Source organism: Enterobacter sp. V89_11 (assembly GCF_029967775.1).
Classification (GTDB): Bacteria; Pseudomonadota; Gammaproteobacteria; order Enterobacterales; family Enterobacteriaceae; genus Enterobacter; species Enterobacter ludwigii.
The window spans coordinates 1-57,671 of the sequence record NZ_JASCAN010000006.1 but is presented as its reverse complement, the minus strand read 5'-3'; the positions used below and the strand labels follow the sequence as shown (position 1 = coordinate 57,671).

Sequence of the window (57,671 nt, the reverse complement as noted above, 5' to 3'; positions counted from 1 at the left end):
TTTGTTTTTCACAAAGTCGAGCAGTTCCGCGCCCTTGTTATAGTGAATGCCCATGCTCTGTTCCTGGAACACCGCGTTGCGCGAGACAAAGTCGACGTGCAGACAGGCTGCCAGTGCGATCGGCCCCAGCGGACAATGCGGTGCCAGCGCCACGTCGTAGGCTTCCGCCATCCCGGCGATTTTGTAGCATTCCGTGATGCCGCCGGCATGCGACAGATCCGGCTGCAATATCGCCAGGCCGCCAGCTTCCAGCACGCGTTTGAACTCGAAGCGCGAGAACATGCGCTCACCGGCGGCAATCGGGATATGCGTCTGTGCGGCCAGTTTCGGGTAGTACTCCGCCTGCTCGGCCAACACCGGCTCTTCGATAAACAGCGGACGGTACGGCTCCAGCTCTTTAATCAGCACTTTGGCCATCGGCGCGCTGACGCGACCGTGGAAGTCCAGGCCAAACTCAATCTCGTTGCCGAACGCTTCACGGATCTGCGCCACGGTATTTACCGCGCGGTCTACCGCCCGTGCGTTGTCGATGACGCCCATCTCTTCGCAGCCGTTCAGTTTAAAGGTGTCAAAACCAATATTGCGCAACTGCCTGATACCGTCGATCACTTCCGCGGGACGGTCGCCGCCCACCCAGCTGTAGGCTTTGATTTTGTCGCGCACCAGGCCGCCCATCAGCTGCCAGACCGGGGCATTCAGCACTTTGCCTTTGATATCCCATAACGCCTGGTCGATACCGGCGATGGCGCTCATCAGAACCGGTCCGCCCCGGTAGAAACCCGCGCGGTACATCACCTGCCACAGGTCGTTGATGCGGGCAGGATCTTGTCCTGTCAGGTACTCGCCCAGCTCATGCACCGCCGCTTCCACGGTACGCGCACGCCCTTCAATGACCGGTTCGCCCCAGCCGACCACGCCTTCATCGGTTTCGATTTTCAGGAACAGCCAACGCGGCGGTAAACGGTACGTGGTGAGTTTGGTTATTTTCATTTCACTGCCTCTCGATACGCTTTCACAAATGCGGCCGCCTGCTGTGCGGTACGTTCGACGGATTGCCCGGCGCGATAGAGATCGCTGCCCAGACCCGCTCCGACACAACCTGCGTTGATCCACTGCGCCAGGTTTTCTGGCGTCACGCCCCCCACGGCAAAGACCGGTACGCTGGCGGGCAATACCGCTTTCAGCGCGCTGATATAGGCCGGACCAAAAGCCGATGACGGGAAAATTTTGAGCGACTGCGCGCCCGCATCGAGAGCCGCGAACGCTTCTGTTGCCGTTGCGCATCCCGGGCAGACGGTCATGCCGTAGCCCACTGCGCGACGGATCACCTCAGGGTGAATATTCGGCGTCACAATCAGCCTGCAGCCCATCTGCGCAAGCTGGTCCACCTGCTCCGGTTGCAGAACGGTGCCAGCGCCAATCAACGCCTTATCACCAAACGCGTCCACGACCGCCGGGATGCTCTTTTCCCACTGTGGGGAATTAAGCGGTATTTCCACGGCGTCAAAACCGGCGTCGATCGCTGCGCCTACGTGCGCTAAAACCTCGTCGGGCGTGACGCCGCGCAGGATAGCGATGAGGGGAAGATTAGTTTGCCACTGCATGAGCGATGCTCCTTATTCCTGCCTGAAATGCCGTGTCGCCTTCTACCGCTGCCACGTCCCGCCCGATGGCATTGAACGCCTGGCGGTAGCGAGAGGTCAGCGATGAACCCGCGACGAGGGTGATGGTCTGTTGCCCGGCGAACTGCTCGCTCAGGCTGGCGACTTCCGCGCCAATCAACAGGCCCGATAAAAATTCGCTGACCTGCGTACGGGGAAGCGTGCCCAGTACATGCGAAGCGCGAACTTCAAAAAGTTGCGGCAAAACGGCAGGGCTGGCGATACCCCGCTCCAGCCCGGCGGCAAAGGCCTCGGGCGAAGCGTCCTGCTCCGGCAACCCCGCGCCCACCAGCGAGTGCGTCAGCAGCAAGTGGTGCAGCTCACCGGTCATCACGGTGCGAAAATCGTGGATGTGCTCAGCGTCGGCCTGCACCCATTTACAGTGCGTGCCGGGCATGACGTAGACAGAAGAAGGAGAGAGCGTGCGCGCGCCAAGGAGCTGGGTCTCTTCGCCGCGCATCACATTGTGGTTATCGTTCCGGGAAACGCACAATCCTGGAATAATCCAGATATTGTCACCAACGGACGTTAACTGCTCGCCAATGGCAGCGAACGCGGCAGGTACGGGCAGATAAGGCGCGACCTTCCAGCCCACGTTACTGCCCACCATGCCCGCCATAACCACCGGCGTGGCGCCCTCGCGCCAGTTGTGTGTCACCTCTGCTAACACCGCCTCGGGGGATTTACCGTTCAGGCGCGTCACGCCTGCTTCTGATTGCCTGCTTTCCAGGCACTGCTCGCCCTGATACAGCCAGGCGCGCAGATTGGTCGATCCCCAGTCAATAGCGATGTAGCGAGATGTCATGTGATTTCCTTCAACCTTCGTGTCGAGCTGGCGATCATCGTGAGTGCCGCCTGCTCTGCCGCATCGCCGTCCTGATGCCGGATAGCATCGAACAGCGCTTTATGTTCCTGGAGCGTTTTTGGCATGTTGGCCTCATCGCCCATCCAGGTTCGTTCAAATACCGCGCGCTGTAGCGAGCTGATGGCAACGCTAAGCTGCTGTAATACCGGGTTATGGACCGACTGCAGCACCGCTTCGTGATAGCGGATGTCCGCTTCGTTGAACGCATCCCGGTTCTGGTTATTGGCAATCATGTCGTTCAGGGCAGACTCAATCTGAGCCAGGTCTCCTGACGTTGCACGTTCCGCAGCCCAACGGGCGATGGCCGGCTCTACCAGGTTTCGTACCTCACTCATCGCGCCAATCAGCCTTGGGTCGTAGTCGTTTTCCAGCACCCACTGCAGGACATCGGTGTCGAGGTAGTTCCACTGATTACGCGGGGCGACAAAGGCGCCGCGGTAGCGCTTCATTTCAATCAGCCGCTTTGCCATGAGCGAGCGAAACACTTCCCGAATGATGTTGCGCGAGGTTTCAAACTCCTCACACAGCTCTGCCTCAGCAGGCAGCGGTGAACCGGGAACGTACTTTCCACCCACGATCTGGGTGCCCAGTGTGATGACGATGCGATCGGTTTTATTGAGAGTCATGGAGAGTCCTTATGCTCTGTATGTTCAGGACTACTTTACCTCGACCGCTGAATTTCGCCTCACTTTTGCAGTACAAACGTGACGCCTTTCGTCATTACTGTGGCTGTAATGTAGTACAATCAATTAATGTTGTACTACAATCAAGATCACAAAAAGAACAATTCGATAAATTCAGCGCAAAAAAAAGCCCCGGTTGATAACCGAGGCTGATGAGCGTGAAACGCTGTTACTGCAGAACAAATTTCTCGATCGCGTAGGCAACGCCGTCTTCGAGGTTAGATTTGGTCACGAAATTGGCCACGTCTTTCACGGACGGGATCGCATTGTCCATTGCCACACCCATGCCCGCATATTCAATCATCGCAATGTCGTTTTCCTGATCGCCCAGCGCCATGATCTCTTCCGGTTTGATGCCCAGCGTATCTGCCAGCGATTTCACACCGGTGCCTTTATTGACGCGTTTATCCAGGATTTCGAGGAAGTACGGCGCACTTTTCAGCACGGTGTATTTCTCTTTTACCTCAGCCGGAATGCGCGCAATCGCTTTATCCAGGATGTCAGGCTCATCAATCATCATCACTTTCAGGAACTGAGTGCTCGGATCCATTTTCTCAGCTTCGCAGAACACCAGTGGGATCGTCGCGACATAGGATTCATGTACGGTGTAATAGCTGATATCACGGTTAGCGGTATAGAGCGTATTGCGATCGAGCGCGTGGAAATGGGAACCGACCTCGCGGGACAGTTTTTCCAGGAACAGGTAATCGTCATAGTTCAGCGCGGTTTGCGCCACCGTGCTGCCATCCGCCGCCTTCTGTACCAGCGCACCGTTATAGGTAATGCAGTAATCGCCCGGCTGATTCATGTGCAGCTCTTTCAGGTAGCTGTGCACGCCCGCATACGGACGACCGGTGGTCAGTACCACATTCACGCCTTTTGCGCGCGCAGCGGCAATCGCGTTTTTAACGGCTGGAGAAATAGTGTGGTCTGGCAGCAACAGCGTGCCGTCCATGTCGATAGCAATAAGTTTGATAGCCATAGGGTCCCCGGGATAAATGAGTGCTGCCTCATGCTAACGCGATTAAGCCCACAAAAATAGAGCTACATTGCGCAACAAAAGCCCCCTTTTACGCCTGCCCCGGGGATAACGGCTTACTCGCGGGTGAGGACTATTTTGCCAAAAGCACCGCGGTCGAGGTGTACAAGCGCCTCTTCAAGCTGGTTAAAACGGTAGCGGTGTTCAATCACCGGTTTCAGCCCCGTGACATCGACCGCGCGGACAAAATCTTCCAGCGCACGGCGGTGCCCGACGCCAATCCCCTGAATCACCGGTGATTTCAGCAAGAGTTCGCTGGCAGGCAGCGAGATTTCACTCCCGGCCAACACGCCAATGACGGATATGCGCCCGTGAACGGCAACGGCCCGCAGGGAATGTCTCAGGTTCTCCCCGCCAACGGTTTCAATAATATGGTCGATACCGCGATCCTGCGTCAGCGCGTAAATCTCGTCAGCCCAGTTCCCTTTAAGCCGGTTGATGCCCCGATCGGCACCGAGCGTTTTAGCCAGCGCCAGTTTTTCATCACTGCCCGACGTCACAAAAACTTCTGCACCGTGTGCTTTGGCGATTTGCAGCGCGAAGATTGCGACACCGCCAGTGCCTTGCACCAGCACCGACTGTCCGGCACGTAACTGTCCGCGCTCCACCAGCGCAAACCATGCGGTAAGCCCCGCGCAAGGTAAGGTGCTGGCCTCTGCGTCATCCAGCGTTTCCGGGGCGGCCACCAGCCAGTTTTCACGCATGATCACGTATTCAGACAGCATCCCCTGGAAGTAACCGCCCAGCGTCTGGTAGGGCAAATTGCGGGCGTCGCCTTTCGGTTTACCGTCTACCCACTCCGGAGAGAAGGTGGAGATGACGCGAGCACCGGGTTTAAAGCGGGTAACGCCTTCCCCCGTACTGTCCACCACGCCTGCCATGTCAGATGCCGGAGTAAACGGGAAGGTGAGCGCGATCGGCATGTTGCCTTCAATAACCATTTTATCGCGATAGTTGAGCGCAACAGCGTTCACCCGCACGCGCACTTCACCCGGGCCCGGCTGGGGAACAGGCGCCTGAGTGAGTCTGAGGTTTTCACGCCCAAGGGCGTCCATTGACCAGCGTTGCATCATCTCTGTCATCTTTTTCTCCTGTTATCAAATGCACTTCAGTACTGACAGTCTAACGTTGACTCATGGTCGCCAGTGGCGATACCTTTTCCCACTATTGATTCCTGAAGAGCGACAATCCATGACCGATACGCTGAAGGATATTCCCGTTTTTGTCGCCGCCGTAGAGGCAGGCAGTTTTGCTCAGGCCGCGGTGCGTTTGCATTTGTCGCGCTCGGCGGTAGGGAAAAGCATTGCTCGCCTTGAAGCGCGGCTGGGAGTACGCCTGTTTCAGCGCACAACGCGTAGCCAAAGCCTGACCGATAACGGTGCCCTTTTTTATGAACGCTGCCTGCGAGCACTCCAGGAAATCCGTGGCGCGGAGTCGCTGCTGGAAACAGGGAAACATCAGGTGAGTGGCCGTCTGCGTGTTGCCATGCCGGTGCTGTTTGGCCGCCAGTGTATCGCCCCGCTGCTGATAGCCTTGACGCAGGAGCATCCTGCCCTTGAGCTGGAAATGTCATTCAGCGATCGCGTAGTGGATATCGTCGAGGAAGGATTTGATATGGCGGTGCGAAACGGCGCACTGCCGGACAGCACCATGCTGGTCGCCAGACGCCTGGGGGAACACCGAATGGTGCTGTGCGCCGCGCCGGAATACCTGAGAAATAACGGCCAGCCTGAAACCGTTGCCGATTTACGCCAGCATAAGGCCATTAACTACCTGCGTGCCGGCAGGGTGTTACCGTGGGAACTGGCGGACCACGAAGGAATATCGCACACCCTAATTCCCCGCTCATCCCTCAATATGGACGATCTGCAGGCTATCTGCGACGCAGCGCTGGCCGGGCATGGTATTGCATGGTTACCCTGCTGGATGGTGCGCAAAGAGCTGCAGAATGGAAGGCTCATCCCACTCTTAAAACAGGCGCCGGATGTGCGTTTCGACGTTCACGCGGTCTGGCAGCAGACGCCGCATCTGCCCCTGCGAGTCAGGATTGCGGTCGACATGCTGGTCAGCCGGTTACCGTCAGTCCTGTCGCTGGAGCTGGATGCTGATAATTCTGCGCCCACAAAAAAGCCGCGCTAAATGCGCGGCCTCTGACTTGCGGTGTAACCACCCTTAGATATCGATATTCGCCGCTTTCAGGGCGTTCTCTTCGATAAAGGCACGACGTGGTTCAACCGCATCGCCCATCAGGGTTGTGAACAGCTGATCGGCTGCAATCGCATCTTTAACGGTCACGCGCAGCATACGACGGCTTTCCGGATCCATGGTGGTTTCCCACAGCTGATCCGGGTTCATTTCACCCAGACCTTTATAACGCTGAATAGACAGACCACGACGGGACTCTTTCACCAGCCATTCCAGCGCCTGCTCGAAGCTTGCTACCGGCTGACGACGTTCACCACGTTCGATAAACGCATCGTCTTCGATAAGACCACGGAGCTTCTCACCCAGCGTACAGATACGGCGATATTCCGGACCGGTCACAAACTCGTGCTCCAGGGGGTAATCGGTATCAACGCCGTGAGTACGCACGCGCACAATCGGTTCGAACTGCTGCTGAGCGTTCTGCTGGACATCAAACTTCCACTGGCTGCCGTGCTGCTCTTTCTCGTTCAGCTCGGTTACCAGGGTGTTCACCCAGCGGGTCACAACCTGTTCATCGCTCAGATCGGCTTCCGTCAGGGTTGGCTGATAAATCAGCGCCTTCAGCAGCGATTTAGGATAACGACGCTCCATACGACCAATCATTTTCTGCGCCGCGTTAAACTCGGACACCAGACGCTCCAGCGGCTCACCGGCCAGTGCAGGGGCGTGAGAGTTCGCATGCAGGGTCGCACCATCAAGCGCGATCGCGATTTGGTACTGATCCATCGCTTCGTCGTCTTTGATGTACTGTTCCTGTTTGCCTTTCTTCACTTTGTACAGCGGTGGCTGTGCAATGTAGACGTGGCCACGTTCAACAATTTCTGGCATCTGACGATAGAAGAAGGTCAACAGCAGCGTACGGATGTGCGAGCCGTCGACGTCCGCATCGGTCATGATGATGATGCTGTGGTAGCGCAGTTTGTCCGGGTTGTACTCGTCACGGCCGATGCCGCAACCGAGCGCGGTGATCAGCGTTGCCACTTCCTGAGAAGAGAGCATCTTGTCGAAACGGGCCTTCTCTACGTTGAGGATTTTACCCTTCAGCGGCAGGATAGCCTGATTCTTACGGTTACGGCCCTGCTTCGCAGAACCGCCCGCGGAGTCCCCTTCCACGAGGTACAGTTCGGACAGCGCCGGGTCGCGTTCCTGGCAGTCAGCCAGTTTGCCTGGCAGGCCAGCTAAATCCAGCGCGCCTTTACGACGGGTCATTTCACGGGCTTTACGCGCCGCTTCACGGGCACGTGCCGCATCAATAATTTTGCCAACCACGATTTTCGCGTCTGACGGGTTTTCCAGCAGGTATTCGCTCAGCAGTTCGTTCATCTGCTGTTCAACCGCCGATTTCACCTCAGAAGAGACCAGCTTGTCTTTAGTCTGAGAGGAGAACTTCGGATCCGGTACCTTCACGGAGACAACCGCAATCAGGCCTTCACGGGCATCGTCACCGGTGGCGCTGACTTTCGCTTTTTTGCTGTAGCCTTCTTTGTCCATGTAGGCATTCAGGGTACGGGTCATTGCCGCACGGAAGCCCGCAAGGTGAGTACCACCGTCACGCTGTGGAATGTTGTTGGTAAAGCAGTAGATGTTTTCCTGGAAACCATCGTTCCACTGCAGCGCCACTTCCACGCCAATACCGTCTTTTTCGGTAGAGAAGTAGAAGATATTCGGGTGAATTGGCGTTTTGTTCTTGTTCAGATACTCAACGAACGCCCGGATACCGCCTTCGTAGTGGAAGTGGTCTTCTCTGTTGTCGCGTTTGTCACGCAGACGAATCGAGACGCCGGAGTTCAGGAACGACAGTTCACGCAGGCGTTTCGCCAGAATCTCATATTCGAACTCGGTAACGTTGGTGAACGTTTCAAGGCTCGGCCAGAAACGCACCATGGTACCGGTTTTGTCGGTGTCACCCGTAACAGCCAGCGGTGCCTGCGGCACGCCATGCGTATACAGCTGACGGTGAATTTTGCCTTCGCGCTGGATAACCAGCTCCAGTTTCTGCGACAGGGCGTTAACCACGGACACACCTACACCGTGCAGACCGCCGGAAACTTTATAGGAGTTATCATCGAACTTACCGCCTGCGTGCAGAACGGTCATGATAACTTCCGCAGCCGATACGCCCTCTTCCGGGTGAATACCGGTTGGGATGCCACGACCGTCATCGGTGACGGAGACGGAGTTGTCCGCATGGATCGTGACCACGATGTCTTTACAGTGACCCGCGAGCGCTTCGTCGATAGCGTTATCTACCACCTCGAATACCATGTGGTGCAGACCGGTGCCGTCATCCGTGTCGCCGATATACATACCCGGGCGCTTACGCACCGCATCCAGCCCTTTCAGGACTTTGATACTGGAGGAGTCATAAGAATTCGACATCAACGTTTCTCGCTCATTTCAACTTGGGTTAATCCGTTATTTTACCCTTTTCCACGGTAAACATCTTCGAATTTTCGTCCGACATGTCTATAACGTGTTCAGCGCTAATCGCACTGACGAAAACCTGTGACTGCGTGGCTTTTAAGCGGCTGGCAAGCAGCCCGCGCCGCGCGTCGTCAAGTTCCGAGGCAAAATCATCTATCAGGTACAGGCAGCGTCGCCCGCTCTCGCGGGTCAAAAACTCTCCCTGCGCCAGGCGCAGCGCGCACATCAAAAGCTTGAGCTGCCCACGCGACAGCGTGTCTTCCACCGGCGCACCGTCGGCACGAATGCGGAAATCCGCCTTGTGCGGGCCATGTGCGGTGTAGGTCAGCATGCGGTCGCGCTCGAAATTTCTCTCTAACACTTCGGCATAATCTGTCTCTTTCTCCCAGCCGCGCTGGAAGGAGAAGGTGAGAGAGAATTCAGGTAAAAACTGTTTGCAGGTGTCGGCCATATCGTCGGCGATACCCGCGCTGTATTCGGCACGCCAGCAGCTGATTTGTTCCGCAAGGGGAATTAATTCCTTGTCCCACGGGCGCAGCTGGGCGTAGCGTGTCACCTGGCGCAGTGCAGCGTTACGCTGCTTAAGCAGGCGCTTCAGGTTGCTCCAGGCGTTAAAGAAACCGGCTTCGTTGTGAAAGCATCCCCAGTCAAGGAAGGCTCTTCTGTATTTGGGGCCGCCATTGAGTAAAGTAAACCCCTCCGGCGTAATCAGCTGCATTGGCATCAGCAGCGCGAGCTCAGCCACTTTGTGGCCGTCAGTACCGTCGATACGAACCTTGCTGTCGCCCTGTTTGTCTTTGGTCAGACCGATGGCCGTTTCACGCTCCTCGCCCTGCAAACGCCCGTGCAGAACAAAGGCTTCCTGTTCGTGGCGAATGACGCGGCCAATTTGCAGACTGCGAAACGCCCGTCCATGGCCGAGCGTGTAGATGGCCTCAAGCACGCTGGTTTTGCCGCTGCCGTTCGCGCCAACCAGGAAATTAAAGCCAGGGGATAAAGCGAGATCCGCGTTTTCGATATTGCGGAAATCTTTAATTAAAAGGCGCGTCAGTGACATATCTGGATTTCTTCGGGCCAGGGCGTAATCGGCTCAGCCCGTTTCAACGCGGACTGCACGCAGACCCTGGCGCGTACACAAAGTACGAGACAGGGGCGAGCACAGCCCGGGTTGAAAAAGGCAAGAAAGATAGCCCGATAGCGTTCACTACAGCCTCATCGGCATGACAACGTAAGCCGCACTTTGGCTGGCCGCATCTTCAATCTGTACACTCGAAACGGAGTCGGTCAGCAGAATGCGAACGTTCTCGCATTTAAGCGCGTTCAACACATCCAGCACATAGCTGACGTTAAAGCCGATTTCCATCTCAGTCCCGGCATAGGTGACGTCCAGAATCTCTTCTGCCTCTTCCTGCTCCGGGTTGTTGGCGGTGATTTTGATCTGATTTTCGCTCACATACAGACGCACCCCGCGGAATTTCTCGTTAGAGAGAATCGCGGCGCGGGCAAAGGCCTGCTTGAGGCTGTCGCAACCGGCTTCCAGCGTTTTGTCCGGGTTCTTCGGCAATACTCGGCGATAATCGGGGAAACGACCGTCAACCAGCTTCGATGTGAAGACAAAATCACCCACGTGAGCACGGATGTTATTGCTGCCGATCTGCACGCGCAGTGGCGTATCACCACCGTCGAGCATACGCATCAGCTCAATCACCCCTTTACGCGGTACGATCACCGAATGGTTTGGCAGCGAGTCGCCAATGGGCATGGAACAGACTGCCAGTCGGTGACCGTCGGTAGCCACGGTACGCAGCTCTTCACCTTCGGTTTCGAACAGCATGCCGTTTAAGTAGTAACGAACGTCCTGATGCGCCATTGAGAACTGCGTGGCTTCAATCAGACGCTTCATCGTTGCCTGCGGCAGGGTGAATTCAACTTCACTCTGCCAGTCGTCCAGGTTCGGGAAGTCCGCGGCTGGCAGCGTGGAGAGCGAGAAACGGCTGCGGCCAGAGCGCACCAGCATACGGTCGCCTTCCAGCTGCACGGCAATTTCAGCGCCTTCCGGCAGCCCGCGGCAGATATCAAAGAATTTACGTGCCGGAACAGTGGTCGCGCCCGCTTCATGCGGCTGAGACAGCGTAACGCGCGCGATCATTTCCATTTCCAGATCTGTGCCGGTCAGCGACAGCGTACCGTCCGCGACCTGAAGCAGCAGGTTTCCGAGAATTGGCAGCGTTGGGCGGCCACCTAATGGGCCACTCACCTGTTGCAGCGGTTTTAATAAATGTTCACGTTCAACGGTAAATTTCATAGCGTCACGATGATAATGTTCTGATTAAATTGGAAAAATCTTCTTTTATGTCGTGGCTTTCTTCGCGTAACTGCTCAATCTTACGACAAGCGTGCAGCACGGTCGTATGGTCACGGCCACCAAACGCATCGCCGATCTCCGGCAGACTGTGGTTGGTTAACTCCTTTGCCAGCGCCATCGCCATCTGACGCGGACGCGCCACCGAGCGGGAACGACGTTTAGACAGCAAATCTGCCACTTTGATTTTGTAGTACTCGGCCACCGTCTTTTGAATATTGTCGATAGTGACCAATTTTTCCTGCAGTGCCAGCAAATCGCGCAGCGCTTCACGCACAAAATCGATGGTGATCGCACGGCCGGTGAAGTTGGCATTGGCAATCACGCGGTTCAGTGCCCCTTCAAGCTCACGGACGTTGGAGCGCAGACGCTTGGCAATAAAGAACGCCACTTCACCCGGCAGGCGAATGTCGTTTTCATCGGCTTTCTTCATCAGGATCGCGACGCGGGTTTCCAGTTCTGGTGGCTCGATCGCCACGGTCAGTCCCCAGCCAAAACGGGATTTCAGACGATCTTCAACGCCGTTGATCTCTTTTGGATAACGATCCGACGTCAAAATGATCTGCTGATTACCTTCCAGCAGCGCATTAAAGGTGTGGAAAAACTCTTCCTGGGATCGTTCTTTGTTGGCAAAGAACTGGATGTCATCGATAAGCAGTGCGTCAACAGAACGGTAGTAGCGTTTAAACTCTTCGATCGCATTGTTTTGCAGGGCTTTTACCATGTCCTGAACGAAGCGCTCGGAGTGCATATACACCACTTTCGCATTTGGCTTACGCGCCATAATGCCGTTGCCTACCGCATGCAGAAGGTGCGTTTTACCCAAACCCGTGCCGCCATAAAGGAACAGCGGGTTGTAGGCACCACCGGGGTTATCTGCAACCTGGCGTGCCGCCGCGCGCGCCAGCTGGTTCGATTTACCTTCAACGAAGTTATCGAACGTGTGTTTAACATTGACGTTAGAACGGTAGGTTTGCTCTGCCGGAGCAGGCACGTTGTCCCAGCCCGAACGGGTCGCCGGAAGGGCGCGCGGTGCCGGAGCGGGGGCTGCCTGAGCAGGTATTGCCACATTTACCGTTTCACGCACGGTCTGCGTGACCGGTTTTGTTCCCACTTCAAAGCGTAGCTGTGGCGCATCGGATCCGCAGAAATCATTCAGCAGTCCATTGATGTTATTAAGGTACTTGTCCCTTACCCAATCGAGCACAAAACGGTTTGGCGCATACAAAGCCAGCGTGTTATCGCTCAGTTCCGCCTGCAAGGGGCGGATCCACATACTGAATTCTGTGGCTGGTAACTCATCCTGCAATCGGGCAAGACACTGCTGCCAAAGCGAAAGTGACACGGCGGACTCCACTCGAACAATAAAAGAAAACTATTGAATATTCATGATTGTTGGCGCACATCGACATGACCCTGTGCAAAAGGGTGATGTGCGAACCGCTATCTGCGGTTATACCCGGCCAGGATCGCTGGATCCCGATCGGGACCGCGGATCATAGCCTAAACTGAGCCAGAGATCTTCTGTTTCTCACAGATTCTTCCCGATTTATCCACAGGAAGATCGGAAACCGGGTAAGTGTAAACGATCCTGGGGCGAGTACCCTACGATTTAGCCCGCATATTGGAAAAATTAATGAGCACAGACAATTTCTTGCTTAAATGATCTAACGAAGATCCGGGACGATCCTTGCGCTTTGTTTGGGAGGCCGTATAATCCTCGACCCGGCGCGTGGTGCTCATCTTCCTGCGTCGTCCGTTGCTCATTTTCCACGCGAAAACGTGCGGAAATACGCGGGAAATAAGGAAAGAGAATTGACTCCGGAGTGTACAATTATTACAATCCGGCCTCTTTAATCACCCACGCTGAGGCGTTAGTCGTTCGAAACTCGTTCGGGTATACGCAAAAGTCAGTGAATTTATTCAAGTTTAGGTAGAAATCGCCATGAAACGCACTTTTCAACCGTCTGTACTGAAGCGCAACCGTTCTCACGGCTTCCGTGCTCGTATGGCTACTAAAAATGGTCGTCAGGTTCTGGCACGTCGTCGTGCTAAAGGCCGCGCTCGTCTGACCGTTTCCAAGTAATAAAGCTAACCCCTGAGTGGTTAAGCTAGCATTTCCCAGGGAGTTACGTTTGTTAACTCCCACTCATTTCACTTTCGTCTTCCAGCAGCCACAACGGGCTGGCACGCCGCAAATCACCATCCTCGGCCGCCTGAATTCGCTGGGGCATCCCCGCATCGGTCTTACTGTCGCCAAGAAAAACGTTAAGCGTGCGCATGAACGCAATCGGATTAAACGTCTGACGCGTGAAAGCTTCCGTTTACGTCAGCACGAACTGCCTTCAATGGATTTCGTGGTGGTGGCTAAAAAAGGGGTTGCCGACCTCGATAACCGTGCTCTCTCGGAAGCGTTGGAAAAATTATGGCGCCGCCATTGTCGCCTGGCTCGCGGGTCCTGATAGCCCTCATTCGGGTCTATCAACGCCTGATTAGTCCGCTACTCGGGCCGCACTGCCGTTTCACGCCAACATGCTCAAGCTACGGAATTGAGGCATTGCGCAGGTTTGGAGTGATAAAAGGCAGTTGGTTGACGGTGAAACGCGTATTAAAATGCCACCCTTTACACCCAGGTGGAGACGATCCCGTCCCGCCAGGACCCTTTGATACCAGAGAACACTAACGATGGATTCGCAACGCAATCTTCTTATCATCGCTTTGTTGTTCGTGTCTTTCATGATCTGGCAGGCATGGGAGCAGGATAAAAATCCTCAACCCCAGCAGCAGACCACGCAGACTACGACCACCGCAGCGGGTAGCGCCGCCGACCAGGGCGTACCGGCCAGTGGCCAGGGGAAACAGATTACGGTTAAGACCGATGTGCTTGAGCTGACTATCAACACCCGTGGTGGTGATGTTGAGCAGGCGCTGCTGTTGACCTACCCAAAAGAGCTGAAGTCTAACGAACCGTTCCAGTTACTGGAAACCACGCCTGAGTTTATCTACCAGGCTCAGAGCGGCCTGACCGGTCGTGATGGCCCGGATAACCCGGCTAACGGTGCGCGTCCACTGTACAACGTCGAGAAAGAGACCTTCGTACTGGCTGATGGTCAGAACGAAATCGCTATCCCGATGACCTACACCGACGCCGCGGGCAACACCTTCACCAAAACCTTCACCCTGAAACGCGGTGAATATGCGGTGAACGTGGGCTACAGCGTTCAGAACACCAGTGCGAAACCGCTGGAACTGTCGACCTTTGGTCAGCTGAAGCAGTCCATCAATCTGCCGTCTCACCGTGACACCGGAAGCAGCAACTTTGCGCTGCATACCTTCCGTGGCGCGGCGTACTCCACGCCTGATGCGAAGTACGAGAAATACAAATTCGACACCATTGCCGATAACGAAAACCTGAACGTCAGCGCTAAAGGCGGTTGGGTGGCAATGCTGCAGCAGTATTTCGCCACTGCGTGGGTGCCAACGAACGACGGTACTAACAACTTCTATACCGCGAACCTGGGTAACGGTCTTGCAGCCATTGGCTACAAATCTCAGCCGGTTCTGGTACAGCCGGGTCAAACCGGTAAGCTGGCAAGCACCCTGTGGGTCGGTCCGGAAATCCAGGACAAAATGGCTGCCGTTGCGCCGCACCTGGATCTGACCGTGGACTACGGCTGGTTGTGGTTCATCTCTCAGCCGCTGTTTAAGCTGCTGAAGTTCATCCACAGCTTCCTGGGTAACTGGGGCTTCTCCATCATCGTTATCACCTTCATCGTACGTGGCATCATGTACCCGCTGACTAAAGCGCAGTACACCTCCATGGCGAAGATGCGTATGCTGCAGCCTAAGATTCAGGCAATGCGTGAGCGTCTGGGCGATGACAAACAGCGTCAGAGCCAGGAGATGATGGCCCTGTATAAAGCAGAGAAAGTGAACCCACTGGGTGGTTGCTTCCCGCTGCTGATTCAGATGCCAATCTTCCTTGCGCTGTACTACATGCTGATGGGTTCCGTTGAGCTGCGCCACGCGCCGTTCGCCCTGTGGATCCATGACCTGTCTGCACAGGACCCGTACTACATCCTGCCGATCCTGATGGGCGTAACGATGTTCTTCATCCAGAAGATGTCGCCGACCACCGTGACCGACCCGATGCAGCAGAAGATCATGACCTTTATGCCGGTCATCTTCACCGTGTTCTTCCTGTGGTTCCCGTCAGGTCTGGTGCTGTACTATATCGTCAGCAACCTGGTGACCATTATCCAGCAGCAGCTGATTTACCGTGGTCTGGAAAAACGTGGCCTGCATAGCCGCGAAAAGAAAAAGTCCTGATTCGGTAAGTTAACGCTAAAATAAGGGCGGTCGATTGACCGCCTTTTTTATTTGTATTGAACGAGACCAACCATGAGCCATAACGACACTATCGTCGCCCAGGCAACCCCACCGGGACGCGGTGGTGTAGGCATTCTGCGTATCTCCGGCCTGAAGGCCCGCGAGGTCGCCGAAGCGGTGCTGGGTAAACTGCCAAAGCCGCGCTACGCTGATTATCTGCCGTTTAAAGACACTGACGGCACGCCGCTGGACCAGGGCATTGCGCTGTGGTTCCCGGGCCCGAACTCCTTTACCGGAGAAGACGTGCTGGAGCTGCAGGGCCACGGTGGCCCGGTCATCCTCGACCTGCTGTTAAAACGCATTCTGACGCTGCCGGGCCTGCGCATTGCAAAGCCAGGTGAGTTCTCCGAGCGTGCCTTCCTGAACGACAAGCTCGACCTCGCACAGGCAGAAGCAATTGCTGACCTGATCGACGCCAGCTCCGAGCAGGCAGCCCGCTCCGCACTGAACTCGCTTCAGGGCGCGTTCTCGGCGCGCGTGAATCATCTTGTGGAAGCACTTACTCACCTGCGCATCTATGTCGAAGCAGCTATCGATTTCCCGGATGAGGAGATCGACTTCCTCTCTGACGGTAAAATTGAAGCTCAGCTCAATAGCGTGATGGCCGATCTCGACGCGGTGCGTGCCGAAGCACGTCAGGGTAGCCTGCTGCGCGAGGGGATGAAGGTCGTAATTGCGGGCCGCCCTAACGCCGGTAAATCGAGCCTGCTCAACGCCCTGGCGGGCCGTGAAGCGGCGATCGTCACCGACATCGCCGGTACCACCCGCGACGTGCTGCGTGAGCATATTCATATCGACGGTATGCCGCTGCACATCATCGACACGGCAGGTCTTCGCGACGCCAGTGACGAAGTAGAGCGCATCGGTATCGAACGTGCCTGGCAAGAGATTGAGCAGGCTGACCGCGTGCTGTTTATGGTGGACGGTACCACGACCGATGCCGTTGATCCGGCGGACATCTGGCCCGACTTTATTGCCCGCCTGCCAGCAAAACTGCCGATCACCGTGGTGCGTAATAAAGCGGATGTGACCGGCGAAACGCTGGGTATCAGTGAAGTGAATGGCCACTCACTTATTCGCCTGTCGGCCCGTACCGGTGAAGGCGTTGACGACCTGCGCAACCATCTCAAACAGAGCATGGGCTTTGATACCAGTATGGAAGGCGGCTTCCTTGCGCGCCGTCGTCACCTTCAGGCGCTGGAAGACGCGGCACGCCACCTCGATCAGGGGAAAGCGCAGCTGCTTGGCGCATGGGCGGGTGAACTGCTGGCGGAAGAGCTGCGTCTGGCGCAGCAAAATCTGAGTGAGATAACTGGCGAATTTACCTCGGACGATCTGCTGGGACGGATTTTCTCGAGCTTCTGTATCGGCAAGTAATTACCGCTGATGAAGGGTGATTTCCTCCCGGGAAATCACCTTTGTCCAAATGGCAACTCGCCTAATCCCTTTTATCCCCCTATTCTGCTTGCCTGCATCTATGGGGGGTTTATGGCTCGTTTTCTGTTTTGTAGTTTTGCGCTGGTTCTGCTCTATCCATCGGGTATTGATATGTATCTGGTGGGGCTGCCGCACATTGCCCGCGATCTGGGTGCCAGCGAGGCGCAGCTGCATATTGCGTTTTCGGCCTATCTCGCCGGGATGGCATCATCGATGGTATTTGCCGGGAAAATCGCGGACAAAGCGGGTCGTCAGCCCATGGCCATTACCTGTGCCCTCATCTTCGCGCTGGCGTCAATGCTCTGCTCCCTGGCCCAGGACAGTACCCTGTTCCTGACAGGACGCTTTATCCAGGGAATAGGTGCCGGTGGCTGTTATGTGGTGGCCTTCGCCATCCTGCGCGATACCTTAAGCGCCCAGCGCCGTGCCAAAGTGCTTTCCATGCTCAACGGTATTACCTGCATCATTCCGGTGATGGCGCCGGTGGTGGGCTATCTGATCATGCTGAAATTCCCATGGCAGAGCCTGTTCTGGACGATGGCGGCCATGGGTGCGCTGGTCTTTATCCTCTCGATCACGGTGCTGAAAGAGACCCATCCAGGCTCGCAAAACGCAGGCCATACGGCAACCCTTCATCCGGCCGAGACGCTGCTAAACCGCTTTTTCCTGAGTCGCCTGGCCATTACCACACTGAGCGTGGCAGTGATCCTGACGTATGTAAACGTTTCCCCGGTGTTGCTGATGGAGACCATGGGGTTTGATCGCGGTGAGTATTCCACCGTGATGGCACTTACCGCGATGGTCAGTATGGCCGTCTCGTTCTCGACGCCGTTCGCACTGAATATCTTCCGTCAGCGCACGCTCATGCTAACCTCTCAGGTGCTGTTCCTCGCTGCGGGGGGGATTCTGGCGACCACCAGCACACATGCGCTGATGCTGGTAGGGATTACGCTGATTTGCGCCGGCTTCTCCGTCGGCTTTGGCGTGGCGATGAGTCAGGCACTTGGCCCGTTCTCGCTGCGCGCGGGTGTGGCAAGCTCGGTACTGGGTATTGCGCAGGTCTGCGGTTCGTCGCTGTGGATATGGCTGGCGGCGGTCATCGGCCTTAATGCGCTCAATATGCTGATCGGGATTCTGATTGGTTGTAGCATGCTCTGCATTACCTTACTTATGGTCATCCAGCCCGCGGCCCATTATGAAGAAGCCAATCAGCAGTCTCGATCTTAACCTGTTGTTGTGCCTGCAGCTTTTGCTGCAGGAGCGCAGCGTAACCAAAGCCGCGAAACGGATGAACGTGACCCCGTCCGCGGTAAGTAAATCGCTGGCGAAACTGCGCGACTGGTTTGACGATCCGCTGTTTGTGAAAACACCGTTAGGCCTGCTGCCGACACCGCTGACGATGAGTCTGGAGCAGGATCTGGCCGACTGGATGCAGATTGGCAATCAGATCCTCGATAAATTCCATCATGACTCCCCGGGCGGGCTGACGTTCGTGCTGGCCGCGGAAACGCCTCTGATGCTGATCCGTTTTAATGCCCTGCTCGAGCAGGTCAATCAGCGCTATCCACAGGCCACGGTAAAGATGCGCCACTGGGATTACGACTCGGTGGATGCCATTACGCGCGGAGAAGTCGATCTTGGCTTCACGGGCCGTGAAACACATCCGCGCTCCCGCGAGCTGTTGAAGCTCATGCCGTGGTTTATCGACTACGAAATTTTGTTCAGCGACCGTCCCTGCGTCTATTTGCGCGAAGATCATCCGGCTCTTCGGGAAGAGTGGAACCTGGAGACTTTCCTCCGCTATCCGCATATCAGCATCTTCTGGGAGCGCAGCGACACCTGGGCGCTTGATGAGGTGCTCAGAGAGATGGGACGTGAGCGTAATATCGCCATGAGCCTGCCCGGTTTCGAACAGTCGATGTTTATGGCGGCGCAGCCCGGCCATAACTACATCGCCACGGCGCCACACTACTGCCATCACTATAATCAACTCCACCAGCGTAAGCTGATCGCCCTGCCCATTCCCATTGATGAAGCCCAGGCTGAAAAACTGACCGTTCCTTTCACGCTGATCTGGCATAAACGAAACAGCCATAATCCGAAAATCCTCTGGCTCCGTGAGACAATCAAAGCGCTATATGCCGCTCCAGCGCTTATTTTTGCCTAAGAAAATGTAAAGTTGGGTCCTCAGGCTTCTCTTACTCCCATTTACTGATTAAAACAGAAGGCAAGTTAAGCGATAATCATGTAACCGTTTAACCGAATACGACCATTATCAAGGAGCGAAAAATGGCAACGCACTTTGCAAGAGGGATACTGACAGAGGGACATCTCGTATCGGCCAGAATTTCATCCGCGTGTCACCAGGAAGCACGTAAACTGCCGGAGCATCGCCGGACGCGGTTTTTGGCATCCCGCGCGCTTCTCGCTGAGCTGATGTTCATGCTGTACGGCACCAGTGAACTGCCGGATATCCTCACCCAACCTGAAGGCCGCCCGGTCTTTGCCGACCCGGAGCTGCCGCGTTTCTCCATTGCCTATACGGGCAATATCATTGGCGTCGCGCTCACCACTGAAGGGGATTGCGGCCTGGACATGGAGCTTCAGCACGCAACCCGCGGCTTCCACGGCGCGAACCCGCACGATGACTACCCGCTTTCCAGCAATGAAAAGCTGTGGGTGCGTAACCAGAACGATCCCATCGAGGCCAGAGCTCAGCTCATTACCTTACGCCAGAGCATTCGAAAGCTCTGTGGCTGTGCATCAGACGACGCCAGCCTGCTGCAATTGCTTCCCGGCTCCGGACGTCTGCGTTCCGCTAAAGCCACGCTGGTAGAGGCGCTCAGCGATGCCGAAGACGTACTGATTTGGTCCATCGCGGTGACCCCCGCCATCGAACGATTGAAAATCTGGGAATTTGACAGTCAACACGGATGGAGTAGCCTTCCGGATGTGCCCGAGCGAGCCAACGAACCCGCCGCACGCCTGATGAGATTAACCAGTTTACCGGCAGAAAAAGCATATACCCTTAGCTGATCCATTCAGGGTCATCATGATGAAACAGGAGTAATCATGTCTGATACGTTGAAAGTTGTTACGTTACTGGGAAGCCTGCGCAAAGGTTCATTTAACGGGATGGTTGCCCGCACGCTGCCTCAGCTGGCACCGGCAGGTATGGACATTAGCGCCCTGCCATCGATTGGCGACATTCCGCTTTACGACGCGGATGTGCAGCAGGAAGAAGGGTTTCCACAGAGCGTAGAAGCGCTTGCAGAGCAGATCCGCCAGGCCGACGGCGTGGTGATTGTTACGCCTGAATATAACTACTCCGTCCCGGGTGGCCTGAAGAACGCCATTGACTGGTTATCCCGTCTCCCGGAGCAACCGCTGTCGGGTAAACCGGTGCTGATCCAGACCAGCTCTATGGGCGCGATTGGCGGGGCACGCTGCCAGTACCATCTGCGTCAGATCCTGGTCTTCCTGGATGCGATGGTAATGAACAAACCGGAATTTATGGGGGGCGTGATTCAGAACAAGGTCGACCCGCAGACGGGTGAAGTGGTGGATCAAAGTACGCGTGACCATCTTTCTGGCCAACTGACCGCGTTTGGTGATTATATTAAGCGAGTGAAAGCTTAAACGTAGTCTGACACCCTCACTCTGGCCCTCTCCCACAGGGAGAGGGCGCAAACACAAAAGCCCTTTTCGTCGAAAAGGGCTTTCTGTTTATTTGGCATCAATAAAAACAATCTTCAGCACAAACAGCAGCGCCACAATGATGACGCACGGGCTGAGGTCGCGGAAGCGACCGGTACCAATCTTCATAACGCAGTAGGAGATAAAGCCCAGCGCGATACCTTCGGTGATCGAGAAGCTAAACGGCATCATCACCGCGGTAATAAACGCAGGCACCGCTTCGGTTAAATCATCCCACTTCACGCGCGACAGGCTGGAGGTCATTAACACCCCCACGTAGATCAGCGCGCCGGCTGCTGCATACGGAGGCACCATGCCCGCCAGCGGCGACAGGAAGATCACCAGCAGGAACAGGATACCCACCACAACCGCCGTCAGACCGGTACGGCCACCCACAGAGACACCTGAAGAGGATTCAATGTAAGCGGTAACAGACGATGTACCGATAAACGCGCCGGTGACAGAGGAGACACTGTCAACAAACAGCGCCTGCTTCATGCGCGGGAATTTCCCATTCTCATCCGCCAGGCCGGCTTTGTCGGTCACGCCAATCAGCGTACCGGAGGAGTCAAACAGGTTAACCAGCATGAAGGAGAAAATCACGCCCGCCAGACCCAGGTTCAGGGAGCCTGCCAGATCGACGTGCCCAATGACGGTAGATACGCTCGGTGGCGCGGAGACAATCCCTTTGTACTGCACATCGCCCAGCATCCAGCCCAGCAGCGTGGTGACCACGATAGAAACCAGCACGGCCGCATGAATATTGCGCGAGGCCAGGATAGCGATGATAAAGAAGCCCAGCACGCCCAGCAGCACGTTGTGCGAGGTCAGGTGACCGATGCTCACCAGCGTGTCCGGGTTAGCCACGATAACGCCTGCGTTTTTCAGACCCATCATGCCGATAAACAGACCAATACCGCTGGTAATGCCCACGCGCAGGCTCACCGGAATATTGGCTATCATCCAGTAACGTACGCGGAAAATGGTCAGCAACAGCAGGCCAACCGCGCCCCAGAAGATAGCACCCATGCCGACCTGCCATGGCAGACCCATCGCCTGGACGACCACGAACGCGAAGAAAGCGTTTAGACCCATTGCCGGGGCCAGCGCCACGGGCAGGTTAGCGAACACACCCATCAGGATACTGCCCAGCGCAGCGATCAGACAGGTGGTCACGAAGACGGCGCTGGTGTCCATGCCAGCAACGCCCAGAATTTGTGGGTTAACAAAAACGATATAGACCATCGTCAGGAAGGTGGTGAAACCGGCGATCACTTCGGTGCGTGCCGTTGTGCCGTGCTCACGCAGTTTAAACACGCGCTCAAGCAGACCCTGACCAGATGTCTGGGTAGTGTATTGTTGACTCATCATCAATTTCCGAACAAGGAGGGAAAATTCGTCGCTATCCTATACCAAAATGCGACAATAGTGGCGGTTACAAGATACTTTTTTCATTGATTTTGCTTATACGGCAACGATTGCGTCTCATTAAACTGCCGTACGTAAACGTTAAACTTGTAAAAAGGGAAAGGCATGTCCGGAATTGAAGCGGTATTTTTCGACTGCGACGGTACGCTGGTCGACAGTGAGGTCATTTGTTCCCGCGCGTATGTGACCATGTTCAGGGAATTTGGCATTACGCTGGATCTCGAAGAGGTGTTTAAACGCTTTAAAGGTGTGAAGCTCTACGAGATCATCGACATCATTAACGAAGAGCACGGTGTGGATCTGGCGAAAGCAGATCTGGAGCCGGTCTACCGCGCCGAGGTCGCACGCCTCTTCGACTCCGAACTGGAGGTCATTGCCGGGGCGAATGCGCTTCTGGATGCGATGACGGTGCCCATCTGCGTGGTCTCGAACGGTCCGGTCAGCAAAATGCAGCACTCGCTGGGTAAGCTTGAAATGTTGCACCACTTCCCGGAAAAACTGTTCAGCGGCTACGATATCCAGCGCTGGAAGCCAGACCCGGCGTTGATGTTCCATGCAGCAAAAGCGATGAACGTTAACGTGGCGAACTGCATTCTGGTGGATGACTCTTCTGCGGGAGCGCAGTCGGGGATTGATGCGGGTATGGAGGTGTTTTACTTCTGCGCCGATCCGCACAACAAACCGATCGATCATCCAAAAGTGACGACCTTCACCGATCTGGCGCAGCTGCCAGAATTGTGGAAGGCTCGCGGGTGGAATATTACTCGCTAAAAAAAGCCGGATAGCGCTGACGCTTATCCGGCCTATAAGGCTCGCAGGCCCGGTAAGCTCAGCAGCACCGGGCATGTTAGCGCATCACTCTTTCGGATCTTTACCCGCCAGCAGCTTGTCCAGCTCATCGCCGCCAACGTGACGGAAATCCTGTCCTTTCACGAAGTAGAAGATGTATTCGCAAATGTTCTGGCAACGGTCACCGATACGCTCGATTGAGCGCGCGCAGAACAGCGCGGTCAGGACGCTTGGGATCGTACGGGAGTCTTCCATCATGTAGGTCATCAGCTGACGCACGATGCCTTCATACTCCTGGTCGACCTTTTTGTCTTCACGGTAGATACGTACCGCTTCGTCCAGATCCATACGCGCAAAGGCATCCAGTACGTCATGCAGCATCTGCACGGTATGACGACCCAGCGACTCGAGGCTCACCAGCAGTGGCTGGTGCTGCTGAGAGAATTTCTCCAGCGCGGTGCGGCAGATTTTATCTGCAACGTCACCAATACGCTCCAGCTCGGCGATGGTTTTGATGATCGCCATAACCAGACGCAGGTCGCTCGCCGTTGGCTGACGCTTGGCGATAATACGCACGCAGGCTTCATCAATGGCGACTTCCATCATATTGACGTTTTTATCACCTTCGATAACGCGCTTTGCCAGCTCGCTGTCCTGGTTGTGCATCGCGGTAATGGCATCGGAAAGCTGCTGCTCAACCATGCCACCCATGGTCATCACCTGAGTGCGAATACTTTCCAGCTCTGCGTTGAACTGGCCTGAAATGTGTTTGTTAAGATTGAGATTGTCCATAGCGCGCTCCTGAATCAACCGTAACGACCGGTGATATAGTCTTCTGTTTGCTTTTTAGCGGGCTTGGTGAACAGATCGTCCGTATTACTGAACTCAATCAACTCGCCCAGGTACATAAACGCCGTGTAATCGGAACAACGCGCAGCCTGCTGCATGTTGTGGGTCACGATAACCACGGTGTAATCCTGCTTCAGCTCGGTGATCAACTCTTCAATACGGCCGGTTGAGATCGGGTCCAGAGCTGAACACGGCTCATCCAGCAACAACACTTCCGGGCGAATGGCGATACCACGCGCAATGCACAGACGCTGCTGCTGACCACCGGAGAGAGAGTAACCGCTCTGGTGCAACTTATCTTTGGTTTCGTTCCATAATGCGGCCTTGGTCAAAGCCCACTGAACGCGCTCATCCATATCCGTACGGGAGAGCTTTTCAAACAGACGTACGCCAAAGGCAATGTTGTCGTAGATGGACATCGGGAACGGCGTCGGTTTCTGGAACACCATCCCGACTTTTGCACGCAGCAGGGCGATATCCTGGCTGTTGGTCAGAATGTTATCGCCGTCCAGGATGATTTCACCTTCGGCACGCTGCTCCGGATAGAGCGAATACATTTTGTTAAAGGTACGCAGCAGCGTGGATTTACCACAGCCAGACGGACCGATAAATGCCGTGACCTGGTTCCTGGCGATATCCAGGTTGATGTTCTTCAGGGCATGGAATTTGCCGTAGTAGAAGTTCAAATCACGAACCTGAATCTTACCCGGGGCAGTATCAACCATACTCATTGACTCATTTCCTCATTCGGCGCCGCGATCTGCCGCGCCGTAAAAATTTAACCGTGTTTCTGCTTCGCGAAAATGACGCGCGCCAGAATGTTCAGCAACAGTACGCAAAGGGTAATGATCAGCACCCCGGCCCAGGCCAGCTGCTGCCATTCCGCGAATGGGCTCATCGCAAATTTAAAAATCGTCACCGGCAGGTTGGCGATAGGCTGCATCATGTCCGTACTCCAGAACTGGTTGGAGAGGGCAGTAAACAGCAGCGGCGCCGTTTCGCCTGCAATACGGGCAATGGCCAGCAGGATACCGGTCATGATCCCGGAGACGGAGGCTTTTAGCGTAATCGCGGAGATCATTTTCCACTTCGGCGTGCCCAGCGCGTAAGCCGCTTCACGCAGGCTATCCGGCACCAGTTTCAGCATGTTCTCGGTGGTACGAATGACGATAGGTACCTGCAGCAGCGCCAGCGCAATCACGCCGGCCCAGCCGGAGAAGTGTTCCATCTGTGCCACCACAATGGTGTAAACAAACAGACCGACCACGATAGACGGCGCAGACAGCAGGATGTCGTTAATGAAACGAATCACCTCTGCCAGCCAGGATTTACGCCCGTACTCCGCCAGATAAATCCCCGCCATAATGCCAAGCGGTGTACCAACTACCGTCGCCCAGAGGATCAGCAAACCACTGCCCGCCAGGGCATTCGCCAGGCCGCCGCCCGCCGTATTTGGCGGCGGCGTCATCTCGGTGAACAGTGACAGCGACATCCCGTCGATGCCGCGCACAACGGTCGAGAACAGGATCCAGACCAGCCAGAACAGACCGAACGCCATCGTTGCCATTGAGAGCGTCAACGCAACGCGGTTTTTGAAACGACGCTTCGCCTGCATTTTGCGACGGGATTCCGCCAGCGCAGTGGTGCTTTGCATTTCGAGAGTTGCCATTAGCGTGCCCCCTCATTTTTTGCGAGACGCAGGATCATCAGCTTGGAGATCGCCAGCACAATGAAGGTAATCACAAACAGGATTAGGCCCAGTTCCATCAGCGCCGCGACGTGCAGCCCGGATTCCGCTTCGGCAAATTCATTCGCCAGTGCGGAAGTAATACTGTTACCCGGCATGTAGAGGGAGGCGCTGTCGAGCTGGTAGGTGTTACCGATAATAAAGGTCACCGCCATGGTTTCACCCAAAGCACGGCCTAAACCCAGCATGACGCCGCCAATCACCCCATTTTTGGTGAACGGAAGGACGATGCGCCAGATAACTTCCCAGGTGGTGCAGCCGATGCCGTAGGCCGACTCTTTCATCATCACCGGGGTTTGTTCGAAGACATCGCGCATTACCGCCGCAATGTACGGAATAATCATAATGGCGAGGATCACCCCCGCAGCCAGAATACCGATACCGAAAGCCGGGCCAGAGAACAGGGTGCCGACAAACGGAATGGCGGAGAGAACATTACCCACCGGTTCCTGGAAGTACGTTGCGAACAGGGGAGCAAAGATAAACAGGCCCCACATGCCGTACACGATACTTGGAATAGCGGCCAGCAGTTCAATGGCGATACCCAGTGGACGACGCAGCCAGCCCGGCGCCAGTTCCGTCAGGAACAGGGCAATACCAAAGCTCACCGGCACCGCAATCAGCAGAGCGATAAACGACGTCACCAGCGTGCCGTAAATCGGCACCAGCGCACCGTAGATATCGTTCGGCGCATCCCACTCTTTGGTCCACAGGAAGGAGAAACCGAATTTCTGGATGCTCGGCCAGGAGGAGAAAATCAGGGACACGATAATGCCGCCCAGCAGCAATAGCACAATCAGCGCAGCCAGTTTGACCAGCGCGCTGAAAATCATGTCACCTTTTTTACCCGGAGGGTTAAATGCAGGCTTTGTTGCAGCCATAAATCACTCTTCTGTTAAACGCGTTTACGAAATCGGCGGGTAGCGCGAGCGCCACCCGCCATTTTCGTCAGAATACTAAATTAATACAATGCTTTACCGCTGCTGTCTTTCACGTTGGTTTTCCATGCAGCGCGAATCTGCTCAACCACGTTGTCCGGCAGGGTGGCGTAATCCAGCGCGTTAGCCTGTTTGCCGCCGTTTTTGTACGCCCAGTCAAAGAACTTCAACACTTCAGCGCCCTGCTCAGGTTTCTTCTGCTCTTTGTGAACCAGAATGAAGGTGGTAGAGGTGATTGGCCACGCACCGTCGCCTTTCTGGTTAGTCAGATCCTGAGCGAAGGATTTGCTCCAGTCAGCGCCTTTTGCAGCGTTAGCAAAGTTCTCTTCAGTCGGGCTGACTGGCTTGCCATCGGCAGAAACCAGTTTGGTGTAGGACAGGTTATTCTGCTTAGCGTACGCATACTCTACATAGCCGATAGAACCAGGCAGACGCTGTACGAACGCGGCGATACCGTCGTTGCCTTTACCACCCAGACCGGTTGGCCAGTTAACGGTAGAGCCGGAACCGACTTTAGATTTCCACTCTTCGTTCACTTTCGCCAGGTAGCTGGTGAAAACGAAAGAGGTACCGGAACCATCTGCACGACGAACCACTGCGATGTTCTGCGAAGGCAGTTTGACACCCGGGTTCAGTTTGGTGATGGCTTCGTCATCCCATTTTTTGATTTTACCGAGGTAGATGTCACCCAGGGTTTTGCCGTCCAGGACCAGCTCGCCTGATTTCAGGCCTGGAATGTTAACGGCCAGCACAACACCACCGATAACGGTCGGGAACTGGAACAGGCCTTCCTGCGCCAGTTTGTCATCAGACAGTGGAGCGTCTGATGCGCCGAAATCAACGGTATTCGCGGTAATTTGTTTTACGCCACCGGAGGAGCCGATACCCTGATAGTTAACCTTGTTACCGGTTTCTTTCTGGTAGGTATCCGCCCATTTGGCATACACCGGCGCAGGGAAGGTTGCACCAGCGCCAGTCAGGCTTGCTTCTGCAAATACAGAGAACGCGCTCAGAGATAAGGTCGCGGCGACAACAGTTGCGACAGTGGTACGCATAACTTTCATAATGTCTCCTGCAAGATTTTCGTAAATCGTTGTTTAGTGGCTACGATGAGCAAAATAGGACAAACAGGTGACAGATAAATGTACGAATTATGACAGTTTTATGACAATGAAAATTTAGCTTAAATATCAGTAAAAATTCATTTAATTATCATCTAGTTAACCACTTACATGACAGCAAGTTTTCAGAAATATTTTCTTTATGTGACACTGAAAAAAGTAGCTGAAGATGACAGATTGTCATAAATAAAAATGCGGATGGGTTGATTAAAAACAAACCAGGAAGGGTAAAAAAGCTCCACCCGAAGGTGGAGCCTGAGGGGATTATTCTACGGTGACCGATTTCGCCAGGTTACGTGGCTGGTCAACGTCAGTGCCTTTGATCAGCGCGACGTGATAGGCCAGCAACTGCAGCGGAACGGTGTAGAAGATAGGGGCAATCACCTCTTCCACATGCGGCATATCGATGATGTGCATATTGTCGCTGCTCGCAAAGCCGGCGTCTTTATCGGCGAAGACGTACAGTACACCACCGCGGGCGCGGACTTCTTCGATATTGGACTTCAGTTTTTCCAGCAGTTCGTTGTTAGGTGCCACAACGATGACCGGCATGTCTGCGTCAATCAGCGCCAGCGGGCCGTGTTTCAGCTCGCCTGCTGCGTAAGCTTCCGCGTGGATGTAGGAGATCTCTTTCAGCTTCAACGCGCCTTCCAGCGCAATTGGATACTGATCGCCACGGCCGAGGAACAGGGCGTGATGTTTGTCAGAGAAATCTTCCGCCAGCGCTTCAATGCGTTTGTCCTGAGACAGCATCTGCTCAATACGGCTTGGCAGCGCCTGCAGGCCATGAACGATGTCATGCTCAACAGCCGCATCCTGTCCTTTCAGACGCGCCAGTTTCGCCACCAGCATCAGCAGAACGGTCAGTTGAGTGGTAAACGCTTTGGTGGAGGCCACGCCGATTTCCGTGCCTGCGTTGGTCATCAGCGCCAGATCGGATTCACGAACCAGCGAAGAACCCGGCACGTTACAGATGGCCAGAGAGCCCAGATAGCCCAGCTCTTTAGAGAGACGCAGCGCCGCCAGGGTGTCCGCCGTTTCGCCAGACTGGGAAAGGGTGATCATCAGGCTATTACGACGCACCGCGGATTTGCGGTAGCGGAATTCTGAAGCGATTTCCACGTCACACGGGACACCGGCCAGGGATTCAAACCAGTAGCGGGAGACCATACCGGAGTTGTAGGAGGTACCGCAGGCCACGATCTGAATATGCTCAACCTTACCGAGCAGCTCATTGGCGTTGGCGCCCAGTTCGCTCAGGTCCACCTCGCCGTGGCTAATGCGCCCGGTCAGGGTGTTTTTGATGGCGTTCGGCTGCTCGTAAATTTCTTTCTGCATGTAGTGACGGTAAGCGCCTTTGTCGCCTGCGTCGTACTGCAGATTGGATTCGATCTCCGGGCGTTTCACCTGCTCGCCTTTGGTATCGAATACCGTCACGCTGCGACGCGTCACTTCCGCGATATCACCCTCTTCCAGGAAGATAAAGCGACGGGTAACCGGCAGAAGTGCCAGCTGGTCAGAGGCGATAAAGTTCTCGCCCATGCCCAGACCGATAACCATTGGGCTACCGGAACGTGCGGCCAGCAGCGTGGACGGATCGCGTGAATCCATGATTACCGTACCGTATGCACCGCGCAGCTGAGGGATCGCGCGCAGCACCGCTTCACGCAGTGTACCGCCCTGCTCCAGCTCCCAGTGAACCAGGTGAGCAATAACTTCGGTGTCGGTTTCAGAGACGAAGGTATAGCCGCGCGCTTTAAGTTCTTCGCGCAGCGGTTCGTGGTTTTCGATAATGCCGTTATGCACGACCACGATGTGTTCGGACACATGCGGGTGCGCATTGCCTTCAGACGGTTCGCCGTGGGTCGCCCAGCGGGTGTGCGCAATACCCGTGCCACCGTGCAGCGGATGATCTTCCGCAGCCTGGGCCAGCATCTGCACTTTACCGAGACGACGCAGACGGGTCATATGCCCTTCTGCATCCACAACCGCCAGACCGGCAGAGTCGTAACCACGGTATTCCAGACGACGTAAACCTTCGAGAAGGATTTCAGCAATATCACGCTGCGCAACTGCGCCAACAATTCCACACATAGTTTAATTTCCTGATTATGGCGTTATGCCATGCGTTGTCGCTGACCTGTATTTGCCCTTTCCGGGCACCCCGAGCCTTGTAGAGAGTGGGGTTATTGTTATAAGTACTGCCTTTGGGGGGAGGATTATGTTATCCCCTCACCCCAACCCTCTCCCCATAGGGGCGAGGGCGAAAAACACCGCACCGAACGAGCGCTCTCCTCGCGGGAGAGAGCAGGGTGCAGGTCGTTACTTTTTCTTCACCGGGCGTTTCCAGCCCTGCTTGTGAACCTGCGGCACGCGGCTCAGCACCAGCTCATTGTCGGCGACATCGCGCGTCACGGTCGTCCCGGCGGCAATGGTTACCCCGTTCCCGACCGTCACTGGTGCCACCAGCTGGGTATCAGAACCGACAAAAACATCATCACCGATGATGGTTTTAAACTTGTTGGCACCGTCATAGTTGCAGGTGATTGTTCCTGCACCAATGTTCACGTTATCGCCAATTTCTGCATCACCCAGGTAGGTTAAATGGCCGGCTTTGGAACCTTTGCCCAGACGCGCTTTTTTCATCTCAACGAAATTGCCAACATGGGCGCCTTCGAGCAATTCAGCGCCAGGGCGCAGGCGTGCGAACGGCCCAATGGTGCATGCCGCGTCCAGATGTGCATCTTCAACCACGCTGTACGGGCTAATGTCGCAGTCGTCACCGATGACGCTGTTTTTGATAACACAACCGGCACCAATTTTGACGCGGTGGCCAAGCGTGACGTTGCCTTCAAAGATAACGTTAGTATCGATTTCAACGTCGCGCCCGTGAGATAAGGTCCCGCGCAGATCGAAACGCGCCGGGTCACGCAGCATAACGCCTGCCAGGAGCAGTTTTTCAGCCTGTTCGGACTGATAAACGCGTTCCAGGCGGGAAAGCTGAAGGCGGTTATTCACCCCTTCGGTTTCGCTAATGCGTGCCGGATGAACCGCCGCAATCTCACGCCCTTCCTGATAGGCCATCGCGATGATGTCGGTGATGTAGTACTCACCCTGCGCATTGTTGTTGTTGAGCTTCGACAGCCAGCGCTTCAGGTCCGCGCCATTAGCAATCAGGATACCGGTGTTGATCTCCTGAATCTGACGTTGTGCGTCGCTGGCATCTTTATGCTCAACGATACCCGTTACGTTACCGTTTTCGCGGGTAATGCGGCCATAGCCGGTCGGATCGTCAAGCACGACGGTTAACAACCCGATACCACCCTGCGGTTTAGCTTCACGCAGGCGGGCAAGGGTGTCGACAGAGATCAGCGGGACGTCGCCGTAAAGCATCAGAATATCTTCGTCATCCGCAAAGAACGGGGCGGCCTGCTGCATGGCGTGTCCGGTCCCCAACTGTTCTGCCTGAAGCACCCAGTTGAGTTTGTCATCGTTCAGCGTCTTTTTAAGCAGATCGCCGCCGTGACCATAGACCAGATGGACCTGACGGGCACCCAGTTCATTAGCGGCATCAATGACATGCTGCACCATCGGCTTTCCTGCCAGCGTGTGCAGTACCTTTGGAAGATCGGAATACATGCGGGTACCTTTACCGGCGGCAAGGATGACCACGCTCATTGTATTGTTCAACATACGCGTCCTGACTGTAATTTGAGTAAGAAGTTAAACCCGTTGACGTTGAAAATTCTACATATTTTGCGTCATAAAATGGAATGGCGTTAAAACGTTCAACATCAGTCAATAATGGCTATTTGAGGCGATTTTTAGGGGCAGAGTAAACCCATTTTTCTCTGCAAAATAGCCTTCTCGCGATAAGTCGCTAGCACACACAATAGCTTAGCTATTCTTTTGGATCATGAATAAAGATCGGTGTGATACGAAACCATAAAAAAAGCCAGCCTGGAAACCAGACTGGCTTTGTGCTTTTCAAGCCGGTGTTACATCGCTTTTTTGGTCAACTCGATAACGCGCAGTTTCGCGATCGCTTTGGCCAGCTCCGCAGACGCCTGAGCGTAATCCACGTCACCATGAGAGCTGCTAATGTGCTCTTCAGCCTTACGCTTCGATTCCAGGGCTCGTGCTTCGTCGAGATCCTGGCCACGAATAGCGGTATCGGCCAGAACGGTCACGCTGCCAGGCTGCACTTCAAGAATGCCGCCGGACAGATAGATAAACTCTTCATGACCGAACTGTTTAACGATGCGGATCATACCAGGCTTAATGGCGGTGAGCAGCGGTGCGTGACCCGGGAAAATACCCAGTTCACCTTCACTACCCGTTACCTGGATTTTCTCGACCAGACCAGAGAACATTTGTTGCTCTGCGCTGACGACGTCCAGGTGGTAAGTCATTGCCATATCACCCTCCGATTAAGGCGTTAAAGTTTTTTGGCTTTTTCCACGGCTTCGTCGATGGAACCAACCATGTAGAACGCCTGCTCCGGCAGGTGATCGTATTCGCCTTCCATGATGCCTTTAAAGCCACGGATGGTGTCTTTCAGGGAAACGTATTTACCCGGAGAACCGGTGAATACTTCCGCAACGAAGAACGGCTGGGACAGGAAGCGCTGGATCTTACGCGCACGTGCTACCACCAGTTTGTCTTCTTCAGACAGCTCATCCATACCCAGGATGGCGATGATGTCTTTCAGTTCCTGGTAACGCTGCAGCAGGGACTGTACGCCACGCGCGGTGTCGTAGTGTTCCTGACCCACAACCAGTGGATCCAGCTGACGGCTGGTGGAGTCCAGCGGGTCAACGGCCGGGTAAATACCCAGAGACGCGATCTGACGGCTCAGTACCACGGTTGCGTCAAGGTGCGCAAAGGTGGTGGCTGGGGATGGGTCAGTCAAGTCATCCGCAGGTACGTATACCGCCTGAACGGAGGTGATAGAACCGGTTTTGGTAGAGGTGATACGTTCCTGAAGAACACCCATCTCTTCCGCCAGCGTCGGCTGATAACCTACCGCTGAAGGCATACGACCCAGCAGTGCAGATACTTCAGTACCGGCCAGGGTGTAACGATAGATGTTATCAACGAACAGCAGAACGTCACGGCCTTCGTCACGGAACTTCTCAGCCATAGTCAGGCCAGTCAGCGCAACGCGCAGACGGTTTCCTGGTGGCTCGTTCATCTGGCCGTAAACCAGGGATACTTTGTCCAGAACGTTGGAGTCGGTCATTTCGTGGTAGAAGTCGTTACCCTCACGAGTACGTTCACCTACGCCCGCAAATACGGAGTAACCGGAGTGCTCGATCGCGATGTTACGGATCAGCTCCATCATGTTTACGGTTTTACCTACACCCGCACCACCGAACAGACCAACTTTACCGCCCTTCGCAAACGGACACATCAGGTCGATAACTTTGATGCCGGTTTCCAGCAGTTCCTGAGAGCTGGACAGCTCTTCGTAGGAAGGTGCTGCGCGGTGGATAGCCCAACGCTCTTCTTCACCGATGTCGCCTTTCATGTCGATTGGTTGACCCAATACGTTCATGATACGACCCAGTGTTGCTTTACCTACCGGGACTTCGATCGGGTGCTCAAGGTCTTTAACTTCCAGACCACGACGCAGACCGTCGGAAGAACCCATCGCGATGGTACGCACGATACCGCCGCCGAGCTGCTGCTGAACTTCCAGCACCAGGCTCTCGTTACCATTCTGTACCTCAAGCGCGTCGTACACGCGTGGTACGGCGTCCTGAGGGAACTCGACGTCCACCACGGCGCCGATTACCTGGACAATCTTTCCAGTAGCCATCTTGAATCCTCTACGTAATTCGTAAACCTGGTTAAACCGCGGCGGCCCCCGAGACGATCTCGGTGAGTTCCTGAGTAATGCTGGCCTGACGAGCTTTGTTGTAAACCAACTGCAGCTCTTTAATCAGGCTGCCGCCATTATCGGTCGCGGCTTTCATCGCCACCATTCGTGCGGCCTGCTCGCTGGCCAGGTTTTCTACAACGCCCTGATAAACCTGAGATTCAACGTAACGACGCAGCAGGGTATCCAACAGCGGTTTCGGATCGGGTTCATACAGGTAATCCCAGGATTTTTGCTTCAGCTCGTCATCTTCTGATGCCGGTAAAGGCAGCATCTGAGTGAGCGTTGGAACCTGAGACATGGTGTTAATAAATTTGTTGCTGACAACGTACAGTCTGTCCAGACGGCCTTCATCGTAAGCCTGCAACATCACTTTAACCGGGCCGATCAGCTCGGACAGGGAAGGGTTATCACCCATACCCGTCACCTGAGCGACAATGTTGCCACCAACGGAGTTAAAGAAAGAGACGCCTTTAGAGCCGATCATTGCGATATCGCACTGAACGCCTTTTTCAGACCATGCTTTCATATCCGCCAGCAGTTTTTTGAACAGGTTAATGTTCAAGCCGCCACACAGACCACGGTCGGTCGACACCACCAGGTAGCCCACGCGCTTAACGTCGCGTTCTTCCAGGTAAGGGTGCTTATATTCCAGATTACCGTTTGCAAGGTGACCAATCACTTTGCGCATGGTTTCTGCATAAGGACGGCTGGCCGCCATGCGATCCTGCGATTTACGCATTTTGGAAGCGGCGACCATCTCCATCGCTTTAGTGATCTTTTGCGTGTTCTGGACGCTTGCGATCTTACTACGTATCTCTTTTGCGCCGGCCATGAGCTTCTCCTCAATGCCAGGCGGCTTGTCCTGAGACAAGCCGCCGGACGATTACCAGGATTGGGTTGCTTTGAAGGAATCGAGGATAGCTTTCAGCTTGCCTTCGATTTCGTCGTTATAGCCACCGGTCTGGTTGATCTCTTGCATCAGCGGAGCGTGATCACGGTCGACGTAAGCCAGCAGAGCGGCTTCGAAGCTACCGATTTTCGCCAGTTCCACATCTTCGAGGTAACCGCGTTCAGCCGCGAACAGAACCAGGCCCTGCTGAGCAACAGACATTGGTGCGTACTGTTTTTGCTTCAGCAGCTCGGTCACTTTCTGACCGTGGCTCAGCTGTTTACGGGTTGCTTCGTCCAGATCGGATGCGAACTGAGAAAACGCAGCCAGTTCACGATACTGTGCCAGCGCGGTACGAATACCACCGGACAGTTTCTTGATGATCTTGGTCTGAGCAGCACCACCCACACGGGATACGGAGATACCCGGGTTAACTGCCGGACGAATACCGGAGTTAAACAGGTTGGTTTCCAGGAAGATCTGACCATCGGTAATGGAGATTACGTTGGTCGGAACGAACGCAGAAACGTCACCCGCCTGGGTTTCAATGATTGGCAGCGCGGTCAGAGAGCCGGTTTTACCCTTCACTTCACCTTTGGTGAAGTTCTCGACGTATTCCGCGTTAACGCGGGAAGCACGCTCCAGCAGACGAGAGTGGAGGTAGAATACGTCGCCAGGGAACGCTTCACGTCCAGGTGGACGACGGAGCAGCAGGGAAACCTGACGATATGCAACGGCCTGTTTAGACAGGTCATCGTATACGATCAGCGCATCTTCACCACGGTCACGGAAGTATTCGCCCATTGCGCAACCGGCGTATGGTGCCAGGTATTGCAGTGCAGCAGATTCAGAAGCGGTCGCCACAACAACGATGGTGTTAGACAGCGCGCCGTGCTCTTCCAGTTTACGAACCACGTTAGAAATGGTGGACGCTTTCTGGCCGATAGCCACGTACACACATTTGATGCCGGAGTCACGCTGGTTGATGATGGCGTCGATAGCCATCGCGGTTTTACCGGTCTGACGGTCACCGATGATCAGTTCACGCTGGCCACGACCGATTGGAATCATGGCATCAACGGACTTATAACCAGTCTGCACTGGCTGATCAACGGACTGACGGTCGATAACGCCTGGTGCGATAACTTCGATTGGGGAGAAGCCATCGTGCTCAACCGGACCTTTACCGTCGATTGGCGCACCCAGGGTGTTAACAACGCGACCCAGCAGGCCACGGCCAACCGGCACTTCCAGAATACGGCCAGTACACTTAACCTTCATGCCTTCGGCGAGGTCAGCGTATGGACCCATCACAACTGCACCTACGGAGTCGCGCTCCAGGTTCAGTGCGATAGCGTAACGGTTACCCGGCAGGGAAATCATCTCACCCTGCATACAATCGGCCAGGCCGTGGATGCGGATAACACCGTCACTTACAGAAACAATAGTACCTTCGTTGTGAGCTTCGCTCACAACACTGAACTGAGCAATGCGCTGCTTGATCAGTTCGCTGATTTCGGTGGAATTCAGTTGCATGCTCCAGTCCCCTTAAGACTGCAAGACGTCTGCAAGGCGTTCAAGACGGCCGCGTACGCTGCCATCAATGACCATATCACCCGAACGGATGATTACGCCTGCCATTACAGACTTATCGATTTTGCAATTCAGCTTAACTTTGCGTGACAGACGTTTTTCCATCGCGGCGGTGATTTTCGCAAGCTGTTCATCACTCAGTTCAGTCGCAGAAGTCACTTCGACTTCAGCGGTAGCTTCACTAAGGGCACGTAAGTGCTCAAACTGCTCGAGAACATCCGGGAGCACACGGAGACGACCATTTTCTGCCATTACCTTAATCAGGTTCTGACCATTGGCATCCAGTTGCTCTCCGCACACGGCGATAAACGACGCGGCGAGAGTTTCAGGCGCTAACGCACCAGAAAGCAACTCGGCCATTTGTTCGTTTTTCGTCACCTCAGCGGCAAACGCCAGCATATCCTGCCAGCGATCGACATTTTGGTGTTCGACAGCAAAGTCAAAAGCTGCTTTGGCGTAGGGGCGAGCTACCGTAACAAATTCAGACATCAGCCCCTCCCTCCTTACAGTTCAGCGACAAGTTTGTCCACGATGTCGCTGTTAGCAGCTTCATCCACGGAACGTTCGATGATCTTCTCGGCGCCAGCAACAGCCAGAATCGCAACCTGCTTACGCAGTTCTTCGCGAGCACGTTTACGCTCAGCTTCAATTTCAGCCTGAGCTTGTGTCACGATCTTAGTACGTTCCTGTTCTGCTTCAGCTTTGGCTTCGTCCAGGATCTGCGAACGGCGTTTGTTAGCCTGTTCGATGATAACCTGAGCTTCCGCTTTCGCTTTTTTCAGCTGGTCTGTCGCGTTGGCCTGTGCAAGGTCCAAATCTTTCTTAGCGCGTTCTGCAGAAGCCAGACCGTCAGCAATTTCTTTCTGACGTTTTTCGATGGCAGCCATTAAAGGCGGCCATACATACTTCATGCAGAACCAGACAAAGAGAATAAACGCGATGGCCTGGCCGAGGATTGTTGCGTTCATGTTCACAGCACAATACCTCTTTAATATCTGTGGCTTAGGGTTTTAAAACTACTACTACGCGACAGCAAACATCACGTACAGACCCAGACCTACAGCGATCATTGGGATAGCATCCACCAGACCCATAACGATAAAGAACTGAGTACGCAGCAGAGGAATCAGATCAGGTTGACGCGCTGCGCCTTCCAGGAATTTGCCCCCGAGGATGCCGATACCGATCGCAGCACCGATAGCCGCCAGACCCATCATCACAGCGGCAGCCATGTACAGCAGATCCATATTCAGGTTTTCCATGACAGTCTCCAGTTTGTTTCAATTAAAACGTAGTAGTGTTGGTAAAAAATCAGTGCTCTTCAGACGCCATCGACAGATAGACGATCGTCAGAACCATGAAGATAAAGGCTTGCAGCGTAATGATCAGGATGTGGAAAATGGCCCAAGGCACATTCAGAATCCACTGTGACCACCACGGCAGAAGACCCGCGATCAGAATGAAAATCAGCTCACCCGCATACATGTTGCCGAACAGTCGCAGACCCAGTGAAACAGGTTTGGACAGCAGGCTAACGCCTTCCAGGATCAGGTTGACCGGAATAAACGCCCAGTGGTTGAACGGCTGCAAGGTAAGCTCTTTCACGAAGCCGCTTACGCCTTTCATTTTGATGCTGTAGAAAAGAATCAGGATAAACACGCCCAGCGCCATCGACAGGGTGATGTTCACGTCAGCGGACGGCACCACGCGCAGTGCTGGCAGACCGAGGACATGTTCGCCAATCCACGGCAGGAAATCGATTGGCAGCAGGTCCATCAGGTTCATCAGGAATACCCAAACGAACACGGTCAGGGCCAGCGGAGCAATCAGCTTGCTCTTACCATGGTACATGTCTTTGACGCTGCCATGGACGAAGCCGATGATCATTTCGATGAACGTCTGGAATTTCCCTGGAACACCGCTGGTCGCTCTTTTCGCAACACCGCGGAACATGGCCAGGAACAGAAGACCCAAAACGACCGAGAAGAACATGGAGTCGATGTTGATCGTCCAGAAGGTGGCCGGGGGGTTATGCGGATCCACCAGCGAGAATGTACGCAGGTCCAGCTGAAGGTTATTCAGATGGTGACCTATGTAATCCTGCGGCGTCATATTTTCTGAAGCCATGATGCCTTTTACCCTTTGTTGTTGATTACAGCTGGAGCCAGAACTTGTACCACCAGCACCAAAACCCACGTTGCTATCAGCGGCATGAATACCACTTTCAAAACCGCCAGCGCCATCACCAGTAGAGCAAAGGTCAGCAACACCTTACACACTTCACCGAGAGCGAAGGACCAGGCCACACGGCCTTTGGCGGGTGTATGCGCCTGATGACGCCAGGCAAAAATCATAAACAATACGTTTGGCAGAACAACCGCCAAACCCCCGCACACGGCGGAGATGCCCCAGAAGGGGTCTTTGAGGCTAAACAGCAGTCCACTTGCTATCACAGCCAGAAACTGAATGAACAGAAGCTTACGAGCAACGTTTCTACTCAAGAGCGACACAGACATCACGTTTTTACTCCTGCTCCCTTCGAGGTATGCCGCGTGTCGTATAAAACGTCCTTTAAGGCTCAGAGTCAAGCATCAAAAAGCGGTCAAATTATACGGTGCGCACCCGTGATTTCAAACATTAAGTAGCGAAAAGGTGAATAAATGTTTAAATATTTTTCCCCGCCGCTATTTTTTAACTTTTCCTGAAAGCCACGACCTTCGACCAAAACTGCAAACAGCGCGAAAACGTTGGCTACAAAGCGTGCACGAGATCACAAAATACACATTTGCGATAAGGGTGTATTTATCAAAGACGCAAATCGGTTTATTTCATCTTTATGAAATTAAAGACAAATTATCGTAACTATTTTCAAAACAGCCCGGTATACAATAAAAACCTTTTATTGACATTCTTAATAAATATTTAACATTCGATTCTGGTTGCCGTATTCCACTTTTAGCAGGCTGATATTTTCGATGTTGACTATCTTCATGCTGAACAATGGCTGTTACGTTAACCGTTAGAAAAACCTTAGTAACACAGAGGTTAAACTCTCTTCGGTAAAACCCGAGAATTAGTGCTGTTATTTAACATGGTCAGAACAGCACGAATTCCACAATTTTTATTAAATATTTAAAAATTGTTTGGCTTAATTATCACCAGATGGCGTTCACCCTCAAGCTGAGGAATGTTTAATTTCTCAACGGATTCGACAGCAAAACCTTCCGGAAGCTGTTCAATTTCATCGCCCGGCAACTGCCCTTTCAGGGCATAAAAGCGGCCATCTTGTGCAGGCAAGTGCTTACACCAGCTCACCATATCATTGAGCGACGCAAACGCGCGGCTGATAACACCGTCAAACGGTGGCTCCGCGGGGAACGCCTCTACCCTGCTCTGTACAGGGGCGATATTCTCCAGCTTCAGCTCATGCTGGACCTGACGTAAAAAACGGACGCGTTTGCCAAGGCTGTCCAGCAGCGTGAAATGGCTCTCAGGGCGGACAATCGACAGCGGGATCCCCGGCAGGCCAGGACCTGTGCCCACATCGATAAAGCGCTCCCCTTTAAGATACGGCGCAACCACGATGCTATCGAGGATATGACGAACCAGCATCTCGTTGGGGTCGCGAACAGACGTCAGGTTGTACGCTTTATTCCATTTGTTCAGCATATCGACATAGGCCACCAGCTGAGTTTTCTGGTGATCGGTGAGCGAAATACCTGCCTGTTCCAGCAGACGAGAGAGTTTATTGAGCACAGTGGGTACCTGTTTAGACATAAATTGCCCGGTGGCGCTTACCGGGCCTACGAATTAGCAGGGCGGGTAGCGAAGCGCCACCCGCCAAAAGCACTGGAAATTATGCGCTACGGCGCAGCATACCTTGCTTTTTCAGCCACACCAGCAGAATCGAAATCGCGGCAGGTGTGACACCGGAAATACGGGATGCCTGACCGATCGACACAGGCTTGTGATCGTTCAGCTTGGCGATCACTTCATTGGAAAGCCCCGTCACCTGACGGTAGTCCAGCATTTCCGGCAGCAGCGTATTTTCGTTGCGCTGCTGTTTTTCAATCTCATCCTGCTGACGCGCGATGTAACCTTCGTATTTGACCTGGATCTCAACCTGTTCAGCCGCTTCAGCGTCTTCAAGGCCAGGCGCGAACGCGGTCAGTTTCACCAGGTTCTCGTAGGTCACTTCAGGGCGACGCAGCAAATCTTCGCCGCTGGCTTCGCGCGAAAGCGGCGCAGTTAAGTGAGCATTCACTTCTGCAGCGGTTTCCGCCTGTGGATTCACCCAGGTGGTTTTCAGGCGCTGACGTTCCTGCTCAATGCGTTCCAGTTTTTCGTTGTAGCGCGCCCAGCGTTCGTCATCCACCAGACCCATTTCACGACCCACTTCGGTCAGACGCAGGTCGGCGTTATCTTCGCGCAGCATCAGGCGATATTCCGCGCGAGAGGTAAACATACGGTACGGTTCTTTGGTACCCAGGGTGCAAAGATCGTCGACCAGCACGCCAAGATAAGCCTGAGAACGCGCAGGTGCCCAGCCCTCTTTCTCCGCAGAGAAGCGTGCTGCGTTCAGACCGGCAAGCAGACCCTGAGCGGCAGCTTCTTCGTAACCGGTCGTGCCGTTAATCTGGCCGGCGAAGAACAGACCGTGGATGAATTTGCTCTCCAGGGTTGGCTTCAGGTCACGCGGATCGAAGAAATCGTACTCAATAGCGTAGCCAGGACGAACGATTTTCGCGTTCTCCATACCCTGCATTGAGCGAACAATTTGCATCTGCACATCGAACGGCAGGCTGGTGGAGATGCCGTTCGGGTAAATTTCATTTGACGTCAGTCCTTCCGGCTCCAGGAAGATCTGGTGCTGGTTACGATCGGCAAAGCGCATCACTTTGTCTTCGATCGACGGACAGTAACGCGGGCCGATCCCTTCGATCACGCCAGCGTACATTGGGCTGCGGTCAAGGTTATTGCGGATCACGTCATGGGTTTTTTCGTTGGTATGCGTGATGTAGCACGGTACCTGCTGCGGATGTTGAGCCGCATTGCCCATGAACGAGAACACCGGCATGGGGTTATCACCGTGCTGTTGTGCCAGCACGCTGAAATCAATGGTGCGCGCATCAATACGCGGTGGCGTGCCTGTTTTCAGGCGACTGACGCGCAGCGGAAGTTCACGCAGACGGCGAGACAGCGGAATGGACGGCGGATCGCCAGCACGGCCACCGCTGTAGTTATCCAGACCGATATGGATTTTGCCATCCAGGAAGGTCCCGACAGTCAGTACGACGGCTTTTGCGCGGAACTTGAGGCCCATCTGGGTTACGGCACCCACAACGCGATCGTTTTCAACGATAAGATCTTCTACCGCCTGCTGGAAGATCATCAGGTTTGGCTGATTCTCCAGGGCAGTACGTACTGCCTGACGGTAAAGCACGCGGTCTGCCTGAGCACGGGTGGCACGCACAGCGGGACCTTTGCTCGCGTTTAGTATCCTAAACTGAATGCCGGCATGATCGATCGCTTTCGCCATCAGGCCGCCAAGTGCATCCACTTCTTTTACCAGGTGTCCTTTCCCAATGCCGCCAATCGCCGGATTACAGGACATTTGTCCCAGCGTGTCGATATTGTGTGTCAAAAGCAGGGTCTGCTGACCCATTCGCGCTGCGGCCATTGCGGCCTCAGTGCCTGCATGACCCCCGCCAATGATGATGACGTCAAAAGGATCCTGATAAAACATGGTGGTCTGCCTCGCGTAAAGCGGTATGAAAATGGATTGAAGCCCGGGCCGTGGATTCTACTCAACTTTAGTCTTTCGAGAAAGCATTGGGATCCTGGGCTATTAAAAAGAAGATCTTTTTATTTAGAGATCTGTTCTATTGTGATCTCTTATTAGGATCGAGTACCTCTGTGGATAAGCCCGATCTCACGATGAAGATCATGCAGTTAGAAAGGATCGTTTGCTGTGAATGATCGGTGATCCTGGCCAGTATAAGCTGGGATCAGATCGCGACTTTATACACAGACCAAAAACAGCCTCAGAGTTATAACTTGGATAACTACCGCTTAATACGAGCTTTTAACCAGAGTTATCCACATCTGTTCGCGCGATCTTTAATCGTTTTTGAGTAAATTTTTCCATTCACCCAGCCAGATCTCCGCTGGATCTTCCGGAATGTCATGATCGAGGATGTTGATCTTCAGCGTTTCACCCAGCTGTTTTGCCCCACAGGCAGTCACAGCGGCTTCGACTTTCTCTATTGCACCGCAAAAGGTGTCATATTCACGACTGCCGATACCCACCGCGCCAAAACGGACGTTTGACAGGTCAGGCTGCTGTTCCAGCAGTTCGTCATATAAAGGTTGTAGATTATCCGGCAGATCGCCTGCGCCGTGCGTCGAGGTGATCAGTAGCCAGACCCCATCAGTCGGGAGATCGTCAAGCAACGGGCCGTGCAGTGTTTCGGTGGAAAAGCCCGCGTCTTCCAGCTTCTCAGCCAGATGTTCCGCAACGTATTCCGCGCCGCCCAGGGTGCTGCCACTGATAAGGGTAATGTCCGCCATTGATCGCTCGCTCAAATAAAGAGGGGCTCATTGTACGCTGTGAACGAGCTGGGATCTACCTGTGGAAAATGTGGGAATGAATTTGCCCGATCAGGGGCGGATGGTACGCATGATCGGGTTCTGCAGGGAGATCAATGTTTCAGTGGACTGAATTTCATCAATTGTTTGGATCTTGTTGATAAGTACCTGCTGGAGGGCATCAATGGAGCGGCACATCACCTTTATAAAGATACTGTAGTGCCCGGTGGTGTAGTACGCCTCTGTGACTTCTTCAAGCGCGTTGAGCTTCGCCAGGGCTGACGGATAGTCTTTGGCACTTTTGAGAATAATGCCAATAAAGCAGCAGACGTCATAACCCAGCTGCTTAGGGCTGACGTCGATATGTGCGCCGGTAATGATCCCCGCCTGTTTCATCTTTTCCACGCGGACGTGGATTGTGCCCGGACTGACGCCAAACTGTTTCGCCAGTTCCGCATAGGCAGTACGTGCATTGGCCATTAAGGCCTCCAGGATGCCGCGGTCCAGATTATCGATCTGATAATTTTCCATAGCTTTTTCTTATGAACATTAATGAATCTCTCTATTCTAGCGCCTTATTTTAATGAATCAAAAGTGAAGGTGGCTTTTTGTTGGTGGGTTATTGAATAACAGGCCATTTCTGTTGCTTAATCTCTATCAACAGGACGCAGGAGTATAAATAATGAAAACCGCTTACATCGCAAAACAACGCCAGATCAGCTTCGTTAAATCCCATTTTTCACGTCAGCTGGAAGACAAGCTTGGTCTGATCGAAGTCCAGGCGCCCATTCTCAGCCGCGTGGGTGACGGGACGCAGGACAACCTTTCTGGATGCGAAAAAGCGGTACAGGTGAAAGTGAAAACACTGCCAGACGCCCAGTTCGAAGTGGTGCATTCCCTTGCGAAGTGGAAACGTCAAACCCTGGGACAACACGACTTCAGCGCGGGCGAAGGGCTTTACACGCACATGAAAGCCCTTCGCCCCGATGAAGACCGTCTTACGCCAATGCACTCCGTCTACGTCGATCAATGGGACTGGGAGCGCGTCATGGGCGATGGCGAGCGTCACGTCGGTACGCTGAAATCCACCGTTGAGGCGATCTACGCCGGGATCAAAGCGACCGAAGCGGCAGTGAGCAAAGAGTTTGGTCTGGCACCGTTCCTGCCGGAATCGATCCACTTTGTCCACAGCCAGGAACTGCTGAGCCGTTATCCCGATCTGGATGCCAAAGGCCGTGAGCGTGCGATCGCCAAAGAATTGGGTGCTGTGTTCCTGATCGGGATTGGCGGCAAATTGTCTGACGGTAAACGCCATGATGTGCGTGCGCCGGATTATGATGACTGGAGCACGACGGGTGAGGGCGAACTCGCCGGTCTGAACGGCGATATTCTGGTCTGGAACCCGGTGTTGGAAGATGCGTTCGAGCTCTCTTCAATGGGGATCCGCGTGGATGCTGACGCCCTGAAGCGTCAGCTGGCACTGACCGGGGATGAAGATCGCCTCACGCTGGAGTGGCACCAGGCGCTGCTGCGCGGAGAGATGCCGCAGACCATTGGCGGTGGTATTGGCCAGTCCCGTCTGACCATGCTGCTGTTGCAGCTGCCTCATATTGGTCAGGTGCAGTGCGGTGTCTGGCCACAACAGGTACGCGATCGCGTTGAATCTCTTCTGTAATTAGCGCTGCCAGCGTCTTAGCAGGCGGCTACGTAACCCGGTATCAAAGCGCCAGATATGATCGAAGATGCGCATGATGCCGGGCTTTCCATGGGCAGACATCGCCACAGCATGGAAACGGTGCTGATGCACTCGCTGTAGCTCCTTCACTTTATTCACCACGTCATCCGGTAGCCGCTGGGCAATAAAATCGGAGATGACCACGGCGTCAGCGTCATACCAGTCTCCGCCCTGCATCCGCTCAACGATGCTTCGAAAACAGCTGGCCAGATCGGTACCGCCACGAAAGCGCTGGCTTAAAAAGCGGATCGCCTGCTCAATACCCTGCTGATGGGTCAGTTCATACCCCACAACTTCGCTGGAAAAGAGCATGATGAAGCAGCGACGTCGATCGGCGAGCGCCACGCGCATCAGAGCCAGGCAGAACGCTTTCGCGCACTGTTCGTTAAACCCTCCCATCGAGCCGGACGTATCCACGCACACAATAAAGGGCCCGCGCGGTTGCTCGTCAAAATCCTGATGGATGACCGGGCGCTGGCTGAGCTTTTCACGCCAGGCTTCGCCATGCAACCGGTAGGTCAGAAGCTGTTTTTCCACCAGCCGGCGATAAAACTCGTACTCAAGCTCAGTCATCCCCAGCGTACTCAGCTCCGTGGGCAGCAGGCGCAAAATATCGTCGCTTTGCTGGAGCCCATCCACCTGCTCAGGCACGGTGGCCGGTTCACGGACCAGGGTGCGGAAGGTCTCCATTGGGGCATCTTTCTTTGGGACCGATTTGGCCTCCCGTGAACGACCCAGCTGTTCGGCAAGCTTCATCAGCTCTGGCTGCTGTGCCAGAAAATCGCCGTACTTGACGATGAGCTGGTAATCTCCGCGCCGCAGCTGACCGGCGCTCATATCCCAAAGACGCCCGGCGGCGTTTTCATTTTCCACCAGCACCTGCTCCAGCTGACCGCTTAAGGTCATGCGTTCCTGCACTTCGCTAAGCAGCTGTTCACGCTCCTCATCCAGCAACTGCTGGTTCAACGTTGTGGCCTGCACCACCAGGCTGAGGCGCCAGCGTTGTAAAAAGAGGGTGTGTAGCGCGGGGGTAAACGTGGCGTTATCCGCGACCAGCGCTCGCGCCTGGCTGGCAAACGGAGAGTGTACCGTGTCGAGTAACGTCAGGGTTTGCGGGAGCTGGGTGATAAACTGTGACGTAGAGAGCCGCTGGCACTGCTGATAACAGGCCACCTCGTCAGTTAATTCAGGGGGGACTTCGGTCTCTTTGAACCGCTGACGCAGGTTTTCGCGCCAGCGCGGGAGATCGTCGGTCATCGCCTTTTTGAGCCGCGGGAATTTTTCAAAAAAAGCCGCCAGCTGCGGGGAGGCCAGAAGGGTGATGACCACCTCTTCGATCAACCCCTCTTCGCTGACGGCCAGCATGACGTTAAGCGTATCCAGCGTTAGCATTGACGAGCCTGTTTGATCTGCGCGCTGACATCCTGCAGGCTGGCTTCGATGCGACCTAACCAGTCGCTATGAATAAAGAGGCATTTTTGCTGCTCGCTGAAGCGCGTATGTTGCTGGTGCCATTCCGTATCCAGCGCTTCAAGCTGGCGTTTAATCTCTTCCGGCACGCTGTCAGAGGCGGTTCCCGGAAGCGCAAGACGCGATCCCTGAAGGCTGACGTCGCGGATCACCAGATGCTGGCTGCTGTCCACTTCCAGCGTCAGCGGCTGAGCAAAACCGATGCCGTTGAGTTTGCCGCGGATCTCCCCGCCCTTATCAAGCCACTGAGCCAGTGGTTCTCGTTCCACGGTGATATGGACCACCTGCATGTCATGAAGCTTAAGGGGCTGCTGAAGCAGGAGCGTTAGCGTTGTACTGGTCAGTTCGGACGGCAGCTCATAATGCGCTTTGCGGGCGAACATGCCGCCAAGGCGGTTTACTTTCAGCGCTGTTTTGTCGCTTTGTTGTTGCTGCAGCTGAATACGCCGTTGGGCAATCGCTCCCAGCTGGTTGAGCATCGACTGCTGGCCCCAGGCGTGTCCGGTCATCAATACGTCAAGCTGCTGCTGCATCAGGTTCATGCCTTCCGCGTCGTGCCAGAGGCAATCTTTTAAAAGGATCAGATCGATTGGCGCAACGGCATCGCGGCCGCTGAACAGGGCGCTGGCCTGCAGCAGGCGGATCGCTTTTTTCCAGCGACGATCGGAGACATACGGCGCAGAAGGCAGTAAATCGAGCTGCTGGCGCAGCAGATAGATCAGCTCAAACACCGAATCCGGCAGTGTGATTTTGCCGATATCCTCCTGCCACTGGTAATACTCCTCATCCGTGACCTGCAGCGAAGCGGGGACCGGGTTTTCATTCTCATCCTGCTGGCTGACCAGCATCGAGCGGAAGTTGGATTTATCCTGCACTTTGTCGAGCCACAGGCGGATCAGCATGCGGTCATACAGCGCTTCAAGGCTGCTGTCGGCTTCCGGTAGTTCGTTAGAGGCCGCCACCAGCAGGCGCATCGGGATTTTCTCTTCGCTGGCACCGTTGCGGAATCGGCGTTCGTTTATCGCCGTGAGCAGGGTGTTCAGAATTGCCGGCCCCGCTTTCCAGATCTCATCAAGAAAAACAATTTCCGCTTCCGGAAGATACCCCTCAGTCAGGCGCTGATAGCGCCCCTCATCTTTCAGCGCCTGAATGGAAAGCGGGCCGAAAACTTCTTCTGGGGTGGAAAAGCGGGTCATCAGGTATTCGAAAGCGCGGGCGTTCTGAAAGGCAAATTTCAGCCGGCGGGCAATCAGGCTTTTGGCGATGCCCGGAGGTCCAAGCAGAAAGACACTTTCGCCGCTCAACGCTGCCAGTAAACAGAGGCGAATGGCGTGGCTACGCTCGAAAAGGCCTTTTTCCAGCGCGCCGCTGAGGCGGGAAATTCTTTCTGCTATTAAATGTGAGTGAGCCATAATAGTTTTGCATCCTTTCGCCGTCGTGGCGGCCAATTGAAGCGAGTATAGACGTTTCAGTCAGGGCTGGTAATAGACTGAAGTGCGGCGCTATTTTCTTTGCGCTACATTAATGCGGTTGCATTTAGGGGTACGATTTTGCATTGAATCGTGCATACTGTGCGCTTTTTGTGGGCCAAGGGACTAAGCACACATTTGTTATTTAAACGAAAAGACTAGTCTATGAGCACTGATAATAAGCAATCATTACCCGCAATAACGCTTGCGGCGATCGGGGTTGTCTACGGTGATATCGGCACCAGCCCGCTTTATACGCTTCGTGAATGTCTGTCCGGTCAGTTTGGTTTTGGTGTTGAGCGCGATGCCGTCTTTGGCTTCCTGTCCCTCATCTTCTGGCTGCTGATCCTGGTGGTTTCAGTGAAATACCTCTCCTTCGTTATGCGTGCAGATAACGCCGGTGAAGGGGGGATCCTGACTCTGATGTCCCTTGCCGGGCGGAATACCTCCGCCAGAATGACGTCGGTGCTGGTCATTATCGGCCTGATTGGCGGCAGCTTCTTCTATGGGGAAGTCGTCATTACGCCCGCGATTTCGGTTCTCTCGGCGATAGAGGGGCTGGAGATTATCGCGCCACAGCTTGATTCATGGGTTGTTCCGCTGGCGATCCTTGTCCTGACGCTGTTGTTCATCATCCAGAAGCACGGCACCGGGCTGGTGGGCAAGCTGTTCGCTCCGATTATGCTGGCCTGGTTCCTGGTCCTGGCGGCACTCGGTTTACGCAGCATTATTGCTAACCCGGACGTGCTGCATGCGCTGAACCCTTACTGGGCCGTGCATTTCTTCCTGGAATACAAAGTGGTTTCCTTCGTCGCGCTCGGTGCCGTCGTGCTCTCCATCACCGGTGTTGAGGCGCTGTATGCCGATATGGGGCACTTCGGGAAACTGCCTATCCGCGTGGCGTGGTTTTTAGTGGTCCTGCCGTCGCTGGTGCTGAACTATTTCGGTCAGGGTGCGCTGCTGCTGCAAAACCCGGAGGCGATTAAGAACCCATTCTTCCTGCTGGCTCCGGACTGGGCGCTGGTGCCCATGCTGATTCTGGCGACGCTGGCGACCGTTATTGCCTCGCAGGCGGTAATTTCAGGCGTGTTCTCTCTGACGCGTCAGGCTGTGCGTCTGGGGTATCTCTCGCCTATGCGCATTATCCATACCTCCGAGATGGAGTCGGGCCAGATTTACATTCCGTTCATCAACTGGCTGCTCTATTTCGCCGTGGTGATTGTCATCGTCAGCTTCGAGCACTCCAGCAACCTGGCGGCGGCGTACGGTATTGCGGTAACCGGTACGATGGTACTGACCTCGCTGCTCTCCACCACGGTAGCGTACCGAAACTGGCACTGGAACAAATTCCTCGTGATGATGATTCTGGTCGGCTTCCTGTGCATTGACGTGCCGCTGTTCTCCGCCAACCTCGACAAGATTGTCTCCGGTGGCTGGCTGCCGCTGACGCTCGGTCTGGTGATGTTCATTGTCATGACCACGTGGAAAAGCGAACGTTTCCGCCTTCTGCGCCGTATGCATGAGCACGGTAACTCCCTGGAGGCTATGATTGCCTCGCTGGAGAAATCGCCGCCGGTACGCGTGCCGGGCACCGCGGTGTATATGTCGCGTGCGCTGAACGTTATCCCGTTTGCGCTGATGCATAACCTCAAGCACAACAAAGTGCTGCACGAGCGCGTGATCCTGCTGACCCTGCGCACCGAAGATGCCCCGTACGTCCACAATGTCCGCCGCGTGCAAATCGAGCAACTGTCGCCGACCTTCTGGCGCGTCGTGGCAAGCTACGGCTGGCGTGAGACACCAAACGTCGAAGAGGTGTTCCATCGCTGCGGTCTGGAAGGACTGAGCTGTCGCATGATGGAGACCTCGTTCTTTATGTCCCACGAGTCGCTGATTATTGGCAAGCGCCCCTGGTATTTGCGTTTGCGCGGCAAGTTGTACCTTATCCTGCAGCGTAACGCCCTTCGCGCGCCTGACCAGTTTGAGATCCCGCCTAACCGTGTGATTGAGCTGGGAACGCAGGTCGAAATCTAGGTCCTCGTGTGGCCTGATGCCCTCTCCTGGATGGAGAGGGTGCAACCCTAAAAAAACGGTAACCAAAGGGTTACCGTTTTTGCATTTATCGCCTTCTCATTTCACGTAGCGAAACGTTTCGACGCCGATCACAAATCTGTTATGTCATGGTGGTTTTCTGAACACCGTTAAGACTAAACTGATTTCAGCGAAACGTTTCGCTAGTGGAGCAAGAAAATGAAGAAAGGCACCGTTCTTAACGCAGAAATCTCATCGGTTATTTCCCGTCTTGGGCATACCGATACGCTGGTGGTTTGCGATGCAGGCTTACCGGTTCCGCGCAGCACAACCCGTATTGATATGGCGTTAACGCAGGGCGTGCCCTCGTTTATGCAGGTACTGGACGTGGTGACGGCGGAGATGCAGGTTGAGGCGGCCATTCTTGCGACGGAAATTAAACACCATAATCCGCAACTCCACGAAACGTTGCTCAGACACATTGAGCAACTGCAACAACACCAGGGAAACACCATAGAAATTCGTTACACAACGCACGAGCAATTCAAACAACAAACCGCAGACAGTCAGGCGGTGATTCGCAGCGGGGAGTGTTCCCCGTATGCGAATATCATTCTCTGTGCTGGCGTCACCTTCTGAGGCCATCATGGACGCATTACTTCAACTGAAAGGGATCGATAAAGCGTTCCCGGGCGTAAAAGCCCTCTCTGGCGCGGCACTGAACGTTTATCCCGGACGCGTAATGGCGCTGGTGGGCGAAAACGGGGCCGGCAAATCCACCATGATGAAAGTGCTGACCGGTATCTATCAACGCGATGCCGGCTCGCTGCTGTGGCTGGGTAAAGAGACCACGTTCAACGGCCCGAAATCTTCCCAGGATGCGGGGATCGGTATTATCCACCAGGAGCTGAACCTGATCCCGCAGCTCAGCATTGCGGAAAACATCTTCCTCGGACGTGAGTTCGTTAACCGGTTTGGCAAAATCGACTGGAAAACGATGTATGCCGAAGCGGATAAACTGCTGGCGAAGCTAAACCTGCGCTTCAAGAGCGACCGTCTGGTGGGCGACCTCTCCATTGGCGATCAGCAAATGGTTGAAATCGCGAAGGTGCTGAGCTTTGAGTCGAAGGTTATCATTATGGATGAGCCGACGGACGCGCTGACCGACACCGAAACCGAATCTTTATTCCGCGTTATCCGCGAGCTGAAATCGCAGGGACGCGGGATTGTCTATATCTCTCACCGTATGAAAGAGATTTTCGAGATCTGCGACGACGTAACGGTCTTCCGCGACGGGCAATTCATTGCCGAGCGCGAAGTCGCCACGCTGACCGAAGATACCCTTATCGAAATGATGGTGGGACGTAAGCTCGAAGACCAGTATCCGCATCTGGACAAAGCACCGGGTGAGATCCGCCTGAAGGTGGACAACCTCTGTGGCCCGGGCGTGAACGATGTCACCTTTACCCTGCGCCAGGGGGAGATCCTTGGCGTGGCGGGGTTAATGGGGGCAGGCCGTACCGAGCTGATGAAAGTGCTCTATGGCGCACTGCCGCGTACCAGCGGTTATGTCACGCTCGATGGTCATGAGGTGGTGACTCGCTCTCCACAGGATGGCCTGGCAAACGGCATCGTCTATATCTCCGAAGACCGCAAGCGTGACGGCTTAGTGCTGGGGATGTCGGTAAAAGAGAACATGTCGCTTACTGCCCTGCGCTATTTCAGCCGCAGCGGTGGCAGCCTGAAGCACAAAGATGAACAGCAGGCGGTCAGCGATTTTATCCGTCTCTTCAACGTTAAAACGCCGTCGATGGAGCAGGCGATTGGTCTGTTGTCCGGTGGTAATCAGCAAAAAGTGGCCATTGCACGCGGTCTGATGACGCGCCCGAAAGTGCTGATCCTTGATGAGCCAACCCGCGGCGTGGACGTGGGGGCCAAGAAAGAGATCTATCAGCTGATTAACCAGTTCAAGGCCGACGGCCTGAGCATCATTCTGGTCTCTTCCGAGATGCCAGAAGTATTAGGCATGAGCGATCGCATTATCGTCATGCATGAAGGGCATCTCGGTGGTGAATTCACTCGCGAGCAGGCCACCCAGGAAGTTCTGATGGCTGCCGCTGTGGGCAAGCTTAATCGCGTGAATCAGGAGTAAGAAGATGACTACCCAGGCTGTTTCTGGTCGCCGTTATTTCACAAAGGCATGGCTGCTGGAACAAAAATCGCTGATTGCCCTGCTGGTGTTGATCGCGATTGTTTCGACCATGAGCCCAAACTTTTTTACCGTTAATAACCTGTTCAATATTCTTCAGCAGACGTCGGTTAACGCCATTATGGCGGTAGGGATGACGCTGGTGATTTTGACGTCGGGTATCGATCTGTCCGTCGGTTCCCTGCTGGCGCTCACCGGTGCGGTTGCGGCTTCAATTGTAGGGATTGAGGTCAACGCGCTGGTGGCCGTTGCAGCTGCGCTGGCACTTGGGGCGGCAATTGGTGCCGTGACCGGTGTGATTGTGGCGAAAGGTCGCGTTCAGGCGTTCATTGCGACGCTGGTCATGATGCTCTTGCTGCGCGGTGTCACCATGGTTTACACCAACGGCAGTCCGGTAAATACCGGCTTTACGGATAACGCCGATCTGTTTGGCTGGTTCGGTATTGGTCGTCCGCTGGGTATCCCGACGCCGGTCTGGATCATGGCTATCGTTTTCCTCGCGGCGTGGTACATGCTGCATCACACCCGTCTGGGTCGTTATATCTATGCGCTGGGCGGTAACGAAGCGGCAACGCGTCTGTCCGGGATCAGCGTCAATAAAGTCAAAATCATCGTCTATTCGCTGTGTGGTCTGCTGGCCTCTCTGGCAGGCATCATCGAAGTGGCGCGCCTCTCTTCTGCGCAGCCAACGGCGGGGACGGGGTATGAGCTGGATGCCATTGCGGCAGTCGTTCTGGGCGGTACGAGTCTTGCGGGCGGTAAAGGTCGCATTGTTGGGACATTGATCGGCGCACTGATCCTTGGTTTCCTGAATAATGGTTTGAATTTATTAGGTGTTTCCTCCTATTACCAGATGATCGTTAAAGCAGTGGTGATTTTGCTGGCGGTTCTGGTAGACAACAAAAAACAGTAACTGACGACACTACAGGACATCTTAGATATGAACATGAAAAAACTGGCTACCCTGGTTTCTGCTGTCGCGCTGAGCGCAACCGTAAGTGCTAACGCAATGGCGAAAGACACCATCGCGCTGGTTATCTCCACGCTGAACAACCCGTTCTTCGTCTCTCTGAAGGACGGTGCACAGAAAGAAGCTGACAAACTGGGCTACAACCTGGTGGTGCTGGACTCTCAGAACAACCCGGCGAAAGAGCTGGCAAACGTTCAGGACTTAACCGTACGTGGCACCAAAATCCTGCTGATCAACCCAACGGATTCTGACGCTGTGGGTAACGCCGTGAAGATGGCAAACCAGGCGAAGATCCCGGTCATCACCCTTGACCGTCAGGCGACGAAAGGCGACGTAGTCAGCCACATCGCTTCTGATAACGTTCTGGGTGGCAAAATCGCGGGTGACTACATCGCGAAGAAAGCGGGTGAAGGCGCGAAAGTTATCGAACTGCAGGGTATTGCCGGTACGTCAGCGGCGCGTGAGCGTGGTGAAGGCTTCCAGCAGGCTGTTGCAGCGCACAAATTTAACGTACTGGCCAGCCAGCCTGCTGACTTCGACCGCACGAAAGGTCTGAACGTGATGCAGAACCTGCTGACCGCGCACCCTGACGTGCAGGCTGTGTTTGCACAGAACGACGAAATGGCGCTGGGCGCGCTGCGTGCTCTGCAGACCGCAGGTAAATCTGATGTGATGGTTGTCGGATTTGACGGCACGCCGGATGGTGAAAAAGCAGTAAAAGATGGCAAACTGGCGGCGACCATCGCTCAGCTGCCTGAGCAGATCGGCGCAACGGGCGTGCAGACTGCTGATAAAGTGCTGAAGGGCGAAAAAGTTCAGGCCAAATATCCTGTTGACCTGAAACTGGTCATCAAGCAGTAAAAGGCGAATCAGGCAGTCGCTGGCTGCCTGAGGGACACCCTATAAAGAAAAGTGTGGCATACGCCACCGGGTCACACCGGTGGCGCTCTCAGATGGACACCTCAACCATGAAAACCGCAGGCAATCTTGTCGTCCTTGGCAGTATCAATGCCGATCACATTCTTAACCTTGAATCGTTCCCGACACCGGGCGAAACCGTCACCGGTAATCAGTATCAGGTGGCATTCGGCGGTAAGGGCGCCAACCAGGCCGTCGCCGCAGGACGCAGTGGGGCGAAGATCGCCTTTATTGCCTGCACGGGTGATGACGATACCGGTGAGCGCGTACGCAAACAGCTGGCCAGCGATAACATTGATATTGCGCCTGTCAGCGTTGTCGAAGGGGAATCAACCGGCGTGGCGCTGATTTTCGTCAATGCGGAAGGTGAGAATGTCATCGGTATTCATGCGGGGGCTAACGCCGCGCTGACCACTGAGCGGGTGAACGCGCAGCGCGAGATCATCGCGAATGCCGAAGCGCTTCTGATGCAGCTGGAATCACCCGTTGAAAGCGTCCTGGCGGCCGCAGAGATAGCGCATCAAAATCATACCACTGTCGTACTCAATCCTGCGCCTGCACGGGTATTATCAGACGAGCTGCTGGCGCTGGTGGATATCATTACCCCGAACGAAACTGAAGCGGAGAAACTGACAGGCGTTCGCGTTGAAAATGATGACGACGCCGCGCGGGCGGCGAAAGTGCTGCACGATAAAGGCATCGGCACCGTTATCATTACCCTTGGCAGTCGTGGAGTGTGGGCCAGCGTAAACGGGGAAGGCCGTCGCGTGCCGGGCTTTAAGGTTAAGGCGATTGATACCATCGCGGCGGGAGATACCTTTAACGGTGCATTGGTGACTGCGCTGCTGGAAGGTAAGAGAATGGATGATGCTATTCGCTTTGCCCATGCCGCCGCGGCGATTGCCGTAACGCGCAAAGGTGCCCAGCCTTCCGTTCCGTGGCGTAAAGAGATTGATGAATTCTTAAGTCAGCAGGGGTAACGCTTGGCCACAATGAAAGATGTCGCCCGCCAGGCGGGCGTTTCTACGTCGACAGTCTCCCACGTCATTAATAACGATCGCTTCGTTAGCGAGGCGATTCGGGAGAAAGTCGAAGCCGCGGTTAAAGATCTCAATTATGCGCCGTCCGCGCTGGCGCGCAGCCTCAAGCTCAACCAGACGCGCACCATCGGCATGCTGATCACCGCCAGTACCAACCCCTTTTATTCTGAACTTGTTCGCGGTGTCGAACGCAGCTGCTTCGAGCGTGGTTACAGCCTGGTGCTGTGCAATACCGAAGGGGATGAGCAGCGAATGAACCGCAACCTGGAGACGCTGATGCAAAAACGCGTCGACGGGTTACTGCTGCTGTGTACCGAAACACATCAGCCCTCGAAAGAGATTATTCAGCGCTACCCTTCTATTCCCACGGTGATGATGGACTGGGCGCCGTTCGACGGTACCAGCGATCTCATTCAGGATAACTCGCTGCTGGGAGGTGACATGGCCACCCAGTATCTGATCGATAAAGGCTATACCCGCATCGCCTGCATTACTGGCCCCCTGGATAAAACCCCGGCGCGTTTGCGTCTTGAGGGGTATCTTTCTGCGATGGCGCGGGCGGGGCTTACTGTTCCGGATGGCTACCGTATTACCGGTGATTTCGAATTTAACGGCGGCTTTGAAGCTATGCAGAAACTGCTGTCGCAAGCGCAGCGTCCGCAGGCTGTGTTTATCGGCAACGATGCGATGGCGTTTGGCGCGTACCAGGCGTTATATCAGGCGGGACTGCGTGTTCCATACGATATGGCGGTGATTGGTTACGATGACATTGAACTGGCCCGCTACATGACGCCGCCGCTCACCACGATTCATCAGCCAAAAGATGAACTGGGCGAGCTGGCCATCGATGTGCTTATCCACCGAATGGCCGAGCCCGGCCTTCAGCAGCAACGTCTGCAGCTTACTCCTGTTCTGATGGAACGGGGTTCGGTTTAGCCTTTGCTTTGTGGCGCTCTTTGATCAGGTTGCGGCCATCTTTGGGTTTTAACAGCATAAAGACCAACGCCGACACGACGGTGAGTGCGCCCATGGTAATAAAGGTATAGTGGAACTGTTCGACGGTGTTCGCGCTGTCAAAACCTTCATAAAACCGCAGTACCGCCGCACTGACGGCCACCCCCAGACTGATCGACAACTGCTGAGTCACTGCCAGCACGCTGTTGCCGCTACTGGCGTTATCGTCGGTCAGGTCGGCGAGGGTGATGGTGTTCATCGACGTGAACTGTGTCGACATGGCCATTCCCAGCACAAACAGGGGCAGGATCAGCATCCAGACCGGTAAAGAGGCGGATTGCAGGGAGAACTGCGCGATCATCAGCCCGATAAAGACCGTTACACCTACCAGCGTCTTACGATAGCCAAACCAGCGCAACACCTGCGTGACGGTTGATTTGGCCAGAATAGAGCCCATCGCCGTGGGGGCCATCATGCAACCGGCAATCAGAGCCGGGTAGCCGAAACCCACCTGCAGCATCAGTGGCATCAGGAACGGCACGCAGCCCGTCCCCAGGCGTGAGGCAATGTTGCCCGCAATCCCCACGGAAAACGTTCGGGTGTTAAACAGCGACAGAGAAATTAACGGCGTCGGGTGATGGCGTGCATGACGTATATAAAGAAGGAACAGCAAAATACCGCCGAGGATGACGGAGAGTGCAATCCATGTCGCCACGATTTTCTCACCAAACAGCTCCATCCCACTGGAGAAGAGCACCAGGCTCAGGCCAAACAGGAAAAAACCACGCATATCGAAACGGCGTCTTGGGGTGGTGAAGTTCGGCATATATTTGCGGGCATAAAGCAGCCCCGCGACGCCAATGGGAATATTAATCAGGAAGATCCAGTGCCAGCTTGCCCAGGTGACGAATACCCCGCCGAGAACCGGACCCAGTATGGGGCCGACCAGGCCGGGCATCGTGACGAAGTTGAGCACAGGAAGCAGTTCGCTGCGCGGATAGGCGCGCAGTAACGCCAGACGTGCCACGGGCATCATCATCGCCCCGCCAACGCCCTGAAGAACACGGAAGATGACCAGCTCTGTAAGAGACGTTGACAGCGCACAGGCCAAAGAGCCGAGCGTAAAGAGCGTCACGGCCAGCATGAATATTTTGCGGGTGCCGAAGCGGTCAGCCAGCCAGCCGCTCACCGGAATGAGCATCGCGACAGTCAGGGTATAACTGATGATGGCGGACTGCATCGCCAGCGGGGATCGGTTAAGACTTTGTGCAATCGCGGGTAGCGCTGTGTTGAGGATGGTGGCATCCAGTGCCTGCATAAAGAACGCCATGGCTGCAATCCACGGCAATCCGGCCATGCTGCGCGCTTTTTTCTCTCTCATTTATGTACCTGCTGGTGGGTTGGCGCGGCCAGCAATGCCTGGCATGCATCCTGGGCTCGCTGCCCGTCGCTCTCCTGAATGGCATCAACAATCGCCTGGTGCAAATCCAGCTTTACCACTTCGTCTTGTGTAATAGAGGTAAAGTAGGTGTGGTATACCGAATGGAATAAAGAGGCAAAGGATGTCAGGAACGGATTGGCGCTCATCATATAGATGTGTTCATGCCAGGCCATATCGACCTCAATCCAGCGTTCGCGGTTGAAGTGTTTTTTCAGGAACACCATCTCTTCCATCAGGGCATTGAGCTGCGCTTTCTGTTCTGCCGTCCCGAGCGTGGCGGCAAGGAGGCAGGCCTGAGGTTCAAGGCTGCTGCGCATCACCAGGAAGTGATCGACGACCTGATGAAAGTTATCTTCCGTCATCCACCATGAGAGCAGTTCCTGATCGAGGAAGTTCCAGTTGCTCTGTGGCATCACACGCGTACCAATGCGAGGACGCGGAAGCACCATTCCTTTTGCCGTTAAGGTTTTCACCGCTTCGCGAACGGCGGTACGGCTCACCCCAAACTGCTCACCCAACTCCATTTCACCCGGCAGGATGCTCCCCGGGGCATATTTACCCGCTAAAATCAGCTGAGCCAGTTTTTCTGCCAGCACATACGACAGGTTTTTTTGGGCAGCCAGTTGTTGTGCGCTTAATGGCATCGCGTTTATTCCTTAAAGATTCATGCTGATAATTATGCCACCTCGGGTGTTATTGTGGTTGCAGATACATCAAATAGAACAATTTGTAGCTTGATTTCACCCCTGTTGGTGAAAAAAAACACGGACAGAAACTTTTTTTGAATTTCCTCTTGTCACTTCAGAATAACTCCCTATAATGCGCCTCCACTGACACGGAACAACGG

54 protein-coding genes (1 of these 54 running past the window's edge) are annotated in these 57,671 nt (G+C 54.7%); 19 read left to right on the top strand and 35 right to left on the bottom strand.

Features of this window, described 5'->3' with window-relative positions; genetic code table 11:
* The 6 genes from dgoD to QLG09_RS06205 form a co-directional block, all read right to left on the bottom strand.
* Positions 1-990: the 5' portion of a galactonate dehydratase gene (gene dgoD / locus QLG09_RS06230; RefSeq protein ID WP_014167964.1), read on the bottom strand. Its footprint begins 159 nt before the window's first position; the window shows 990 of its 1,149 coding nt (coding positions 1-990); its start codon is at positions 988-990; its stop codon lies beyond the left edge, outside the window.
* Complete coding sequence (locus tag QLG09_RS06225; protein WP_032680045.1) at positions 987-1,604, bottom strand: 2-dehydro-3-deoxy-6-phosphogalactonate aldolase; 618 nt, start codon at positions 1,602-1,604, stop codon at positions 987-989. Before QLG09_RS06225 ends, dgoD begins: the two co-directional genes overlap by 4 nt.
* Complete coding sequence (locus QLG09_RS06220; protein WP_014167962.1) at positions 1,588-2,466, bottom strand: 2-dehydro-3-deoxygalactonokinase; 879 nt, start codon at positions 2,464-2,466, stop codon at positions 1,588-1,590. Before QLG09_RS06220 ends, QLG09_RS06225 begins: the two co-directional genes overlap by 17 nt.
* Entirely contained in the window at positions 2,463-3,152 is a 690-nt protein-coding gene (gene dgoR, locus QLG09_RS06215; protein WP_006177594.1) for a D-galactonate utilization transcriptional regulator DgoR, read from the bottom strand. The genes QLG09_RS06220 and dgoR overlap by 4 nt, the downstream gene beginning before the upstream one ends.
* 226 nt (positions 3,153-3,378) lie before the next feature.
* Entirely contained in the window at positions 3,379-4,191 is an 813-nt protein-coding gene (yidA, locus tag QLG09_RS06210; protein WP_025202646.1) for a sugar-phosphatase, read from the bottom strand.
* 113 nt (positions 4,192-4,304) lie between these two features.
* Positions 4,305-5,330 (bottom strand): NAD(P)-dependent alcohol dehydrogenase, encoded by a 1,026-nt coding sequence (locus QLG09_RS06205; RefSeq protein WP_014167960.1) that lies wholly within the window; start codon positions 5,328-5,330, stop codon positions 4,305-4,307.
* A 109-nt stretch (positions 5,331-5,439) separates the two neighbouring features.
* Here QLG09_RS06205 and QLG09_RS06200 point away from each other — a divergent pair, with 109 nt between their 5' ends.
* Positions 5,440-6,387, top strand: a complete 948-nt coding sequence (locus QLG09_RS06200; protein WP_049021953.1) for a LysR family transcriptional regulator — start codon at positions 5,440-5,442, stop codon at positions 6,385-6,387.
* A 33-nt stretch (positions 6,388-6,420) separates the two neighbouring features.
* On the opposite strand, the gene gyrB is transcribed toward QLG09_RS06200, so the two are convergent.
* The 4 genes from gyrB to dnaA all read right to left on the bottom strand — a co-directional run bounded on the left by gyrB (position 6,421) and on the right by dnaA (position 12,584).
* Entirely contained in the window at positions 6,421-8,832 is a 2,412-nt protein-coding gene (gene gyrB / locus QLG09_RS06195) for a DNA topoisomerase (ATP-hydrolyzing) subunit B (protein ID WP_020882753.1), read from the bottom strand.
* Positions 8,833-8,860: 28 nt separating this feature from the next.
* Positions 8,861-9,934 (bottom strand): DNA replication/repair protein RecF, encoded by a 1,074-nt coding sequence (recF, locus tag QLG09_RS06190; RefSeq protein ID WP_025202644.1) that lies wholly within the window; start codon positions 9,932-9,934, stop codon positions 8,861-8,863.
* Positions 9,935-10,081: 147 nt separating this feature from the next.
* Positions 10,082-11,182, bottom strand: a complete 1,101-nt coding sequence (gene dnaN / locus QLG09_RS06185; RefSeq protein ID WP_014167956.1) for a DNA polymerase III subunit beta — start codon at positions 11,180-11,182, stop codon at positions 10,082-10,084.
* Between the two features lie 4 nt (positions 11,183-11,186).
* Entirely contained in the window at positions 11,187-12,584 is a 1,398-nt protein-coding gene (gene dnaA / locus QLG09_RS06180; protein WP_020882755.1) for a chromosomal replication initiator protein DnaA, read from the bottom strand.
* A gap of 600 nt (positions 12,585-13,184) precedes the next feature.
* On the opposite strand from dnaA, the gene rpmH reads away from it, so the two are divergent.
* The 9 genes from rpmH (at position 13,185) to QLG09_RS06135 (ending at position 20,704) form a co-directional block, all read left to right on the top strand.
* Positions 13,185-13,325, top strand: a complete 141-nt coding sequence (gene rpmH, locus QLG09_RS06175; protein WP_000831330.1) for a 50S ribosomal protein L34 — start codon at positions 13,185-13,187, stop codon at positions 13,323-13,325.
* 16 nt (positions 13,326-13,341) lie between these two features.
* Entirely contained in the window at positions 13,342-13,701 is a 360-nt protein-coding gene (rnpA, locus tag QLG09_RS06170) for a ribonuclease P protein component (RefSeq protein WP_014172301.1), read from the top strand.
* The gene (gene yidD, locus QLG09_RS06165; protein WP_001307474.1) at positions 13,665-13,922 is read left to right on the top strand and encodes a membrane protein insertion efficiency factor YidD; all 258 of its coding nucleotides are present in this window, start codon (positions 13,665-13,667) and stop codon (positions 13,920-13,922) included. The genes rnpA and yidD overlap by 37 nt, the downstream gene beginning before the upstream one ends.
* Positions 13,923-13,924: 2 nt before the next feature.
* On the top strand, positions 13,925-15,568 hold the full coding sequence (gene yidC / locus QLG09_RS06160; RefSeq protein ID WP_063435389.1) for a membrane protein insertase YidC: 1,644 nt from the start codon (positions 13,925-13,927) through the stop codon (positions 15,566-15,568).
* A 72-nt stretch (positions 15,569-15,640) separates the two neighbouring features.
* Positions 15,641-17,005 carry a tRNA uridine-5-carboxymethylaminomethyl(34) synthesis GTPase MnmE gene (gene mnmE, locus QLG09_RS06155; RefSeq protein ID WP_014172299.1) on the top strand — a complete coding sequence of 455 codons (1,365 nt, stop codon included), beginning with the start codon at positions 15,641-15,643 and terminating at the stop codon, positions 17,003-17,005.
* Between the two features lie 111 nt (positions 17,006-17,116).
* Complete coding sequence (locus QLG09_RS06150) at positions 17,117-18,292, top strand: MFS transporter (protein ID WP_049021951.1); 1,176 nt, start codon at positions 17,117-17,119, stop codon at positions 18,290-18,292.
* Complete coding sequence (gene yidZ / locus QLG09_RS06145; RefSeq protein WP_044857051.1) at positions 18,261-19,232, top strand: HTH-type transcriptional regulator YidZ; 972 nt, start codon at positions 18,261-18,263, stop codon at positions 19,230-19,232. Before QLG09_RS06150 ends, yidZ begins: the two co-directional genes overlap by 32 nt.
* A 122-nt stretch (positions 19,233-19,354) precedes the next feature.
* The gene (locus QLG09_RS06140) at positions 19,355-20,101 is read left to right on the top strand and encodes a hypothetical protein (protein ID WP_014172296.1); all 747 of its coding nucleotides are present in this window, start codon (positions 19,355-19,357) and stop codon (positions 20,099-20,101) included.
* A 36-nt stretch (positions 20,102-20,137) separates the two neighbouring features.
* Positions 20,138-20,704: an NADPH-dependent FMN reductase gene (locus QLG09_RS06135; RefSeq protein ID WP_020882759.1), complete on the top strand. Its 567-nt coding sequence runs from the start codon at positions 20,138-20,140 to the stop codon at positions 20,702-20,704.
* An 87-nt stretch (positions 20,705-20,791) separates the two neighbouring features.
* Here the strand turns inward: QLG09_RS06135 and QLG09_RS06130 are convergent, their stop codons facing one another.
* Entirely contained in the window at positions 20,792-22,129 is a 1,338-nt protein-coding gene (locus QLG09_RS06130) for an NCS2 family permease (protein ID WP_152691329.1), read from the bottom strand.
* A gap of 165 nt (positions 22,130-22,294) precedes the next feature.
* On the opposite strand from QLG09_RS06130, the gene yieH reads away from it, so the two are divergent.
* Complete coding sequence (yieH, locus tag QLG09_RS06125) at positions 22,295-22,960, top strand: 6-phosphogluconate phosphatase (protein ID WP_014172293.1); 666 nt, start codon at positions 22,295-22,297, stop codon at positions 22,958-22,960.
* Between the two features lie 84 nt (positions 22,961-23,044).
* Here yieH and phoU read toward each other — a convergent pair whose 3' ends face one another.
* The 20 genes from phoU to asnC form a co-directional block, all read right to left on the bottom strand.
* Positions 23,045-23,770 carry a phosphate signaling complex protein PhoU gene (phoU, locus tag QLG09_RS06120; protein WP_008500182.1) on the bottom strand — a complete coding sequence of 242 codons (726 nt, stop codon included), beginning with the start codon at positions 23,768-23,770 and terminating at the stop codon, positions 23,045-23,047.
* Between the two features lie 14 nt (positions 23,771-23,784).
* Positions 23,785-24,558: a phosphate ABC transporter ATP-binding protein PstB gene (gene pstB, locus QLG09_RS06115; RefSeq protein ID WP_014172291.1), complete on the bottom strand. Its 774-nt coding sequence runs from the start codon at positions 24,556-24,558 to the stop codon at positions 23,785-23,787.
* A 47-nt stretch (positions 24,559-24,605) separates the two neighbouring features.
* Entirely contained in the window at positions 24,606-25,496 is an 891-nt protein-coding gene (pstA, locus tag QLG09_RS06110; RefSeq protein ID WP_014172289.1) for a phosphate ABC transporter permease PstA, read from the bottom strand.
* On the bottom strand, positions 25,496-26,455 hold the full coding sequence (pstC, locus tag QLG09_RS06105) for a phosphate ABC transporter permease PstC (RefSeq protein ID WP_014172288.1): 960 nt from the start codon (positions 26,453-26,455) through the stop codon (positions 25,496-25,498). The genes pstA and pstC overlap by 1 nt, the downstream gene beginning before the upstream one ends.
* Before the next feature lie 80 nt (positions 26,456-26,535).
* Positions 26,536-27,576 carry a phosphate ABC transporter substrate-binding protein PstS gene (pstS, locus tag QLG09_RS06100; protein ID WP_014172287.1) on the bottom strand — a complete coding sequence of 347 codons (1,041 nt, stop codon included), beginning with the start codon at positions 27,574-27,576 and terminating at the stop codon, positions 26,536-26,538.
* Between the two features lie 321 nt (positions 27,577-27,897).
* Positions 27,898-29,727 (bottom strand): glutamine--fructose-6-phosphate transaminase (isomerizing), encoded by a 1,830-nt coding sequence (gene glmS / locus QLG09_RS06095; protein WP_032679281.1) that lies wholly within the window; start codon positions 29,725-29,727, stop codon positions 27,898-27,900.
* Between the two features lie 228 nt (positions 29,728-29,955).
* Positions 29,956-31,326 carry a bifunctional UDP-N-acetylglucosamine diphosphorylase/glucosamine-1-phosphate N-acetyltransferase GlmU gene (gene glmU, locus QLG09_RS06090; protein ID WP_049021947.1) on the bottom strand — a complete coding sequence of 457 codons (1,371 nt, stop codon included), beginning with the start codon at positions 31,324-31,326 and terminating at the stop codon, positions 29,956-29,958.
* 305 nt (positions 31,327-31,631) lie between these two features.
* Positions 31,632-32,051, bottom strand: coding sequence for a F0F1 ATP synthase subunit epsilon (locus QLG09_RS06085; protein ID WP_006177560.1), 420 nt, complete (start codon positions 32,049-32,051; stop codon positions 31,632-31,634).
* A gap of 20 nt (positions 32,052-32,071) precedes the next feature.
* Entirely contained in the window at positions 32,072-33,454 is a 1,383-nt protein-coding gene (gene atpD / locus QLG09_RS06080; RefSeq protein WP_006177559.1) for a F0F1 ATP synthase subunit beta, read from the bottom strand.
* A gap of 31 nt (positions 33,455-33,485) precedes the next feature.
* Positions 33,486-34,349, bottom strand: a complete 864-nt coding sequence (atpG, locus tag QLG09_RS06075) for a F0F1 ATP synthase subunit gamma (RefSeq protein WP_020882764.1) — start codon at positions 34,347-34,349, stop codon at positions 33,486-33,488.
* Between the two features lie 51 nt (positions 34,350-34,400).
* The gene (atpA, locus tag QLG09_RS06070; RefSeq protein ID WP_006808751.1) at positions 34,401-35,942 is read right to left on the bottom strand and encodes a F0F1 ATP synthase subunit alpha; all 1,542 of its coding nucleotides are present in this window, start codon (positions 35,940-35,942) and stop codon (positions 34,401-34,403) included.
* Positions 35,943-35,954: 12 nt separating this feature from the next.
* On the bottom strand, positions 35,955-36,488 hold the full coding sequence (gene atpH, locus QLG09_RS06065) for a F0F1 ATP synthase subunit delta (RefSeq protein ID WP_014172281.1): 534 nt from the start codon (positions 36,486-36,488) through the stop codon (positions 35,955-35,957).
* A gap of 14 nt (positions 36,489-36,502) precedes the next feature.
* Positions 36,503-36,973 carry a F0F1 ATP synthase subunit B gene (gene atpF, locus QLG09_RS06060; RefSeq protein WP_003862370.1) on the bottom strand — a complete coding sequence of 157 codons (471 nt, stop codon included), beginning with the start codon at positions 36,971-36,973 and terminating at the stop codon, positions 36,503-36,505.
* A 48-nt stretch (positions 36,974-37,021) separates the two neighbouring features.
* The gene (gene atpE / locus QLG09_RS06055) at positions 37,022-37,261 is read right to left on the bottom strand and encodes a F0F1 ATP synthase subunit C (RefSeq protein ID WP_000429386.1); all 240 of its coding nucleotides are present in this window, start codon (positions 37,259-37,261) and stop codon (positions 37,022-37,024) included.
* 49 nt (positions 37,262-37,310) lie between these two features.
* Positions 37,311-38,126, bottom strand: coding sequence for a F0F1 ATP synthase subunit A (gene atpB / locus QLG09_RS06050; RefSeq protein WP_014172280.1), 816 nt, complete (start codon positions 38,124-38,126; stop codon positions 37,311-37,313).
* 8 nt (positions 38,127-38,134) lie between these two features.
* Positions 38,135-38,515 (bottom strand): F0F1 ATP synthase subunit I, encoded by a 381-nt coding sequence (gene atpI / locus QLG09_RS06045; protein ID WP_008500194.1) that lies wholly within the window; start codon positions 38,513-38,515, stop codon positions 38,135-38,137.
* 616 nt (positions 38,516-39,131) lie between these two features.
* Positions 39,132-39,755 carry a 16S rRNA (guanine(527)-N(7))-methyltransferase RsmG gene (gene rsmG / locus QLG09_RS06040; protein ID WP_032679279.1) on the bottom strand — a complete coding sequence of 208 codons (624 nt, stop codon included), beginning with the start codon at positions 39,753-39,755 and terminating at the stop codon, positions 39,132-39,134.
* 100 nt (positions 39,756-39,855) lie between these two features.
* Positions 39,856-41,745, bottom strand: coding sequence for a tRNA uridine-5-carboxymethylaminomethyl(34) synthesis enzyme MnmG (mnmG, locus tag QLG09_RS06035; protein ID WP_025202722.1), 1,890 nt, complete (start codon positions 41,743-41,745; stop codon positions 39,856-39,858).
* 374 nt (positions 41,746-42,119) lie between these two features.
* Positions 42,120-42,569 (bottom strand): FMN-binding protein MioC, encoded by a 450-nt coding sequence (gene mioC / locus QLG09_RS06030; protein WP_020882767.1) that lies wholly within the window; start codon positions 42,567-42,569, stop codon positions 42,120-42,122.
* Positions 42,570-42,659: 90 nt separating this feature from the next.
* Positions 42,660-43,118: a transcriptional regulator AsnC gene (gene asnC / locus QLG09_RS06025; RefSeq protein ID WP_138614771.1), complete on the bottom strand. Its 459-nt coding sequence runs from the start codon at positions 43,116-43,118 to the stop codon at positions 42,660-42,662.
* A gap of 151 nt (positions 43,119-43,269) precedes the next feature.
* Between asnC and asnA the strand changes: the two genes are divergently transcribed.
* On the top strand, positions 43,270-44,262 hold the full coding sequence (asnA, locus tag QLG09_RS06020; protein WP_068795370.1) for an aspartate--ammonia ligase: 993 nt from the start codon (positions 43,270-43,272) through the stop codon (positions 44,260-44,262).
* Here asnA and viaA read toward each other — a convergent pair whose 3' ends face one another.
* Both viaA and ravA read right to left on the bottom strand, forming a co-directional pair.
* The gene (viaA, locus tag QLG09_RS06015) at positions 44,263-45,714 is read right to left on the bottom strand and encodes an ATPase RavA stimulator ViaA (protein WP_282488776.1); all 1,452 of its coding nucleotides are present in this window, start codon (positions 45,712-45,714) and stop codon (positions 44,263-44,265) included.
* Positions 45,708-47,204, bottom strand: coding sequence for an ATPase RavA (gene ravA, locus QLG09_RS06010; protein WP_025202724.1), 1,497 nt, complete (start codon positions 47,202-47,204; stop codon positions 45,708-45,710). Before ravA ends, viaA begins: the two co-directional genes overlap by 7 nt.
* Before the next feature lie 222 nt (positions 47,205-47,426).
* Here ravA and kup point away from each other — a divergent pair, with 222 nt between their 5' ends.
* From kup to rbsR, 7 genes are all read left to right on the top strand, one after another.
* Positions 47,427-49,295, top strand: a complete 1,869-nt coding sequence (gene kup / locus QLG09_RS06005) for a low affinity potassium transporter Kup (protein ID WP_014172271.1) — start codon at positions 47,427-47,429, stop codon at positions 49,293-49,295.
* A 216-nt stretch (positions 49,296-49,511) separates the two neighbouring features.
* The gene (gene rbsD / locus QLG09_RS06000; protein ID WP_014172270.1) at positions 49,512-49,931 is read left to right on the top strand and encodes a D-ribose pyranase; all 420 of its coding nucleotides are present in this window, start codon (positions 49,512-49,514) and stop codon (positions 49,929-49,931) included.
* A 7-nt stretch (positions 49,932-49,938) separates the two neighbouring features.
* A complete protein-coding gene (gene rbsA / locus QLG09_RS05995; RefSeq protein ID WP_020882771.1) occupies positions 49,939-51,444 on the top strand; it encodes a ribose ABC transporter ATP-binding protein RbsA in 1,506 nt (501 codons plus the stop codon).
* Positions 51,445-51,448: 4 nt separating this feature from the next.
* Entirely contained in the window at positions 51,449-52,414 is a 966-nt protein-coding gene (rbsC, locus tag QLG09_RS05990) for a ribose ABC transporter permease (RefSeq protein ID WP_020882772.1), read from the top strand.
* Between the two features lie 27 nt (positions 52,415-52,441).
* Positions 52,442-53,332 carry a ribose ABC transporter substrate-binding protein RbsB gene (gene rbsB, locus QLG09_RS05985; RefSeq protein ID WP_014172267.1) on the top strand — a complete coding sequence of 297 codons (891 nt, stop codon included), beginning with the start codon at positions 52,442-52,444 and terminating at the stop codon, positions 53,330-53,332.
* A gap of 107 nt (positions 53,333-53,439) precedes the next feature.
* Positions 53,440-54,369, top strand: a complete 930-nt coding sequence (gene rbsK, locus QLG09_RS05980) for a ribokinase (protein ID WP_020882773.1) — start codon at positions 53,440-53,442, stop codon at positions 54,367-54,369.
* Positions 54,370-54,372: 3 nt separating this feature from the next.
* Positions 54,373-55,365: a ribose operon transcriptional repressor RbsR gene (rbsR, locus tag QLG09_RS05975; protein ID WP_282488775.1), complete on the top strand. Its 993-nt coding sequence runs from the start codon at positions 54,373-54,375 to the stop codon at positions 55,363-55,365.
* Here rbsR and mdtD read toward each other — a convergent pair.
* The gene (gene mdtD / locus QLG09_RS05970; protein ID WP_049021939.1) at positions 55,331-56,764 is read right to left on the bottom strand and encodes a multidrug transporter subunit MdtD; all 1,434 of its coding nucleotides are present in this window, start codon (positions 56,762-56,764) and stop codon (positions 55,331-55,333) included. The two genes, rbsR and mdtD, sit on opposite strands and share 35 nt — an antisense overlap.
* The gene (locus tag QLG09_RS05965) at positions 56,761-57,468 is read right to left on the bottom strand and encodes a FadR/GntR family transcriptional regulator (protein ID WP_020882776.1); all 708 of its coding nucleotides are present in this window, start codon (positions 57,466-57,468) and stop codon (positions 56,761-56,763) included. Before QLG09_RS05965 ends, mdtD begins: the two co-directional genes overlap by 4 nt.
* Positions 57,469-57,671: the final 203 nt, after the last annotated feature.

What these genes read in the sequence shown, in the direction of transcription:
- QLG09_RS06225 (WP_032680045.1), bottom strand. Translation starts at nt 1,604, where the DNA reads ATGCAGTGGCAAACTAATCTTCCCCTCATCGCTATCCTGCGCGGCGTC.
- QLG09_RS06220 (WP_014167962.1), bottom strand. Translation starts at nt 2,466, where the DNA reads ATGACATCTCGCTACATCGCTATTGACTGGGGATCGACCAATCTGCGC.
- dgoR (WP_006177594.1), bottom strand. Translation starts at nt 3,152, where the DNA reads ATGACTCTCAATAAAACCGATCGCATCGTCATCACACTGGGCACCCAG.
- yidA (WP_025202646.1), bottom strand. Translation starts at nt 4,191, where the DNA reads ATGGCTATCAAACTTATTGCTATCGACATGGACGGCACGCTGTTGCTG.
- QLG09_RS06205 (WP_014167960.1), bottom strand. Translation starts at nt 5,330, where the DNA reads ATGACAGAGATGATGCAACGCTGGTCAATGGACGCCCTTGGGCGTGAA.
- QLG09_RS06200 (WP_049021953.1), top strand. Translation starts at nt 5,440, where the DNA reads ATGACCGATACGCTGAAGGATATTCCCGTTTTTGTCGCCGCCGTAGAG.
- gyrB (WP_020882753.1), bottom strand. Translation starts at nt 8,832, where the DNA reads ATGTCGAATTCTTATGACTCCTCCAGTATCAAAGTCCTGAAAGGGCTG.
- recF (WP_025202644.1), bottom strand. Translation starts at nt 9,934, where the DNA reads ATGTCACTGACGCGCCTTTTAATTAAAGATTTCCGCAATATCGAAAAC.
- dnaN (WP_014167956.1), bottom strand. Translation starts at nt 11,182, where the DNA reads ATGAAATTTACCGTTGAACGTGAACATTTATTAAAACCGCTGCAACAG.
- rpmH (WP_000831330.1), top strand. Translation starts at nt 13,185, where the DNA reads ATGAAACGCACTTTTCAACCGTCTGTACTGAAGCGCAACCGTTCTCAC.
- yidD (WP_001307474.1), top strand. Translation starts at nt 13,665, where the DNA reads ATGGCGCCGCCATTGTCGCCTGGCTCGCGGGTCCTGATAGCCCTCATT.
- yidC (WP_063435389.1), top strand. Translation starts at nt 13,925, where the DNA reads ATGGATTCGCAACGCAATCTTCTTATCATCGCTTTGTTGTTCGTGTCT.
- mnmE (WP_014172299.1), top strand. Translation starts at nt 15,641, where the DNA reads ATGAGCCATAACGACACTATCGTCGCCCAGGCAACCCCACCGGGACGC.
- QLG09_RS06150 (WP_049021951.1), top strand. Translation starts at nt 17,117, where the DNA reads ATGGCTCGTTTTCTGTTTTGTAGTTTTGCGCTGGTTCTGCTCTATCCA.
- yidZ (WP_044857051.1), top strand. Translation starts at nt 18,261, where the DNA reads ATGAAGAAGCCAATCAGCAGTCTCGATCTTAACCTGTTGTTGTGCCTG.
- QLG09_RS06140 (WP_014172296.1), top strand. Translation starts at nt 19,355, where the DNA reads ATGGCAACGCACTTTGCAAGAGGGATACTGACAGAGGGACATCTCGTA.
- QLG09_RS06135 (WP_020882759.1), top strand. Translation starts at nt 20,138, where the DNA reads ATGTCTGATACGTTGAAAGTTGTTACGTTACTGGGAAGCCTGCGCAAA.
- QLG09_RS06130 (WP_152691329.1), bottom strand. Translation starts at nt 22,129, where the DNA reads ATGAGTCAACAATACACTACCCAGACATCTGGTCAGGGTCTGCTTGAG.
- yieH (WP_014172293.1), top strand. Translation starts at nt 22,295, where the DNA reads ATGTCCGGAATTGAAGCGGTATTTTTCGACTGCGACGGTACGCTGGTC.
- phoU (WP_008500182.1), bottom strand. Translation starts at nt 23,770, where the DNA reads ATGGACAATCTCAATCTTAACAAACACATTTCAGGCCAGTTCAACGCA.
- pstB (WP_014172291.1), bottom strand. Translation starts at nt 24,558, where the DNA reads ATGAGTATGGTTGATACTGCCCCGGGTAAGATTCAGGTTCGTGATTTG.
- pstA (WP_014172289.1), bottom strand. Translation starts at nt 25,496, where the DNA reads ATGGCAACTCTCGAAATGCAAAGCACCACTGCGCTGGCGGAATCCCGT.
- pstC (WP_014172288.1), bottom strand. Translation starts at nt 26,455, where the DNA reads ATGGCTGCAACAAAGCCTGCATTTAACCCTCCGGGTAAAAAAGGTGAC.
- pstS (WP_014172287.1), bottom strand. Translation starts at nt 27,576, where the DNA reads ATGAAAGTTATGCGTACCACTGTCGCAACTGTTGTCGCCGCGACCTTA.
- glmS (WP_032679281.1), bottom strand. Translation starts at nt 29,727, where the DNA reads ATGTGTGGAATTGTTGGCGCAGTTGCGCAGCGTGATATTGCTGAAATC.
- glmU (WP_049021947.1), bottom strand. Translation starts at nt 31,326, where the DNA reads ATGTTGAACAATACAATGAGCGTGGTCATCCTTGCCGCCGGTAAAGGT.
- QLG09_RS06085 (WP_006177560.1), bottom strand. Translation starts at nt 32,051, where the DNA reads ATGGCAATGACTTACCACCTGGACGTCGTCAGCGCAGAGCAACAAATG.
- atpD (WP_006177559.1), bottom strand. Translation starts at nt 33,454, where the DNA reads ATGGCTACTGGAAAGATTGTCCAGGTAATCGGCGCCGTGGTGGACGTC.
- atpG (WP_020882764.1), bottom strand. Translation starts at nt 34,349, where the DNA reads ATGGCCGGCGCAAAAGAGATACGTAGTAAGATCGCAAGCGTCCAGAAC.
- atpA (WP_006808751.1), bottom strand. Translation starts at nt 35,942, where the DNA reads ATGCAACTGAATTCCACCGAAATCAGCGAACTGATCAAGCAGCGCATT.
- atpH (WP_014172281.1), bottom strand. Translation starts at nt 36,488, where the DNA reads ATGTCTGAATTTGTTACGGTAGCTCGCCCCTACGCCAAAGCAGCTTTT.
- atpE (WP_000429386.1), bottom strand. Translation starts at nt 37,261, where the DNA reads ATGGAAAACCTGAATATGGATCTGCTGTACATGGCTGCCGCTGTGATG.
- atpB (WP_014172280.1), bottom strand. Translation starts at nt 38,126, where the DNA reads ATGGCTTCAGAAAATATGACGCCGCAGGATTACATAGGTCACCATCTG.
- atpI (WP_008500194.1), bottom strand. Translation starts at nt 38,515, where the DNA reads ATGTCTGTGTCGCTCTTGAGTAGAAACGTTGCTCGTAAGCTTCTGTTC.
- mnmG (WP_025202722.1), bottom strand. Translation starts at nt 41,745, where the DNA reads ATGTTTTATCAGGATCCTTTTGACGTCATCATCATTGGCGGGGGTCAT.
- mioC (WP_020882767.1), bottom strand. Translation starts at nt 42,569, where the DNA reads ATGGCGGACATTACCCTTATCAGTGGCAGCACCCTGGGCGGCGCGGAA.
- asnC (WP_138614771.1), bottom strand. Translation starts at nt 43,118, where the DNA reads ATGGAAAATTATCAGATCGATAATCTGGACCGCGGCATCCTGGAGGCC.
- asnA (WP_068795370.1), top strand. Translation starts at nt 43,270, where the DNA reads ATGAAAACCGCTTACATCGCAAAACAACGCCAGATCAGCTTCGTTAAA.
- viaA (WP_282488776.1), bottom strand. Translation starts at nt 45,714, where the DNA reads ATGCTAACGCTGGATACGCTTAACGTCATGCTGGCCGTCAGCGAAGAG.
- ravA (WP_025202724.1), bottom strand. Translation starts at nt 47,204, where the DNA reads ATGGCTCACTCACATTTAATAGCAGAAAGAATTTCCCGCCTCAGCGGC.
- kup (WP_014172271.1), top strand. Translation starts at nt 47,427, where the DNA reads ATGAGCACTGATAATAAGCAATCATTACCCGCAATAACGCTTGCGGCG.
- rbsD (WP_014172270.1), top strand. Translation starts at nt 49,512, where the DNA reads ATGAAGAAAGGCACCGTTCTTAACGCAGAAATCTCATCGGTTATTTCC.
- rbsA (WP_020882771.1), top strand. Translation starts at nt 49,939, where the DNA reads ATGGACGCATTACTTCAACTGAAAGGGATCGATAAAGCGTTCCCGGGC.
- rbsC (WP_020882772.1), top strand. Translation starts at nt 51,449, where the DNA reads ATGACTACCCAGGCTGTTTCTGGTCGCCGTTATTTCACAAAGGCATGG.
- rbsB (WP_014172267.1), top strand. Translation starts at nt 52,442, where the DNA reads ATGAACATGAAAAAACTGGCTACCCTGGTTTCTGCTGTCGCGCTGAGC.
- rbsK (WP_020882773.1), top strand. Translation starts at nt 53,440, where the DNA reads ATGAAAACCGCAGGCAATCTTGTCGTCCTTGGCAGTATCAATGCCGAT.
- mdtD (WP_049021939.1), bottom strand. Translation starts at nt 56,764, where the DNA reads ATGAGAGAGAAAAAAGCGCGCAGCATGGCCGGATTGCCGTGGATTGCA.
- QLG09_RS05965 (WP_020882776.1), bottom strand. Translation starts at nt 57,468, where the DNA reads ATGCCATTAAGCGCACAACAACTGGCTGCCCAAAAAAACCTGTCGTAT.